This is a genomic window from Iodidimonas gelatinilytica (genome assembly GCF_008579125.1).
Lineage (GTDB): Bacteria > Pseudomonadota > Alphaproteobacteria > Sphingomonadales > Rhodothalassiaceae > Iodidimonas > Iodidimonas muriae.
In genome coordinates this window covers 1-57,671 of record NZ_BKCL01000001.1, presented here as the reverse complement: position 1 = coordinate 57,671, position 57,671 = coordinate 1, and the positions used below count along the sequence as shown (strand labels likewise).

The window sequence follows — 57,671 nt, the reverse complement described above, 5'->3', positions numbered from 1 at the left end:
GCTCTGGAATAGAGGTGGTCTGCGCCAGAAAAAGCGACGCATGGGACAAGGCATTGGTCCGCCCATTAGCGCGCGTAACGGGCAAAGAAAACCACCCGCCCTTCACCGAGGTCACGCCATCAAAGAAATAAGCGCTGAAGCCGTTGCCATGTTTGAAGCTGACCACGAACGGTCCGCTGATGGGTGCCAGGCCAGCAAATAGCCCCCAATGGCCATAGTCTTCCCCTTCATCAGCCCAGAAGTCGCCGCTATCCGATTTGCCGGCAAAAACCCAATCCAAGTCGCCAAACACATCATCATCGTTCAGCATGCCAAGCATCAGCGCGCCACCGCGGGCGGCATCATTGCCGCTAATCCGGCCAATGCAGCTTGAAAAGCCAACAGATACCCCGGAGGCATCGACCACCGTGGCATTGCCGGTTGTACAGCTCGTATCTACAGCAACGGGCTTTGCCTGAACAGACGCAGGCAAAAAGGCCACGATCAGGCTCAGCACACTTATCAAAGAAAAAGATTTCATTATCGCTCCAGCGGCCATTTTGGGCTGTTATTCTTAATTTTCTATCAAATCACCTAGCAGACAACCCAAGCAACTTCTGTGCCACCCAGAAGTACCGCGAAAAACAGGTCATCCAATCTACCATAACGGATAAAATGTCAGATTTTATGACAGCTTATGCCTGCCCATCCTAGAACTGTAAAATTTATAGACACATTTTCCTATTCCGGCCTTTTACCCCCTTCTCCCACTTTGGAGCTATTCTTTCGAGGAGGTGTTTTTAATTTTCATAAAAACCAAAGCATATGGAGATTTTTTCTTCACAAATATCCTGTTTATTTATGGATGATATTTATGCACAGGGCGTTGTTATGAAAAAGATTGTTCTTTCAGGATTTACTTTTGGTCTGCTTGGCACAGTGCTCGGATTGGCTCTTGGCACCGCCCTTGGCGCTTATGGCAATGTGGTTCAGCCAATGGATCGCGATGTCTTGTTCTTTAGCCTCTCTGGCGCAATGTCATGCTCTTTCATTGGCTGGTTTTTGGTAAAGCCCGGCTCTGGTGAAAATGAAGAGCCGCATCTTTCGCGCTAAGGGCTGAAACGCGGTCAAACAATAAAAGAAATAACGATCATCACGCATGCCCAGCCAAGAAGACTGGTGCAAATCCATAAAAACAGGGCACCCCTACGACTGAACTGCCGTCCGATTTTATGGTTCTCAGAGTTTTTCATCAGGCTCCCAAATCGCGTTGATTGTGCACAGCCATGAATATACGCAAACAGACATCGTTCTTAGAAACCTATGCATTTATTGTGCCAACATCATAAAAATTAACATCTGGTAAATATCTACATTTTTGTGTAAATTCAAATGCTGAAATCCACATCAAAGTGCTCATGAGGGAACGTCACGATGTCTCATATGCGTCTGGCCTTGGCCGGCTTTTTAAGCACGGCGCTTGGAGCTTTGTTTGTTTTTTTGGTGGCACACTTATGTGGCATATCCGGCACTGCGTGCATGCTTGTTGTTGGTGGAGGCGCGGCCATGGGCAGTGTTTTGGGCTGGCTTTTGATCAAACCTCCTTTGACCCAGAAATACGCCACCTGATCCACAGGCTGGCAATATCACGCGCCGCCACACTCAAATATCCACGATTTTTTTCAGTGGTCTTTACAGGATGTGCCGATCCGGTCTGCCGCAAAGTCCGATACATCCTCCAAGAAACGGGCCCGGCCGTGATCTTGTAAAAGCAGATGATAGCCATCTTCATAAATTCTGGTTTCTGTAACGGCTTGCGGCAGGGCATCCACCAGCGCCTGCATCGCGGGAACCGGCACGATCTGGTCTTGCTCCCCGATCATCACCAAAGTCGGTAAAGTCAGACCTTCTGCGCTTTCCAAAGCCGATTGCATCAACTCCACAAGCCCATATATGGCATCCACCCGCGTTTCTTTAATAACAAATGGATCCCGGCCCATGGCAATCAGGGCTTCCCGATTATCCGAGGCTATCCGGTCCAGCCCCCGCCCTGTCAGCCGCATTTGCGGCGCCAGATGCGCTGTCAGCCACAGGCTCATGCGGTAAAAAAACGGCATTTCAGACCAGCCCCAAACCGCGGGGGACACAAGGACCACAGCATCAACAAGGTCATTCGCCGCAGGGCTTTGTGCCGTAAGCAAAGCCACAGCGGCCCCCATGCTTTCCCCCAATAAGATGATCGGCTGATCCGGATAGCGGGCCTTTACCGCCTGTATAAAGCCCAACGCATCTTGAACCAAAAGGGTTTCCCCCGCCCAAAGTCCGGGTTGTGCGCTTTCCCCGAATCCGCGCTGGTCATAGGCAAAAACCGAAAGCCCTTGCTGCGCCAAAATCGGCCCCGGCCAAGCAAAGCTGGACCGATAATCATTAAAGCCGTGAAGCGCAACGACCACAGCACACGACCGGGGCGCGGGCCATTGGGTATAGGGAAGCTGTGCCCTATCGGCTGCCACATAAAGATCGCGCGTCAAATATGGCCGTTGCGGCTCTTCTGTGATGGGTTTTTGAACCGCTGGCGCACAGGATGCCAGCACCAAAAGCATAAAAACGCAGCCCCATATTCTCACACCGCCGCTCCTTCCCTGCCAAGGATATCCGCCACTTTTCGACGTAGCATCGGCACCACATCCCGATCAAACCACGGATTGCGTTTCAACCATCCGATATTACGCGGGCTGGGATGCGGCAAAGGCACATACACAGGTCCATAGGCTTCCCAATTGCGCACGGTTTCCGTCAAGGACGCCTTGCGCAAAGAGCCCAGATGATAGCGCTGGGCATAAGCCCCAATGACCAGAATCAGGCTTTGTTCGGGTAAGGATGCAAACAGTTTATCGTGCCAAAGTGCCCGACATTCCGGGCGTGGCGGGCAATCGCCGCCGTTTTTATTCCGTCCGGGATAGCAAAACCCCATGGGGATGATATTCACCTTCAGGGGATTATAAAAATCTTCCATATCGATGCCCATCCATTGACGCAAACGCGCGCCTGATGGATCGTCAAAAGGCTTGCCACTTTTATGCACCGCCAATCCCGGTGCCTGCCCCGCGATCACCAAACGCGCCCTATTGCTTGCCTGAACCACCGGATTGGGGCCAAGCGGCAAATGCGCAGCACAAGCCTTACAGGCCCTAATTTCAGCAAGAAGAGGTGCCAGGCTTGGCTCCACTTGTTTATCGCTAATATTTGAATTCACTCATATATCCGCTAAAGTATGGGTGGATCGGCATCAAGCTGATTTGGGTTTCTTCCTTTTGGGTGAGGATTATTGCAAAATCTAAACCAATCGCGGCCACTTTCACCAGCCTTGCTGGAACAGCAGGCCTTGGCCGACAGGTTTCTGGCTGTCCGCACGCAAACGCAGGCCTTGGCGGCACCGCTATCGGCGGAAGATGCGCAAATTCAATCCATGCCGGATGTCAGCCCGACAAAATGGCATTTGGCCCATAGCACATGGTTTTTTGAAACCTTCATTCTCAAAGCCCTTGATGCCACCTACAAGATATTCGATGCGGATTTCCATTTTCTGTTCAATTCCTATTATGAAGCGGAAGGCCCGCGCCATCCCCGCCCGCAACGGGGGCTGCTGAGCCGCCCGCCCCTGTCGCAGGTTCTGGACTATCGGCATCATGTGACGGATGCTGTAAATGCCCGTATTGAAGGCTGGGCCGATCGTGAGGACTGGCCCGATATCGCCGCCCTGATCGAGCTGGGCTGCCACCATGAAGAGCAGCATCAAGAACTGCTGCTTACCGATATCAAGCATGTATTGTCGTGCAATCCTTTGGCGCCGGGCTATGCCAGCCCCTTCCCCAAGGCCATGCAGGATATCCCCGCAGCCACATGGCAAAAAATCCCCGAAGGACTGACAGAAATCGGCCACCGCCCGCCCGGCTTCGCTTTCGACAATGAAGGGCCGCGGCATAAAGTCTGGCTTCATGAGGCAGCCCTAAGCAGCCGTCTGGTCACCACCGGAGAGTTTCTGGAGTTCATCGAGGATGGCGGCTACCAAAACCCGATGCTTTGGCTGTCCGAAGGCTGGGATTGGGTAAAATCCAGAAACCGCACCGCCCCGCTTTATTGGTCGCGCCAAGAGGATGGTTGGCAAATTTTCACGCTTTATGGACGCCAGCCCATCAATTGGTCTGAACCTTTATGCCATATCAATTTATATGAAGCCGATGCCTTTGCCACATGGGCCGGAGCGCGTTTGCCCCGGGAAGAAGAGCTGGAATATGCCACCATCGCCAGCCTGACCGCGCAAGAAGACCATAGAGCGCTCCACCGCGCAGAAGAGCCTCCCCGCCTTCATCCCAGCCCGGCCCGCCAGATAGGCAACACCCCCTTCACCCAGCTTTCCGGTGCCGTGTGGCACTGGACTGCATCTGCCTATAGCGCTTATCCCGGCTTCCGCACCGCTGCCGGAGCCATCGGCGAATATAATGGCAAATTCATGTGCAACCAGTATGTCTTACGCGGTGGCTCTTGTATTACGCCGAAGGTTCATTGGCGCCCCAGCTATCGCAATTTTTTCCCCGCCCATGCCCAATGGCAATTTAGCGGTTTTCGTTTAGCCAAGGATATTTGATGCCCTCTACAACCACGCCTCTGGCTGCCTATATTGATTTGGCACCAGACCTTGAAACGTTCGAGCATGCTGCTTTAGCGGGCTTGAAAAACACTCCCAAAGCGGTATCGGCAAAATTCTTTTATGACGAACGGGGATCACGCCTGTTCGAGGATATCTGCAAGCAGCCGGAATATTATCCCACCCGCACAGAACTGGCGATTCTGGAGAAAAACCGGTCAGATATCGCCCGACATATCGGCCCCGAAGCCTTGGTGATCGAATTCGGTGCGGGCGCTTTGGAAAAGGTCCGCTTGCTGCTTGAGGCGCTGGACCGCCCTGCAGGATTTACCGCTATCGATATTTCCGGCGACCATCTGCACGAAGCCGCCCAGGAATTGGCTACCGATTTTCCCGATATTCCCATCACCGCCATTTGCGCGGATTATACCAGCCTTGATGCCTTGCCCGGAAACGCCAATAACAATGCAGGCCGCAAGGTCGGGTTTTTCCCCGGCTCCACCATCGGGAATTTTTCCCCGCAAGATGCCCAGCGCTTTCTCAGCACTGTGAAATCCCTTGTGGGACATGCCGGACTTCTGGTGATCGGCGTGGATCTGAAAAAAGACAAGACGGTTCTGGATGCCGCTTATAATGATGCCGCAGGGATAACGGCGCAATTCAATCTCAACCTTATCCGGCGGATCAATACGGAACTGGGCGGCCATTTTGACGAAAACAGCTTCCGCCACAAAGCCTTTTATAATGCGGATATGAGCCGTGTTGAAATGCATCTGGAAAGCTTGAAAGATCAAACGACCGATCTTGCAGGCCATTCGATTTCCTTCAAGGCGGGGGAAACCATCCACACGGAAATCAGCTGCAAATATTCCATAGCCGATTTTCAGGACCTGGCAAAAAAAGCGGGCTGGTCCCCGGTCACGGTTTATACCGACGAACAAAAACTATTCAGCCTGCATGTCTTGAGCGCGGATTGATCCCGCGCCCATCCATGCCAAACCCGGCCACAGCCGGTTTTTCAGGCCACAAGATCCTCATGGCGGCGAATATGGAATATACGATCACCAAATAGCGCATTGATCATATGCAGGCGCTTGAAAAACGTGCCGATATCCAGTTCTTCGGAAACCCCCATGCCTCCATGAAGCTGTACCGCATTGGCAACAACAAAGGTGCCGTTTCGCGCGACTTCCGCCTTCGCGGCAGACACGGCCCGGGCGCGTTCCACAGGATCATCGCCATCCGCACGGATATTGGCCACATAGGCCAACGACCGCGTTTGCTCCAGCCCGATTACCATATCCGCCAGCCGGTGCTGCAAAGACTGAAATGCCGCCAAGGGCTGGCCGAATTGCTTCCGCTGCAACAGATAGGCACGGGTTTTCTCCACCGCCGCATCCATGATGCCCACCGCTTCCGCACAGACCGCCGCCGTTGCCCGGTCAATAACCGCATTGATAAAGGGCAAGGCCCCGTCTTCCGGGCCTAAAAGCGCCTCCGGCTCCAAAGCCACCGCATCGAATGTCAGTTCTGCGGCGCGATTTCCGTCGGTGGTGCGATAATCACGGACCGTCAGGCCATCCATCCCGCGTTCCAGTACAAAGCAGGAAAGCCCCCGTTCATCCCGAAGCGCCCCCGATGTGCGCGCCAAAACCACAAACACATCCGCCGAGCCGCCCCCTAAAACGACGCTTTTTTCACCACTTAGCCGCCAGCCCTTGCCGTCAATTTCGGCCTTGGTGTTGATATCTGCCAGATCATAGCGCCCTTGTGGCTCCACATACGCCAAGGCGGCCAGAGACTTACCCTCCATAATCGCCGGAAGATAACGCTTGCGCTGGCTTTGCGACCCCATAGAGCTGATGGCCCCGCCAGCCATCAAAATGGTGGAGAGATAAGGCTCCAGAACCAATCCGCGGCCAAATTGCTCCATCAAAAGCATCACATCCACAGCACTGCCGCCAAGACCGTCATCTTCTTCCTTGAAGGGCAAGGCCAACCAGCCCAATTCGGCAAAGCTGCGCCAATGGTCGCGGGAAAAGCCGTCATCCGAAGCCGCAAGCTCCCGCCGTTTTTCAAAGGCATAGCTTTCCCGGATAAACCGCTCTGCGCCCGATTTGAGCATGGTCTGTTCATGCTTAACGCAAAATCCATCTCACCACCCTAGCCTTGTTATCCAGGAAATCATCCGCCCATGATTTGCACGGACGGCGTTGCCTTTCAACCCGCCGCTTGCTTCAGGGGCTTTTGCACTGGCATAGTCTGATATAGCACCGCAGGCGGGGTTTTCTTGCACGGTATGGGGATCCATCAAAACAATGCACTGCAAATCACCTTGCACCAAAATTTGCGTATTGGACCCTGTGTTGGGACTGTGTATGGACTGTTGGCGCACCGCTTTGGAGATCCGCATGTGGGGACGTGCGGACGGGCCACAAAAACATGCCGTCCTTGTGGCTTTGCCCAAGCGTCGGCCGGGAAAAATTTTGCGGGGGCAATAAGATGGATCTGGGAATACCACCGGCGTTAGACCAATCCTTATGGACATTGCTGATCGCCATTCTTGCCAATCTCACCTTGTGCAGTTCCAGCCGCATCAGCCGGTTTTTTTCACGGCCAATGGTTTTGGCCGGACGGATGATCAATATGATCGAACGGCGTTATAACCACCCTTCCGTCAATGAGGGGGCCCGCCGCGTCGATTCTATTTCCGTAGCGGTTTTCCTGCTCATTTTCGGCTTTCTGTGCGGACTGGGCCTTTCGCTTCTTTTGCAGCAGATCCCCTTTGGCTGGATCATAGATGCCATGCTGATTGCCGCTGTTTTGGGGCTTCGGCCCATGCTGGAACGTATGCGCCTGATCACACGGAGTCTGGAATCAAGCCTTGAAGAAGGCCGCGCGACCATCACCCTTATCACCGGGCGGGACACCGCCAATCTGGACAAAAATGGCTTGTCCGCCGCCGCCATTGAAAGCATCGCCATGGGGTTTTCCCAAGGCTTTATCGCACCCCTTTTGTGGTACGCATTGGGCGGGCTTCCCGCACTTTTTGCCTTCAAATTGATCGACACCGCCAGCATCATGATTGACGAACGGTCTGATCATGCCCGCAGTTTCGGCTTTGCCTTGCGTTATAGCTCCGCCGTTTTTCTGGCCCCGGCGATCTTTCTAAGCCTGCCATTTCTGTTTCTTGGCAGCCTGATCACCAAAGGTGCAGGATTGGCGCGCGGCCTTCATATGGCCTGCGCCAGAAAACGCTATGCGTGGCCGACCTTCAGCTTGTCTGTGGCTCTTTTTTCCGGATTTTTAGGGACCCGCTTGGGCGGTCCCGTATGTATTGGAAGCTATCAACGCACGGGCGATATTTTCGGAGAAGATATGCCGTCTCCCTCCATCTCCACCATCAACCAAGCCCATAAATTGGCGGCCCGTTCAGCCTGATATACACGCTGTTTTTGCTTGCCTTGGCCATTTATATGGTTACGGCCTAATCCATTGATTTCCTGAAAGAATACGTAATAAAATCGACAGGGATGTGGGGGGTCACATCTCGAAAAGGCCGAAACGCTTTCATGGGGGATGATATGGAGGGGGCAGAGCCCGTGCATTTTGCACTAACGGGCTTGATATGGATCGTTGCGGTTATTCTTGCCGTTTCGGGGCTTGATGATCTGTTTGTCGATATCAGCACCCATGTGCGGACGCTGGCCCGGTCCCTTACCGTTTATCGGACCTCCCAAAGAGCCTGCTCGCAAACCCTTCCCGATACCCCCCAATCCCCCATCGCCATTTTCATCCCGGCATGGCAGGAAAGTGATGTGATCGGCCCCATGCTGGCACGCCTTCATGATACGGTTCGATATGAACATTATCATGTTTTCTTAGGCGTTTATCCCAATGATGAAGCCACCGCCCGCGCGGCACGATCTGTGGACCCTTTGGGAAAATGGCTGAAAATCATCATACTGGACCATCCTGGACCCACCAGCAAAGGCGATTGCCTCAATGCGCTTTGGCGCGCCCTTCATCAAGATCCTTGCCATAAGGCCATCAAGCAGATTGTTTTGCATGATGCGGAAGATGTGGTGCATCCGGAAGAATTGAAGCTGTTCAATTATCTGTCTGACCGTGCCCATATGATCCAGCTTCCCGTGGTCCCCCTGCCCATCGGCTTACGCCATCTTGTCAGCGGGCACTATCTGGATGAATTTGCAGAAGCCCATCAAAAAGATCTGGTTTTCCGGGAAAGATTTGCAGGCGGTGTGCCTTGTGCCGGTGTTGGCTGCGCCTTTTCCCGTCAGGCTTTACAAGACGTGGCAGACATTCATCAAAACCACGGTCCTTTTTCACAAAATAGCCTGACAGAAGATTATGAACTGGCCTTGATTCTGCTGCGTTTGGGTCATCGCAGTATTTTCGTCCGGCTGCCTGAAAGCAAAGACGGGCAAATGGTCATCGCCACCCGCGAATATTTCCCCGCAGTTTTCAAGCTGGCTGTCCGGCAAAAGGCCCGCTGGTTGATCGGCATTGCCCTGCAAGCATGGGCAAGTCAGGGATGGCCCGGAAACTGGGCCACCCGATATATGCTGATGCGGGACCGGAAGGCCATTCTTACCGCTCTCGTCAGCGTTTTTGCCTATGTGGTCATGGGCCTTATTCTCGTTTTTGAAACCACGAAAGCGCTGCACTTTCACAATACTCGCCCCTTGATCCAAGCCGGATCGCCCTTGACCTTTTTGCTGATTGGCAATCTCGCTCTGGTGTTTAACCGCGTGGCCCACCGTATGCTCTATGCGACCCGGCTTTATGGCTGGCAACACGGCCTGATATCGGTCCCGCGCATGGTGGTTGCCAATTTTATCAATTTTGCAGCGGCCATGCGGGCACTGCGCCTTTATGCCGCCCACCGGCTGCTGGGCACGCCTTTGCACTGGGAGAAAACCGCACACATCTTCCCCGAAAATGACGAGGCAATTCATGGGAAATAAAGATTTGCCTTTGCATTGGTTTGCGCTGATGGCCGCGCTGTGGTCTGTTTTGTTCAGCCCCGCAAAAGCATTGGCCGATCTGTGCGATCCAATGATGGAAGTGACAGCGTGCGCCTATCAGCTTTTGCAAAAAGGCCAGCATGGAGATGCGGCAATCTTTTTTGAACGGGCCTTGGATCAGGAACAAAGCCCGAAGCGCCGCCTTCAAATCGCGCTCGATCTGGCCCATCTGTATAATAATTTGGGAGCCTATGCCAAAGCGGCGCAGACATTCCAGCTTGCCTATGCGTTACAACCCGAAACACAGACATTGAGAGCACTGGGCTTTGCCTTGATTGCCGCAGGCGATGTGCAAGCAGCCCGTGTTGCTTTTGAAAAAGCCATAAAAACCAGCCCGACAGACAGCTTTTTGCACCGCCAATTGGGATATCTTTGCCGCCAGTTGCATGACCGCGCCTGTGCGATCGAGCAGTTCAAGGCGCCATCGACCATGAGGAAAACCCGGGCACCACCGAGCTATTGAGGCGGGAAGTGCGCGCCTTGTCACAAACGCTTTGGGGATCTGCCAGCCTTTTATGGCGGACCAATGCCACCCCCGGGCAAGAGCTGCGTTTCGGTGACCGGGTGTTAAGCCAAAGTCAGGGAATTTTGGAAGGCAATGCCCGCATCCCCCTTGATCTGGGATCGCCAGACCGTTGGATTGCCGGCTTTTCACGGATTTTATGGACCATCGACGGCGCGGCGCCCACGCCCCAAGATGAAAGCCTGCAAGGTGGTGTAGGCCTGAAACTGAAACCTTTTGCCAGCCAATCCATTATCATCGGGGTGGAACGCCTGATTTCCCTTGGGGCCTTTTCCCGGGATGACTGGCTGTTCCGCGCCTCGGCCTCCAAAGGCGCGGGCTTTGAACGCCCCATCGGGCAAAAAGGAAAATCGTGGCTTTTCTGGTCCATTTACGGCGACATTGCCGCCATTGGATTATCGAAAACAGATCTACAACTCAGCGGTGAAGCCAGACTGGGCCGCGCAGCCGAATTCGGCCCCATACAGATAACGCCGCATCTGGTTTTATCGGGGCTTTGGCAAGATGATGCTTTGGGGCGATCATCCCTGTTGGAAGGCGGTCCCGGCCTCACGATCAGCCTGCCCATTGGGGCCGGTGTTTATAAAGCCCCTATGCAAAAAATCGACCTGACCGTGCAATATCGCAACAATATCGCAGGCACATCACGCAACCCCAATGGCGTAACCGTAACATTGAGCCTTAGTTTTTAAGGCCAAAATACCGTTGACGGGGGTGATAGCCACCGCAGCGCGAACAAAAATACACATCCTGACCATCATTGATCAACGGCGCGCGGTTTTGGGATTTTTTTTGCGCCGTTTGCTCCAAAAGTTGCACCACGGCTTCTTGATCCTGATCGTTCAATGCCTCAAGCGCGTAACGAACGCGTATAAGGGACTTGGTCATTTCCAGTTCATTTGCACACATGAATTACTCAAAAAATATCTACAGACACATTAAATTCTGCAACCGATTGGATAAAGCTATCAGATTAACCTTCTGCATCACAGATAAAAAGATGCAGAAGGAAATTTCAGCACTCGTAATAAATGTATATTTACCGAAACCGACTGTCATCCACTTCCAAAGCGAGCCAGTCATCCCCATCATAAACAAAGCGGGCCGTTACCATATGCGCACGCGGCTCACCTTTTCCAAAACTCATCCACACACGGCTATCACACACATAGCCCGGGCGTTCTTTTGCCGCCACGCACGCAATCTTTTTTGCATGATCGAATTCACCCGGAGAAAAACGGGCCATCTTGCGTGAAAAAACCACGGCGCTTTCATCGAAGGCTTCTTCCATCGCCCGCAGCCCCTCTTCCAGACCAATGCGCGCCTTGTCCAGCACATCGCAAGGAACACGAAATGTTTCCGTTGTTTCCTCTCCATTAGGCTTGCGGATGATCATCTGCATTTCGGTACAGTCTTCCCGATCGCGAGGCTGCACGATCTGTACATCCTCCTCATCCGTCTCGTCGTCCAAAGTCTCATCAAAGGTTTCACGGATTTCCCGCTCCACCTCAAAATCCATTGGCCCCACGGCCTGTGCCATCAGATCATAATGATGGCGCAGCGCGGCTTCCATCTGCTTGCTATTGGGTTCAGATTGCTCCCGAAGTTCACCGCAAGAAGCAAGGCTGCCGCCCCCAAGAACAATCGGGATAATCACCAACAAACGCGAAGAAAGCATCAGGCCACCTCTTGTTTTGTCTTCAAAAATTTCAGGTCGGGCCAATCGTCCTGACCTTTATTAAGGTGCCAATGATTGCGGGCCAGATATACGGGCTGCCCCGTATGGTCTTCGGCCAAAGCCGCGCGATTGGCGTCCATGAATTGCTTGAGCACCTTAGGGTCGGTCGCTTCGACCCAACGGGCAGTATAAAGCTCTGTTGGCTCGAAACGAACAGGAATATTGAATTCGGTGCGAATACGGTCTGCCAGCACATCGAATTGCAGGCTGCCAACCACACCAACGATCCAGTCGGCCCCCAGATAGGGCTTGAAGACAGACGCCGCGCCCTCTTCGGCCAATTGCTCCAGAGCACGGGCCAGATGTTTGGCGCGCATGGGATCTACGGGCCGCACCCTTTGCATCAATTCCGGGGCAAAGCTTGGAATTCCAGTGAAGCGGATCTCTTCGCCTTCTGTCAGGGTATCGCCAATTTTATAGCCGCCATGATTGGGAATACCGATGATATCCCCGGCCACCGCTGCTTCCGCAAGTTCCCGGTCCTGCGCTAGAAAAAGTTGGGCATTATGCACCGACAAGGTTTTCCCCGTGCGCACATGCTTCAGCTTCATACCGCGTTTGAACCGCCCGGAAACAAGCCGCACAAAGGCCATGCGGTCGCGGTGCTTAGTCCATATTCGCCTGAATTTTAAACACAAACCCCGATAGCTTCGGCTCTTTTGAATCGACCTGGCGCTCCACAGCCGCCTGCGCTCCCGGTGACGGTGCAAAATCCCGCAGGCCCGACAACAAATCACGCACCCCGAAGCTGTTGAAGCGCTGCCAAAGAACACCGGCGTCAGATGGCCTTCCAGATAGGCTTGGCGGTCAAACGGCTTGCACAGTCCGCGCACCATTTCCACCTGCTCGCGTAAACTATCAACGCGATCTTGCGGCAGATATTCGTTCAAGCGCGGATCATCCAGCCCCTTCAGTGCAATCCCTTCCGAGCGAATATTCTTGTCAGCTGCCTGCATCAAAATCAGACGATCATTGATCAGATCGTAACATCCCTTGAAATCCCGGCCCATGCCAATAGGCCATGTGGCGGGCGTTACGTCCAACGCCAGTTTCTGCTCGATTTCATCCAGCAGATCAAAGGCATCAAGGGCTTCACGGTCCATCTTGTTAATGAAGGTAACAACCGGCATATCGCGCAGGCGGCACACCTCAAACAGCTTATAGGTCTGTGCTTCGATCCCCTTGGCCGCATCCAGCACCATCACGGCACTATCCACCGCTGTCAGCACCCGATAGGTATCTTCAGAGAAATCTTCATGGCCCGGCGTATCCAGCAGATTGAAAGTGCTGCCCTGCCAATCATAGGTCATCACCGATGAAGCAACGGAAATGCCGCGCTCTTGCTCCACCTTCATCCAGTCAGACCGGGCACGCCGCCTTTCGCCGCGCGCCTTCACTTCTCCGGCAAGCTGAATCGCGCCGCCAAACAGCAACAGCTTTTCGGTCAGCGTGGTTTTCCCCGCATCGGGATGCGAAATAATGGCGAAGGTTCGGCGGTTGCCGATTTCTTCTTCAAGAGTCATCACACGGTCCTTGTTATCACGTGCGCGCAATTTAGGCTTTTTACGAGAATTTGAAAGGACCGTTTATGTGGGAAATGGCTTATTTCACCGTGATGGTGATTTTCTCGGACATCACAGGCGGATCAAGCGGCACATGATTGGCATCGCCCATGACAAGCTGCAGGGTATATGTCCCCGGCTCCAGATCCAATGTGGTTTGCGTTTGTCCGCCGCCAAAATGCTTATGCTGATCATCGGCAGGGATGGAATAGGCCATATCCTCGTCCGACAATTCCGCATTGATCAGCAAATGATGATGGCCGGTGCCCGGCTTATCGACACCCGCCGGGGCCACGCCCATATTTTCAAGCCCAAAAATCACCAGAACGGGGCTGGTGACGGTCTGCTTATCTTCCAGATTCACGATATAGGCACGGGGGGCAGGATTTTCGCTGGCTTTATGATGATCCGCCACCGCCGGACCGGATATGGCAGATAGGCTCGCGCTTACGGCCACAGCCAAAGCCGCCCCAATCGATTTTGTGTTCGAACCTTTCGCCATCACACTCTCCTGCCCGGCTTTTCCCACTGGCCCCATACCAATGCGATCATCTGCGGACCATAACGAAAAGAACCGGCTTTTGTCCAACAAAGAGCGAGGCCAAACAGTCTCTTCTTAGAGATTGATCCTTAAACCCGATTGCGGCGGCGCAGGGAGAAAACACCAGCAAGCCCGACCAGCAAGAACAAGGCAGTTTGCGGCAAAGGAACCTGGGTCACCACATAACGGCTGGCAAACAGCCAATCTTGCGACGTGGTATGAAAGGGAGAGGCCGTCAAGCCCGTAAGGCCCATCCATCCCCACCCAACAGGGAAACCGCAATGCTCGGATTGCGGGCAATCCAGCCGGTGATTATTGGATTGAAAGCTGAACAAACGCCCTGAATTGTCGCCCCACGCAATCAAGCCAACGCTGGTGCCCGCATCAATCCCCAACACGCTTTGCTCAAAAGTTATGGACCCAAACCCTTTTTCACTGGCCCCGCGCCCCGTATCGGAAATGGTGATATCGGGATTAAGGGGATCGAAATCGGCAGCGGCATCAAACCCCGTATAAGTGAAATTGAACGACACGGCAGAAGACGCAACATGGCTGCCACCGCCCACATCCAGACCACCAATACCAGTGCCGGTGATGCTGAATGTATTGAGCAATGGATCATCATGGAGAACCACATCGGCGGTTACCGTATCAAAGGCAAAGGTCCAGCTATCGCTAACCCCGCCCGATCCGGTCAGATACCGCTCGATGCCATCCAGACGCAGCCCATAAATCGGTGGGGCCTGATCGCCATCGGGGTGGCTGAACAGAGTATAGCTATGGCTGGTGATGATCGTGGCATTGGCGTCTGACGCTGTCGCAATACCCAAACAGGCCATGGCCGCAATGATCGTCGATGCTATGGCTTTCATGCCGTACTCCCCTAAAACAACGCTTGTGGAAGACTTCAGCAAACTTCGCGCCAACTCCATTTTTTAAAATTAAATCCTTTTATATCATTATCTTATGGGATCACCTTCCAAGAGATCCTCGTTTTCTTGGAAGACTTGTAAAGACTGACGACAGGGGGCGTCTCACTTCGGGACAATTGTTGCAGGTTCAGAACCGTCCCATTTAAAAGACGAAAAGAGCGGCACAAAACAGGTGCAACGCCATGACAAACACCGCCTTTCCATGATAAGAGCAGCCCATGTTCATTTCATTTTTTCAAACCTTGAGACAAGCGGGCGTTCCGGTTTCTCTCAAGGAATATCTGATGTTGATGGAAGCGATGGAGGCAGGGCTTGCCTCTTTTGCCGTTGAGCAATTCTATTATCTGTCGCGCTCGGCTTTGGTGAAGGATGAAACCCATCTGGACAAATTCGACCGGGTCTTTGGCCATGTGTTCAAAGGTCTGGATTCCATGAGCGAAGCCGACAGCATCGACCTGCCCGAAGACTGGCTGAAAAAGCTGGCGGAATTGCATCTCAGCCCCGAAGAAATGGAAAAAATCAAATCTTTGGGCGATTTCGACACCATCATGGAAACGCTGAAAAAGCGCCTTGAGGAACAAAAAGAGCGCCATCAGGGCGGCAATAAATGGATCGGCACCGCCGGTCGGTCCCCTTTCGGGGCTTATGGCTATAATCCTGAAGGCGTGCGCATCGGCCAAAAGGAAAGCCGCCATCGCCGCGCCATCAAGGTGTGGGACAAGCGGGAATTTCGCAATCTGGACGACAATGTGGAATTGGGCACCCGCAATATCAAAGTAGCGCTACGCCGCTTGCGCCAATTCGCCCGCACCGGATCGGCAGATGAACTGGATCTGGATGATACCATCGGGTCCACGGCAAGAAAGGGCTATCTGGATATCAAAATGCGGCCCGAACGGCACAATGCTGTGAAGGTTTTGCTCTTTCTGGATATTGGCGGCTCTATGGATGATCATATCAAGATCACCGAGGAATTGTTTTCTGCAGCACGGGCCGAATTCAAACATCTGGAATTCTTTTATTTTCACAATTGCCTTTATGAAAGTGTCTGGAAAGACAATCGCCGCCGCCATCAGGAACGCATGGACACCTGGCAGGTGCTCCACACCTTTCCCTCCGATTATAAGCTGATTTTCGTGGGCGACGCGTCCATGAGCCTTATGAGATCGTTTATCCCGGCGGATCGGTAGAGCATTGGAACGAAGAAGCGGGCGACGTGTGGATGCGCCGGGCTTTGGATGTATATTCCAAAGCGGTGTGGCTAAACCCGATCCCAAGCCAGCATTGGTCTTATAGCCAATCCATTTCCATGCTGCGTGACCTGATGGATGACAGGATGTTCCCCCTCACCCTTGATGGTATCGACCGTGCCATCCGCGCTTTGGTTTAAGGCCAAAAGCCTGTCTTAAGAGAACAGCCTAGCGCACCTCTTCATTGGTCTGGATGCAGCAACTATCATTGCCCATTCCATTTTGCTGCCTTTGCAAAAAGCTATAAAGATCAGCATCGGATACATGCTGCAGATTTTCCGCCAAGCGCAGAAACTCGCATGTCTGGGTCTGCGTTTGTGCCGCCCCGTCCTGCACCACATGATAGCTTATCGACACAGTGTGGAGCTGAGCAGGAACCGCTTCCAAGGCAAACAGGATATTGGGAATATTATCGGGCCGCCGCTTGAAAAGCGCATTGGGGTCATAGTTCGGAAAAATGGTCCGCTGGGCCTCAAGCGGGGTCAAAGGCCTATCGGTGATGGCCGTTTCAAGCCATTCAATGTCTGTCCCTGCCCCCAACCCCGCAGAAATCCAACCCTTACAGAATTTGGCATCCGCACTGTCACAAGCGGACAGAACCAAACAAAGCCCGCAAAAACCAACAATCCGCATATTTCGCATAGACCCGCTCTCTACAAACACCCCCACCCAAATATCCCCTTGAGGCCCCAATCTTAATACGGAGCCCTGCGAAAATATCCGTCACATCTCACTTTCAAGCCCTTCTTTGATGGCTTTCAAATCCGAGTCCATCGCCATCCAGCGTGGCGACCGCCCCCCATCTTCATCATTGGAAACCCGCTCGCGCAGCCAGCCGATCTGTTCGCGCAAAATTTGGCGGCCTTCATAATCGTCGCGTTCAAACAGGCCCGCCCCGCTTATGGCCATGGCTTCATAAAGGGTCATCAAAGGAACACCCGTTGTTCCCGCTTTGCGCAGCAATTCCACGGCCAAGCCATCAAGATTGCGGGCTGTGGCGCGAATTTCTTCCACCGGCGGGCCAAAACCGCTTTTGCTTTTCAGCGTATCGAAAGCAGCCCGCTCGCTGGATTGGGCCACCGCTTCATCCACGCTGGTAATCGAGCCACGCAAGGTATCCCGGCCGGGGGCTCGGGTGGAAAATTTATAGCCCTTCCGATTGGCCAGAGCCGGACGGCCCGCCTGCTTTTCCGCAATAATCCGTGCAAGCGCTGCCGCCACCTCTTCGGGGAAATCGGCCAAAGCAAACACATCTGTGGAAATTTCCCCATGCCGTTCCCCGATCATCATTGCGATGGGGCGATCCCCTTCGATCACGGTGATGGGAAAGCGCAATTCCGGAGCAATGCCCGCCGCTTCAAACAAAGAAGGGCTGATCTGATCCACAAGCCCTTGTGCTTTTTTGGTCACGTCCGATGCGAAAGCCGTGGACGCGACAGCCCCGGTCAAACCAAGAACCAGCGCTGCGATAAACCCGAATTTTCTTGAAATGATGCGTCTCCCACTTGCTTTGACCCGGAATTCCCCGAGCCTTTTTCTTATAAGCGGTTCAGGCCGATACGTCACGATGCTTGGCACCGCGCGCGCATTTTGTTGATCCGGTTATTTCTTGATCTGCAGTGCCAAAGTTTTGCGCAGCGCCTTTCCATAGGGCGGCAACGCCCCGATCAGTTTCACCAGATTGATTTTCGTCTGACGATAAACCGGTTTTGCATGGCTAAAGGTCTGGAACCCTTCCCATCCATGATAGCTGCCCATGCCCGATGGCCCGATACCGCCAAAGGCAGATCTTCATGGCCCACATGCCACACCACATCATTCACCGTTACGCCACCTGAAAATGTGCGTTCAAGAACATGGCGTTCTTCCGATGCATCCGATCCGAAATAATAAAGACCAAGCGGACGATCATGGCTGTTCACATAATTGATGGCGTCTTCCACATGGTCATAAGGCACAAAGGGCAAAAGCGGACCGAAGATTTCTTCTTGCATGATGGCCATATCGTCACGCACATCCGACACCAGATGCAGCGGCAAAATATTGGAATTTTCCTCGTCCGTGAACTGTTCACTGGCAGGATTGACCACCGTAATCTCCGCCCCCTTGGCGCGGGCATCCTCGATATAGGCCAAAAGACGCGCCTTATGCCGCCCATTGATGATGGAGGTATAATCGCTATTGGATTTCACCGTGGGATAAAGCCGCGCCGCCGCATCTGCCACGGCCTGTTTTGCCTCCGCCAGTTTGGCTTCGGGGACCAACATATAATCGGGTGCCAAACAAATCTGCCCGGCATTCATCATTTTTCCCACCACAACCCGTTCGGCCATCTGTGCAAGGTCTGCGCTGCCTGAAACCAGAACCGGCGATTTCCCTCCAAGTTCCAATGTCACAGGGGTAAGATTTTCCGCCGCAGCCCGCATCACATGCCGCCCCACCGATGTGGCGCCGGTGAACAACAGATGGTCAAAAGGCAAAGCGGAAAACGCCTGTCCCACATCGGCACCGCCCGTCACCACACTGATTTCTTCGCCGCTGAAATATTGCGTGAACAAACGCTCCATCAAGTCCGATGTTTGCGGTGTTATTTCCGACGGCTTGATCATCACCCGATTGCCCGCCGCCAATATGCCCGCCAAAGGCCCAAAGGTAAGATTAACCGGGAAATTCCAAGGGCTGATCAGACCAACCACACCTTTTGGCTGATATTCGATACGCGCCTTTGCACCCAATAATCCAAGAGGAAATTCCAAACGACGCTTTTGCGGCTTCATCCATGCACGCAGATGCTTTTGGGCGAATTTGAACGCCTTTACGGCCGAGGCTATGTCGGTGAATTTCGACATCAATTGTGGCCGTCTGGCAAAATCCGCCGCCATGGCCTCCACCAGATCATCTTGATGATCCACCAAAATGGCCGTGCCGCGTCGCAAACGATCCAGCCGCGTTTCCAAAGTAACCGGCGCTTCCTTGCGAAACGCTTCATGTTGGGCATCCAGAACATCCAGCATGGCAGCACGCATGGCCATAAGGGTTTGATCGTCACGATCCACTGCCATTGGCGTTCCCATTCATCGTCTCCTTGAAATCCGGGGCCTTGAAACGAACAGATTTTAAAATGAGCATAGCAGCTCATTTTTCCATATAAGATCTTTATAGCCCATTATAATCCACCGCGCGGCAGGCGATTATGTGAGGCTGATGGTCAAATCCCCGAAAACGGGGAAACCGGGGGGCGCTTTATTCCCGCCACGATCCTGTGCATCCTTTCAAAGACCGTCCGCCACGAGGCCTGCCCATGATTCGCCCAATCCTTTTATGCCTTTTATGCTTGCTGCCCCTATCGGGACAGGCGCAAAACACACCCCCCGGTCAGGAGCTAAGCCCCGGCGCCTTTCCCCCGCCTCCGGTTACCCAAGATGGCTTACCGCTTTTGGAAGCACGGCCCAATTTTGCAATATCAATGCATTGGGAGCGTTCATTGATGGTGTGGTGGAAAGCCGGAAATCCCGCGATCATTTGGCGGGGGTTACGGTGGCCGTGGTCAAGGACGGGAGAATCATCACCCTGAAAGGCTATGGCACGGCAGGGAATGGCCAAAAGGTGCAGGCCGATAAAACGCTGTTCCGGCTGGGCGGGATTTCCCAAAGCTTTACATGGACGGGCCTGATGCAGCTTGTGGAAAGCGGGCATATCCCCTTGGATGCACCCATAAACAGGCTTCTTCCTCCCGAATTGGCGATGCCTACTGCCCCCACAGGCCCCCTGTTGGTGCGGCATCTCCTGGCCCGCACATCGGGACTGGAAAGCACCTCTTTCGGGCACACAATCCGCACAACAGCTCAAGGCATCACCGATCTTGGCACCTATCTTCAGCGCTATCGCCCAAAACCCGTTCGACCTGCCGGACAATTTGCCGTTCCGTCCCCTTATGCCGCTGCATTGGCCGGAGCCATTCTAAGCCATGTAACGGGGCGGAATGTCGCCAGCTATATGGAAGAACAAATCTTCGTGCCCCTTGGCATGACACACACAAGCCTCCGCGAACCCTTCCCCCAATCTGCCCGTGAAAGCCACGTCTTGCCCCCGGCCATGAACGACATTCTGGCAAACATGCTGTCACAGGGTTTTGCCGTTCAAAATGGCCGGCCGGTGCCGCAGGATTTTGATTATCGAAGCCATTATGGGCCTGCTGCATCCGCATCCGCGACGGCTTTGGACATGGCGCGCTTCATGCTGGCCCATTTGAATGACGGCGCATATGAAGATGGCCGGATCTTACAGGCGCACACTGCGAAAATGATGCGCACCCACCTGTTCAGCAATGCACCGGGGATGCCCGGCACGACCCACGGCTTTCGTGAATATAATTTGCCCGGCGGAATTCAAGGCATTGGGGAAGAAGGGAGCACCTTATTTTTCCGCGCCAAAATGGTGATGGTGCCGGATCTGGATCTGGGCATTTTTATCGCCACCAACACAAGCAGCGGAACGGATCTGGTATCGTCATTTGCCGACCTGCTTGTCGCGCGCTATTTTGCTCCTGAAAGTGCAACAGCCAATCATGATGCAAGCACAGACGCTGCCACCACAAGCAGGCCGCGCCCCGTCACCAAAGCCGATGCCCGAAAGATGGCAGGCTATTATCTGTCTCTCGATCGCCCTTTCACCCTTGTTGAAGCCCTGTTTCGCGCCCCTGCCGCCAGCTATCGGCTGTCTCTTGACGATCAGGCTATATAAGCCTTCGCCATGGCACAAAGACCCGCACTTATGGCCAGATAGCCCCCCTTCGGTTCCAATCGGTAAACGGGGAAGATAGCCTTGTTTTTCTGGCCGATAGCCAAGGCAGGATCACCCATTTGATACGTAGCGATGCCCTGAGCCCCCTTCAGCATAAGGGAAAAATCGCGCCTGTGACGGGTTTTTATGGGCTGAGCCTGATGCTGGCCGTCGCCTCGATCATGGCGCTGTTTTTGGGATGGCACTGGCGCAAACGCAGTATTCCTCAAACCCCATATGAGGCTGTGGCGGGAAAGCTGATGCCACTTATGGGGCTGTTGTGGCTGCTCTTTTTTGCCTTCTTCGCCACAAGCCTTTGCTCTGTTGCCCTCAACCCGCAGTCGGCACTGGCCGATTTTCCGCCCGCCAGCCTTATCTTTGCGCTTTGGTTGGCGCTTGGTGCGACAAGTGTGACAGGATTGGGCCTTGCATGTTTCTATCCTCTGTGGCGCTATCGTTCCTGGCCTTTATGGCAACGACTGTGCCACATGGCGATTACGCTGATAGCGCTCTGTTATGTGGTGTCACTATCGCAGTGGAACGCGCTGGGTTTTCATTATTTCTAAGCGGACTTAAAGCAGATGAACAAATCTTTCAGATATACGGCTTTCGCCCTTGCCACTCTTTTGTCGGCAACCGCACAGGCTCAATCCGACAAAAGTGACAGCTCCGACCCGTGGTGGTCAGCGGGCAAGGCCACCATTCAAGAAAGGCTGGCCGTTACCAAAAATGAAAACCGGGCCAAGAATGTGATCCTGTTCATCGGGGATGGCATGGGTATTTCAACCCTGACCGCCATGCGCATTTTCGATGGCCAGACACGCGGCGAAAGCGGTGAAGAAAATGTCATGCCTTATGAGCATTTTCCAAATGTCGCCCTTGTCAAAACCTATAATGACAATGCACAAGTCGCCGATTCCGCAGGAACCGCCTCTGCCATCATGACCGGCGTAAAAACCCGTCTCGGTGTGATCAATATGGCTTCCACCCATCCTGTGGAGCAATGTATTGACGGGAAAACCGGTCACAGGATGTCATTTGCCCAGCGTGCTGAACAAGCCGGGAAAGCTACCGGTGTCGTCTCCACAGCACGTCTCACCCATGCAACGCCATCCACCGTTTATGCCAATAGCCCCTCGCGCAATTGGGAATATGATGTCAACATGCCCAAAGAAGCCCTTGAGGCCGGATGTACCGACATTGCCGCGCAATTCGTTGCCTTTGACGATGGCGACGGGATTGAAGTGGCGTTGGGCGGCGGACGGGCCAATTTCCTTCCCAACACCACCCCGGACCCGGAAAAAGAAGGGATTATGGGACGGCGCAGTGATGGCCGGGATCTGACCAAGGAATGGCAGGAAAAATTCGATCGCGCCGCTTATGTCACCTCTGCAGACGAGCTCAATGCGCTTGATCTTTCGAAGGTGGATCATCTTTTGGGCCTGTTCGAGCCTTCGCACATGAAGTTCGAATCAGATCGGCAGAAGGATGAAGCGGGCGAACCCTCATTGGCGGAAATGACCTCCACCGCCATCGACATTCTATCCCGCGATGAAGACGGCTTTTTCCTGATGGTGGAAGGCGGGCGCATCGATCACGCCCATCATGACGGAAACGCCAAGCGCGCCTTGAAGGATGGTCAGGCGTTCGCCCAAGCCGTTCAAATGGCGCTTTCCAAGGTTGATCTGGACAATACCCTGATCCTTGTCACCGCCGACCACAGCCATGTGTTCACCATCGCCGGTTATCCCACACGCGGCAATCCCATCCTCGGATTGTCCGTCCCGCCCGCAAAAGATGGCTCACCGGGCACAGAGCCTGCTTTGGCTGAAGACGGCAAACCCTATACCACGCTGGGTTATTGGACCGGCCCCGGCGCCGTCACCGGTGAACGCCCCTTGGTGACATCGGAAGAAGCGCAGGATCTGGATTATCACCAGCAGGCGGTCATCCCGACGGAATGGGAAAATCACGGCGGCGAAGATGTGGCCCTGTTTGCCGCAGGCCCTTGGTCGCATCTGGTCGGCGGGGTTATCGAACAGAATGTGATCTATCACATCATGGATTATGCGATGGGATTGTCTGAAGATCAGTCCTCAGACTAAACGCCGCCCCCTTTTAAAGGGTAGCGATTATTCAGTAATTTCAAGCGGTAAATCTTCAGGGCGTCCGACAAGATAGCCCTGAAGAAAATCTGCCCCCATCGCTTTCAAAAGCCGGGCTGTGCGATCATCTTCAACGCCTTCGGCGATCACCTGCACCCCCGATTGCTTGGCGGCATCCACCATATTGGCAACCAGGTTCCAAGTGGGCGGTTCTTCCCTGATCCGGCTGATCAAGCCCTTATCCAGCTTGATATAATCGGGCGACAATCCAATCAACATCGACAAATTATTAAAGCCACTGCCAAAATCATCCAGCGCGATGCGATGGCCCGCGCTGCGACAGAAATTGATCATTTTCGACAGTTCATTGATATCATCAACGGCTTCGCTTTCAACGATTTCAAACACCACCCGATTCGGCTCGATATTGGCCGCTTCGATCAGGTCCAGCGTGTCTGTAAATGATGATTGCGCCACCGAAACGCTATGGGGGAGAACATTGATGAACAGCTTTTCTTTAATGCCAAAACGAGCACCGGTGCGCACAGCACTATCCCGCGCACAGGCATCCAGCCGCGCCAAAAGCGCTTCATCGCGGGCGGCTGTGAACATATCCACCGGAGGCACCATCGATCCATCGGCTTTCAGTCCGCGAAACAGAAATTCATAGCCATGCACCCGTCCGCTTTCGATCTCGATAATCGGCTGCATCTGGCTTTTAAAGCGCCGCTCGTCCAAAAGCTTTACCAGCCAACGCGACGAATGATGATGCACAAGATTTTCAACAGTCTGGATATTTCCAAAATCGCCCAGCTCGGGAGCTTTACCATTTAAAATCAGGGCTTTGGTGTGTCGCCTTTGATCCAGATCCAACCGATCTCCCAACACCTGAGCCAACAAGGCCACATCATCGGCAAAGACCCCGACCACGCTATGGGCGTTGGTAGCAAAGCTGGCAAACCCCTTCGCCCGCAGTTCCCGGGCCAGAAGCTCCGCCGCATCTGAATCGGTTGCCCATAACAGAGCCCGGACCACCCCCGGACCTGCAATGGGAAAATCTGTCTGCGCTGCAGACATCCTCATATGCAATCCCCGCGCAAAACAGGATCAATCATGGTCGATGGAGCAATCATCATTTTGTTATTTCAGTTTGTTTCTAACGTGCATTTTTATGAACATTTTCCATAAATCTACCGATCAGACTTAAAGAAAGTGTTAGCGAAATCGCTTTTTAAAAACGCGGGTAATCTTGGAATGTCCTTTTTATATAAGGGGTTGTTGATTTTTCTGAGATTAATAAGGTCAAAAGAATTTGTGATTTCTCTGGCGAAAACGCCCCGGCGGGGATCAATCCCCGGCCGATCAGATCAATCTCCGCCCCCTGATAGCCATAGGTCGATTGAAGAATCCGACCACCGCCAGTTTGGCTGGCCAGAACAACAGGGCAGGTCGCAGCCAGAATTGCCGCTCTATCCGCCATTTTCTCGCTCAGATGTCCGCCGCCAAAGGCTGCAATCACCACGCCCGCACGATCCGCGGGCAAATGATCCAGCAACAATCCGTCATCATCAAAAGATGCAGAGATCAGCGGCACCCGCGGTGGCCGGTCCGTTTCAAGGGATATATGCGGCATGCGTCCGGGGCGGGCCAGCATCATCACGCGCCCTTCCACCAACCGCGCCACCGGCCCCATATTGCGCGACCGGAAGGCTGCCGTGCTGGCGGTGTCACTTTTTTCCGCCGCATAAGCCGCATGAAGCTCGTCATTCATGCACAGCAACACACCGCAAGACGCCAATTCGGGCGTTGATGCCGCCTGCACCGCGGCCAACAGATTGCCCGGCCCATCCGATGATGGCAGCGATGGATGCCGCATAGCCCCCGTAACAATCACGGGCACATCCACATCCAGCAATAATGACAGGACAAAAGCGCTTTCGGCCAAGGTATCGGTGCCTTGGGTCACGACGATGCCATCGGCCCCGTCTGCCACCGCCTCCCGGATCTTTTTCACCAATGTCCGGATATGCCCATAGCCGATATTGGCACTGCCAAGGCGGGCCAGTTCGCAAACGGTGATCGCGGCGATTCCATCCAGATTCGGAACAGCCGCGATCAGATCATCACCCGACAAAGCCGGAACCACCCCGCCATTGGTTCCCACCGTCATTGCGATGGTGCCGCCAAGGGTAAACAGGGCAATTCTGGGCTTTGTCATATGGGTTTTCTACCAGTCAGATCTGCCTGTTACAGCCCCAAGGCTTCTTCGGCCGAAACATAATCCGTGCCCAGATCATGGGCCACGGCTTCATAGGTCAGCTTCCCGCGATAGACATTAAGGCCGTTGCGCAAATGCGGATCATCGGCCAGCGCCTTTTTATATCCCTTGTCCGCCAAAGCGATCGTATAGGGCAGCGTTACATTATTAAGCGCAAAGGTAGAGGTGCGGGCCACACCGCCGGGCATATTGGCGACACAATAATGCACCACATCATCCACCATATAAATGGGATCATTATGGGTGGTGGCTTTGGACGTGGCAAAGCAACCGCCCTGATCGATGGCCACATCCACCAGAACCGAGCCGCGTTTCATACGGGAAACCAATTCCCGGCTGACAACTTTTGGCGCCGCCGCACCGGGCACCAAAACGGCGCCCACAACCAGATCCGCATTGAGCACATGTTCTTCAACGGCATCAACGGTGGAAAACACCGTGTTCAGCTTCGAGCCGAACTGGAAATCCAGCTCCTGCAGACGGCGGATAGATTTATCGAGAACCGTCACATGGGCTTCCATGCCCATCGCCATACGGGCCGCATTGGTGCCAACCACACCGCCGCCGATAATCACCACTTTTGCAGCGCTCACACCGGGAACACCGCCCAAAAGCATCCCGCGGCCACCTTGGCGCATTTCAAGGCAATGGGCCCCGGCCTGAATCGACATACGCCCGGCCACTTCGCTCATGGGGGCAAGCAATGGCAGACCGCCGCGTGCATCGGTTACGGTTTCATAGGCAATGGCAACGCAACCGCTGTCGATCAGCCCGCGGGTTTGATCGGGATCGGGCGCCAGATGCAGATAGGTGAACAAAATCTGGTCGGGGCGCAGCATTTTCAGTTCCGAAGGCTGCGGTTCCTTCACCTTTACGATCATATCGGCACGGGCGAACACCTCTTCTGCCGTATCGACGATCTCGGCACCGGCAGCGATATAGCTGTCATCGTCCAGATCAATCTCGAATCCGGCATTTTTCTGAACAATCACCTGATGACCGTGGGTTATCAGCTCGCGCACGCTCGTCGGGGTGAGGCCGACGCGAAACTCCAGATTCTTGATCTCTTTCGGGACACCAATCAGCATGTCTTATCTCTCCGTTGGCTATGAACGAGGTTATCGCCCTGTTTTCTGTATGGTTTATACAATCACCGACAAGCGCTGTCTTTCCTTGCGAACGCATTTGCCCCATCTGCTGAAATTTTGATGGAAAGCTGCCAATGGGGTCCCGACTGAGAAAGAATAGGTCGTTTTTTCCCCCACGTCTTAAAATCTGTCCCGCACCCGTTCACAAGACCATATTCTCCGAATCAGTAGTCCCATGGCAGATTGTCGCAAGGGCCACCATAAATGCCGGAGTCGCAACCGATAAGGGAATGGTTTTGCCCGAACTGGAGCACAGCAGCTTGACCTTCCCAAGCGTAGCTGTAAGCCTGCCTGTACATACCCTCACACCGTCACCCTTCTCATGTCATCAGGTAATGGCCCATGTTCCCTTCACGCTCGATTGCACCCAGTCTGTTCAGCGCGGCCTGTCTTTTGCTTCTTGCAGGCTGCGATAACGCCGATAGCAACCACCAAAACGCGCAACAGTCACAAGCCTCAAGCGCGGCTTCCGGCTTTGACCGCGCCACCACCGAACAGCTTTTGCATCAGCACATCAAGATTTTGGCATCGGATGCGTTTGAAGGCCGCGCACCGGCCAGCGCCGGCGAGGAAAAGACCGTCGCTTATTTGATCGAACAGTTCAAAGCGCTTGGTTTGAAGCCGGGATTTGGCGACAGCTATACCCAAAGCGTTCCCCTGATCGAACTGACAGCAAAACCCGAAAACGGCCAGTTTCAGGCGGTTTTCACCAAAGACGATGAAAAGACCGGTCTTGATTATGGCAGCCAGATTGTGGCCTGGACCAAACAAGAACGCGAACGGGTCGAGGTAAGCGACTCCGACATTGTGTTTGTGGGCTATGGCATCACCGCCCCGGAATATGGATGGGACGATTATGAAGCTGTGGATGTGACCGGGAAAACGGTGCTGATTCTGGTCAATGACCCCGGCTTTGAAACAGAAAACCCCGATCTGTTTACCGGAAAGGCCATGACCTATTATGGCCGCTGGACCTATAAATATGAAGAAGCCGCCCGCCATGGTGCCGCCGCCGCTATTCTGGTTCACCAAAGCGAGCCGGCAGGCTATCCTTGGGCTGTGGTGCAATCAAGCTGGACAGGCCCGCAATTCAGCCTCGTTTCCCCCGATGGCGGTTCGGGCTTTGCCGCGGTCGAGGCGTGGATCAGCGAACAAACGGCACAAACCCTTTTCGCACAGGCTGGCATGACCTTGGAAAATGCCAAGGCCGCCGCCCTTTCGCCCGAATTCAAGGCCCAAAGCCTGCCGCTTGCCTTTTCCGCCACATTAAATAACAGCCTGCGCCATACCCAATCCAATAATGTGATGGCCGTATTGGAGGGCAGCGCAGCCCCCGATGAAGCCATGCTTTATATGGCCCATTGGGATCATATCGGCATGGATCCCGCCCTGACCGACGACCCGATCTATAATGGCGCACTGGATAACGCCACCGGCACCGCAGGGCTGCTGGCTCTGACCAAAGCCTTTTCTGCTCTGGATGAAAGCCCGCGGCGCAGCGTTGCCTTTCTGGCGACCACCGCCGAAGAGCAAGGGCTTTTGGGATCGGCCTATTATGCGCAAAATCCGGCAATTCCGGCCCATAAAACCGTGGCGGCCATCAATATGGATGGCGCCAATATCCATGGCCCCATGAAGGATATTACCATCATTGGCGAGGGCCAGAATGATTTGCAGGATCTTTTGACCTCTGCTGCAAAACAACAAAACCGCACGCTGTCTTCCGAGCCAACGCCAGAACATGGCTATTTCTATCGCTCCGACCATTTCAATCTGGCAAAAATCGGCATTCCCGTTCTTTACACCGATAGCGGCACAGACAGCCGCGCACATGGCCGCGACTGGACCCTGGAACAAAACAGCGCCTATATCGACCGCGCCTATCACAAACCGGCAGATGAATATGATCCGGATTGGGATCTCTCTGGCGCCGCAGAAGATCTGGAGCTGTTTTATACCATCGGCCTTGATCTTGCCTCTTCAAACGACTGGCCGGGCTGGAAAGACGGATCGGAATTCCGCGCCGCCCGTATGGAAACCGGCCCCCAACCCAAGGACAGCATGAAATGAAACGCGCCCTTCTCGCCTCTCTTGGCCTTTTGGCCCTTTCCGCATGCGACAATAGCAATACCGGCCCTGCCGGAATGTCCGAGGATGAACACTCAAAACGGGCCGTTGAACTGGCCCATGAGATGCTGATTGTCGATACCCATATCGACGTGCCTTATCGGCTCAACGCCCGGTATGAAGATGTAAGCAAAGCCACTGAAACTGGCGATTTCGACTATCCCCGCGCCGTGGCTGGCGGCTTGGATGCGCCCTTCATGTCCATTTACACCCCGGCCAGTTATGAATTTGAAGGGGCAGGCAAAGCCTTTGGCCATGCAAACAGCATGATCGATCTGGTGGAGAAAATCGCAGCGGACGCGCCCGATAAATTCACTCTGGCCCACAGCCCGGACGCCGTTTTATCCGCCAAGAAGGCAGGAAAAATGGCCCTTGTTCTGGGCATGGAAAATGGTGCACCCATTGAAGGCGACCTTGAAAACCTTGAGCATTTCTACCAGCGCGGCATCCGCTATATCACGCTGGCCCATTCCCGCTCGAACCATATTGCCGACAGTTCCTATGACGAGGAACGCCCCAATGACGGCCTGTCGGATTTTGGCGTTGATGTGGTGCGGGCCATGAACGATCTGGGCATCATGGTGGATGTCTCGCATATTTCCGATGCAGCCTTTTGGGATGTGATCGATAACAGCGCCGTTCCGGTGATCGCCAGCCACAGTTCGGCGCGGCATTTCACCCCCAATTTCGAACGCAATATGTCGGACGACATGATCAAGGCGCTGGCCGATAAGGGCGGCGTTATCATGATCAATTTCGGCTCGGCTTTTCTGACCGAAGAGGCCAATGGTTATGGCGGGGCACTGGATGCAGCCTTTGAAAGCTGGCTGTCTCAATCCGATGCCGAACCGACGGATACCATGCGGGAAGACTTTGAAGCCCGGTATAAAATGGAGCACCCCTATCCTTTTGCCACGCTCAACCATGTGTTGGATCATATCGACCATGTGGTTGAAATCGCCGGAATCGATGCCGTCGGTATCGGCTCCGATTATGATGGCGTGGATGATACCTTGCCCATCGGATTGAAGGATGTCGCCGCCTATCCCAATCTGATCGAAGGGCTATTGGCACGCGGCTATGATGAAGCGGCCATCGCCAAGATCATGGGCAACAATCTGATGCGGGTGTGGCGCGCCATTGATCGTTACAGCAAAGAAAAAAACAAAGGCGCATAATGACAGACACGGCACAGACACAAACACAGGGGCCGGGGCAGGATCCGGCACAGGACCGGGTTTTGCGGATCGGCCTTTTGGGGGCGGCGCGGATCACCCCGCGCGCCATTATTGTACCATCGGCCCTGCATGGTGATATCGATCTGATGGCCGTGGCGGCACGCGATCGTGCAAAAGCCGAAGCCTTTGCCGAAGAACATGGCGTGCTGACTGTGGCCGATGGCTATGAGGCCCTTGTCACCCACCCTGAAGTGGATCTGGTCTATAATGCCTTGCCACCATCCAGCCATGCCCATTGGTGTATCAAGGCCATGGAAGCGGGAAAGGATGTGCTGTGCGAAAAGCCCTTTGCCATGACCGCCGATGAAGCTCAAGCCATGGTCGCCACCGCCCGGCGCAAGGGAAAACGGGTGATTGAAGCCTTCCATTATCGCTATCACCCGATGTTTTCCATGCTGATGGCCTTGGTTGCCAGCGGCCGTTTGGGCGCATTGGAACATATCAGCGCCAGCCTTGGCAGCCCCATCAGCGAAAACCCACGCGAACTGCGCCGCATCAAGGCTTTGGGCGGCGGCGTTTTGATGGATATGGGGTGCTATACAATGCATTGGTGCCGCACCCTCACCGGCCACGAACCCAGCAACATCGCTGCCGAAGCCCATATCAGCGGCGAGGTGGATGATGCTCTGGGCGCGGAATTTATGTGCGGAAATGTGGCATGCGCCATGACCGTGCGCATGGACCCGGATGCCGACCGCGGCTCGGAATTGCTGATCGAAGGCAGCGAAGGCCGTATCCTTGTCCGCAACCCTTTGGCTCCGGATCGGGGAAACAGCTATTTACTGGAAACACTGACTGGCAGCGAAGAAGGAGAGATCAACGGCCCCACCACCATGGAGTGCCAGTTGATGGCCGTAAAACGCGCCCTTTATGAAGGGACGCCGCTGCCCACCGAAGGGGCGGACAGCATCAACAATATGCGTGCTTTGGATCAAGTCCGCGCCGCTGCAAATCTTTGCTGACAGTGATGCGAGACTTTGGACAAGCCCGCCAAACAGCGCTAAACACGACTTAGAAAATCACACCCAAAACCGGGACCATCGCTATGTTTTTTGAATTCCCCACCCTGCGCTTTGATCACGGCGAAGAACTGGACATGCTGCGCGAAACGGCGCGGCGCTTCGCGGAAGAGAAAATCGCTCCCCGCGCCGCTGAAATCGATGCCACCAACAGCTTCCCGCGCGATCTGTGGCCTGCCATGGGCGAACTGGGCCTGTTGGGGATCACCGCACCGGAAGAATTCGGCGGGGCCGATATGGGCTATCTGGCCCATTGCATCGTCATGGAAGAAATCAGCCGTGCATCCGCTTCTGTGGGCCTAAGCTATGGCGCACATTCAAATCTATGCATCAACCAGATCGTCATTAACGGCACGCCCGAACAAAAGGCAAAATATCTGCCGAAACTGATTTCCGGCGACTATGTGGGCGCCCTTGCCATGTCAGAGCCGGGGGCCGGATCCGATGTGGTGTCCATGAAAACCCGCGCCATCAAGCACAATGATGGCTATGTGATCAATGGCAACAAAATGTGGATCACCAATGGTCCCGATGCGGATGTTTTGCTTGTTTATGCCAAAACCGAACCGGATGCCGGCTCGAAAGGCATTTCGGCCTTTTTGATCGAAAAGGACTATGCCGGTTTCTCTACCGCGCAAAAACTGGACAAATTGGGGATGCGCGGTTCCAACACCTGCGAACTGGTGTTTGAAGATTGCAAAGTGCCATTCGAACAGCTTGTGGGCGAAGAAAACAAGGGCGTGAAAGTGCTTATGTCCGGCCTTGATTATGAGCGTGTGGTGCTGGCCGGCGGGCCATTGGGCATCATGCGTGCCTGCCTTGATGTTGTTGTGCCCTATGTGCATGAACGCAAGCAATTCAATCAGGCCATTGGCGAATTTCAACTGATGCAAGGCAAGATCGCCGATATGTACACCACCTTCGGGGCCTGCCGCGCCTATGTTTATGCGGTGGCACAGGCGTGCGACCGCAAGGAAACAACCCGCAAGGATGCGGCGGGCTGTATTCTTTATGCCGCCGAAAAAGCAACGCAAGTGGCGCTGGAAGCCATTCAGGCGCTGGGCGGCAATGGCTATATCAATGAATATCCCACCGGTCGCCTGCTGCGCGATGCCAAACTTTATGAAATCGGGGCGGGAACATCGGAAATCCGCCGTATGCTCATCGGCCGCGAACTGTTCAGCGAAACCGCCTGAGCGAATAATCTCTTCAAGGAAGGGCACTCTTTATATAGAGACTGCCCTTCCTAAATCTTTCCCAGACTTCAATAGCCCCCAAATCAAGTCTGAGATGACGGCGGATGGATGATAGCAGAGCTGCAACAGGGGAAACTCTCTCTCATCTTCCGTCAGCGGCTATTGAATTTCTCAAGCTTCTCCGCAAGTGTTTCCATACCAAGGGCGGCGCGACGCGCATCAACGCCCTCGGGGTCTTGCATCGGGGCTGGCACATAGACACCACCGTCTCGCAAAAACTGCGTCCCATAAAGCTGATCGCGGCCTTGATATCGCTCATGCCGATCATACATGGCGGCATAATGCCAGCCGGTCAAACGCCCCTGCTCGACAGATTCTTTCACCTTGGGCAGAATCAAAGCCATCAAATCGGGATCCGTTTCCGGCGGCATATGTTGAACCACAAACCAAACAGCCTGTTCTGCTTTATCAGACCAGAGCGGAGCCGACACATAGCCATATTGCACCAGAATATCGCTTACACGTTGTAAATTTTCTTTATCAACCGGAGTAATATAATCTCTAAAAACCTCCGCCCAACAATCGTTGGATTCCTTTCCTTCTTTACCAGAGCAAAAAAGCGTGGTCCCACTGCGTGAAAACTGGTCAAGATCGAACCGAAGCCCCAATTCCTGATCGAGACAAGCAATATCCTCTATCGCGCACTGCACATCCGCCAGAACCGCGCGTTGTTCCTTATAGCTTTCCTTGAATGCCTGAAGGGCGGCAGGGTCCTGAGCGAACCCGGCAGAAGAAAAAACCATCAAAAAAAGCGCACCGAAAATTCGATAAATCATGCCGTTTCCTTTTTACGCATATCTATCTCACCAATACCAGAGCTTGGTTCGGCAATCTATGCTGGCATCGACATAAAATCCTGCAAAGAAAGAGCCTTAACCCCAAATCACATTCGGGATGACGGCAGGGAGGCTTTTGAAACCCGTCCTACCGCCTTTGGGTTTTACGCTGTGTGGTGGAAGGGCCATAAGCGGTGCTGAGATAATCAAGGATTATCGTGCGGCTCTCCGCATCCAGTTCCGCCATGCCTTGTTCTTTTGTCATCCAATCCAGCAAATACGCCCAGCGATCCCGGCTCAGGCGCTGCTGGGTCACAAGTTTGGTGGAATGACAGCCCGAGCATAGATAATAGCTGGTTTCCCTCCCCTCGCCCGCCACCATGGCAGCCATATCGGGCGGCATATCCATCTCGTCGTCTGTCTTTTGCGGCTCTTGCGAAAAAGCGGGGGCTGCGGCGAAGAAACACGCCCAAAGGCCAATGATCAAAAGCTTCATTCCGTCACCGTAACGGCAATGCGATGATAGAAATTATTAAGATACCCCTTGGGATTCCAGCCGATGGTAAAGGGCTGTGAAACCCCATGGTCATCGGTGGCTTTTGCCCAAATTTCGTAATAGCCGGGCTTTGGGAAGGTCAGCCTTGCCCGCCAGTGCTGCCATGCAAAGGGATTGGCCGGTTCATCCAGATCGGCGCGTTGCCATGTGGCCCCGAAATCATGGCTTACATGCATCTTGGCCACTTTCCCGTTCCCGGCCCATGCGTGGCCGCGCACCTCCAATGAAGAGCGCGACAGCTTGATACCATCCACCGGATGGGTAATCAGGGATTTTACCGGCATGGCCTCGATAATTTCGAAATCTTCCACCGGCACATCCGTCCCCGGTGCCACCGGATAACGCGGTATGCGATAGCTGGTGCCTGTCATTTTCGCACCGTCATGCACCTGATCGCGCAGGGTGATGCGGGTCAGCCATTTTTGAGAACAGCTTCCCGGCCATCCGGGCACAACAAGCCGCAAAGGTGCGCCATTCATCGGATGGATGTCGCCGCCATTCATCCCGAAAGCGATCAGATTATTCGGGTCCATGGCTTTTTCGATCGGCACACCACGAGACAAGGGCCGTTTGGCAGGATCGCCCGACAAATGCGTATCCGCCCCTTCATGGGCGGTATAGATCGCTTCCCTTTGCACACCCGCGGTTTTCAATACATCCGCAAGCCGCACCCCCGTCCATTCCGCACAGGCCACCGCCCCCACTGTCCATTGATTGCCACTGGCGCCGGGATCGAAAAAGGCCCGGCCATTGCCGCCACATTCAATCACCAATTGCCGACTGACCACCTCGAAATCGCGGCGCAAATCATTGATGGAAAGCGTCAAGGGCCGGTCCACAAAGCCATCGACCCGCATTTCCCAACCATCCGCGGCCATATCTTGCGGCGGAATACCGTTATTGCGGATGAAATGCCGCGAAATAGGGGTGATGGCATCATCAAGCAAATGCGCCGGGGTTTCCGCATTCATCGGCCGGTCATTAAGAATCACCAGCCGTCCTTGCCGGTAACCACGCTGGCATCGGCCAAGGCTTGGGGGATCAATCCCGCAGGAAAATTGCGGTGAAACACAATGCCCGATCCAAGGGCGGCCCCCAAAGCCGCAAGCCCTGCACCACGCAGAAATCCGCGTCTGTCCGCATGGCTTTTTCGCCCGAACAATTGCTGATCCGCCTTGATCGGATCTTTGGCATAAAAGTCTGAAATGGGGTTTTTTTCCTGCTCTGACATATCCGCCCCTTTGCCAAAAGCGCCATAAAAGAATGAGATGTGCGATTATGCCCGCTTTCGCGTCAAGGTAAAGTCACCACTGGGCCACGACATCGCGAGCATATTTTTGATGACGCGTCTTTTTGCATTTTTCTTGTCAATATTGCATGAAAATGCAAAAATTTTTCAAAACAACGAGAAATCATTACCGATCAAGGGGCAGGTCATGAACGATTTAAAGAAATATGGCGCAGAAAAACCATTCGGAATCTTCAATAGAAATCTGTTTCTAGCCCCTGTTCTGGCATTTGGTTTGGCCGCATGTGGCGGGGCAAAAGATCATGCAGATCAGTCTGAAAATTCTGTTGCATCCGGCCATATTGCCGACCAAAGCATAAAGGCTGCAGCCAATCCCCCCGCGCCATCCATATCCGATGTCCGCGCCCGCCCCATTGAAGACGACATTGTCTATTTTCTGCTGCCGGATCGCTTTTTTAATGGCGACCCAAACAATGATCGCGGCGGAATATCGGGCGGCAAGCTGGACCATGGCTTTGATCCCACCCATAAAGGCTTTTATCATGGCGGCGACATTCCCGGTGTCTTGCAAAAACTCGATTATCTTGAAAATCTAGGGGTTACAGCCATCTGGATGGCCCCGATTTTCAAAAACAAACCGGTGCAAGGCCCCAAAGGCCAGGAATCCGCCGCTTATCACGGCTACTGGATCACCGATTTCACACAAATCGATCCGCATTTCGGCACCAATCAAGATCTCAAGAATTTGGTGAACGCCGCCCATCAGCGCGGCATCAAGATCATTTTCGATATCATCACCAACCACACAGCGGACGTCATTCAATATCGTGAATGCCAAGGCACGGGCGACTGCCCCTATCGCAGCCTTGCCGACTATCCCTATACCACCTTGGGCAGCCCCGATGGCCCCGCCATCAACAAAGGCTTCAAAGGCGATGGGCCGGCATTCCAAACGGCGGAAAACTTCGCCCATCTAACCGATACACGCTGGGCCTATACGCCCTTTGTGCCCAAGGCAGAAGCCGATGTGAAAGTGCCGCAATGGCTTAATGACCCGATTTACTATCACAATCGGGGCAATTTCGGCATGGAGCAGAAAGCGCCTTGAATGGCGATTTTTCCGGCCTTGACGATCTTTTCACCGAACATCCCCGCGTTCTTTCGGGCATGACGGAGATCTACAAATACTGGATCGAAGAATTCGGCATCGATGGCTTCCGTATCGACACCACCCGCCATGTCAATATGAGCTTCTGGCAATCCTTTATTCCTGAAATTCGCGCTTTTGCCGCCTCCAAAGGCATCGAGAATTTCTATGTATTCGGCGAGGTTTATGATCCGGACCCCAACAATCTGAGCCGTTTTGTCCGCGAAGGGAAACTACCCGCCGTGCTGGATTTCGGTTTTCAATCCGTTGCCCAAAAAGTGCTGGTGGAAAACGGTCCCACCCGGCTGCTTGCACAGCTTTTCGACCAAGACACTTTATATGAGACGGATTGGAGCCATGCAGGGCTGTTGCCCACCTTTCTGGGCAATCACGATATGGGACGGTTGGGGCATTTCCTGATCAGCCAGTTCGGCGCCGATGCCGATGAAGGCATGCTGATGAAACGCGCCCGCCTTGCCTATGCCTTGATGTATTTCGCGCGCGGCGTGCCGGTGATTTATTATGGTGACGAGCAGGGCTTTACCGGCGATGGCCGCGATCAAGATGCGCGGGAAGATATGTTTCCCAGCCTTGTGGATATTTATAACGACAACCGCTTGCTTGGCAGCAGCCAAAGCACGGCCATAGACAATTTCGACACCAACCATCCCCTTTACCGCACATTGGTTGAATTCGCCGCGCTATATCACCGCCACCCGGCCCTGCGCCACGGAAAGCAGATCACCCGCTACGTCAAAGATAGCCCCGGCCTTTTTGCCTTTTCCCGCAAAGACCGCCAATCCGGTAAAGATGTTCTGGTGGTGCTTAATACGGCAAGCGATGCGGACAGCGCCGAATTCCATATGGACGGGGATATAGGCGCAAAGCGCTGGGTGCGCCTGATGGGCGATGGATCCGTTGCCGCAAAAGGGGATGGCGCATCCGTCACCGCCACCCTGCCCGCTTTGTCTTTCGGTCTCTGGACCTCTGCCGATGAAGAATAAGCGCATCCGACACACCACCGGTTGATGCAAAAGAAATTGCAAAATTTCTGCAAATATTGCCCTTCCTTGCAAATTTCTATATCGAACCACCTTACAGGCTTTCACTGAAACAGGCGCATATGACAGAACAACCACAATCAAAAACGGATGCTTGCAAGGCAGAAACAGCCTGGTGGCGTGGCGCCGTCATTTACCAGATCTATCCCAGAAGTTTCAAAGATGCGTCCGGTGACGGGATTGGCGATCTGAAAGGCATTTTAGAGCATCTGGACCATATTGCGGATCTGGGCGTGGACGGGATCTGGATATCCCCGTTTTTCACCTCGCCAATGCGGGATTATGGCTATGACATTGCCGATTACTGCAATGTGGACCCCATTTTCGGCACCTTGGAAGATTTCGATGCGGTCTTGGAAAAAGCCCATCAATTGGGCCTGAAGCTGATCATCGATCAGGTCTATTCCCACAGCTCCGATCAACATTCGTGGTTCATGGAAAGCCGTTCGAGCCGCACAAACCCCAAGGCCGATTGGTATGTGTGGGCCGATCCCAAAGCCGATGGCAGCCCGCCCAATAATTGGCAATCCCTGTTCAAAGGCCCGGCATGGACATGGGATGGCCACCGCAAGCAATATTATCTGCACAATTTTCTGAGCGAACAACCCGATCTCAATCTGCACAATGCGGATGTGCAGGCGGCCATTTTGGAAAGTGCCCGTTTTTGGCTGGATCGCGGCGTTGATGGCTTTCGCTTGATGCGGCAAATTTCTATATGCACGACACCCGATTGCGCGATAATCCGCCCAGCGGCCTCAAAGGCTCGCGCCCCTATGATTTCCAAACCCATCTCTATAACCGCTCGCAACCGGAAAATTTCACATTCATCGCCCGGTTGCGCGCCTTGCTTGACCGTTATGATGATCGGTTTACCGTTGCGGAAATTGGCGACCACAGCTCTTTGGATGAATTGATTTCCTATGTGAATGGCCCCGACAGGCTTCACACCGCCTATAGCTTCGTGTTCATCGAAAACAGCGATCTAAGCGCCAAGCTGATACGCGATGCGCTGGAAGCATGGCAGGATACAGAGCAAAGCGCGTGGCCAAGCTGGGCTTTCAGCAATCATGATGCGCCCCGCGTTGCCTCGCGCTGGGGGGCACAATCCAAAGACGGCGCACAGGCTGAAACCGATCCGCGCTTTGCCGCCATGCTCAACAGCCTTTTATGCTGCCTGCGCGGCACGGCCTTTGTGTATCAAGGTCAGGAACTGGGCCTGCCGCAAGCGCATGTTCCATTTGAACATCTGCGCGATCCCGAAGCCATTGCCAACTGGCCCGATACTTTGGGCCGCGACGGAGCCCGCACCCCCATGCCGTGGGATACCTCTTCCCCCCAATGCGGTTTTTCCACCGCCCAGCCATGGCTTCCCATAGACCCCCGGCACGCACAACTGGCCGCAAATACGCAATATAACGACCCCAACTCCCCCTTTTCCCAGATGAAGGCTTTTTTGCGCGCCCGCAAAAGCCACCCGGCCTTGATCCATGGAACCATCCGGTTTTTTGAAAGCCCGGAACCCATTTTGGCCTTTGAACGCACAGAGGACAGCGAGCGGCTGCTCTGCGCTTTCAATTTGGGAGGAAAGGCCGTGGATTGGCATCCGCAAATTGCAGCCTCATGGACTGCAACCGATTTGCCCGGCTGCACCGGCACGCTGGAAGACGGACGCATCCATCTCCCACCTTATGGCCAGTGCATTTTATCAAGGAAATGAAGCGGGAAAAACACCGGATGAAAAGGAATCAAGCGCCGCAGGATTCGCGCACGATCAGTTCCGTGGGCAACAGTTCCGACCGGACACCCTGGCCATCGAGAATACGCAACAGCTTGCTAACCAGTAACCGGCCTGCTTTTCCCACATCCTGACTGATAGTGGTTAGGGCCGGGCTGGAATAGGCGGCCATGCGCACATCATCATAGCCCACAACCGACACATCTTCGGGCACATGCATGCCGCTTTTCATCAGGCCGCGCACGGCACCAATGGCGATCAGATCACTGGCGGCCACGACGCCGTCAAACTCCGTGCCGCTTTCCAACAGGGATTCCACCGCTTCCATGGCGGACTCCAAAGAGAAATGCGCAGGCCGCACAAGATCAGGATCAAAAGCAATGCCCGCATCTTCCAAAGCCTGCTTATAACCATCAAAGCGCAAACGCAGCTCCGGCGGCTCCACATCGCCGATAAAGGCAATGCGCCGCCGCCCCAGCCTGATCAAATGGCTGGTAGCCCGGTGGCCACCTTTCAGATTGTCACTGCCAACGGTGCAATATTTCTGATTGGGCAATCGCGCCCCCCACACCACAAACGGCACGCCCCGATCCGCCAAGCTGTTGAGATCCTCATGCACTGTGCTTTGGCCCAGAAAAATCAACCCGTCCGACCGGCCAGAGCTTAGCAGCGATAACATGCCGTCCAAATCGCTTGGCATCACATGGGAGATCAACAGATCGCAATCGCGCTCGATCATCTGATCCGCCAGCCCGCCCAAAAGATCGAGCAAAAACGGATCGGAAATGCGCTGATCCCGGCCCTGTGGCGGCGGGATGACTGCGGAAATCGTCCGCGAGGTGGGGCGCACAGGATCCAGCTTGTCGCGCAGGCGGCCTGCATAATTATGGGTTTGCGCAATCTGGCGGATACGCGCCTTTGTGCGTTCGCTCACCAGATCGGAATCGTTCAGCGCCCGCGACACTGTGGAAATGGATACGCCCGCCAATTCAGCCAGATCTTCCAGCCGATAAAGCGAACGATCCCCGAATGTGGCTCTTTCAACGAAAGTTTTTTTGTCCATAAAGAAGTGTCAATCAGCATATGCAATGCCTGCCAGCCTCATCTCCCAGCAGTATTCAAGGCCAGATTATCAACTCTTGCCGCGTTTGCAAATCAACAAGTTAAGCCCTGATTTTTTGCAAAACCCGCAACTGGAATTTCCCCCCTTGCCCGTTCAGGCCGCAGCCATTTCAGCGGAATACCGATCAACACTGCGGCGAAACACATATAAACACCCCAGAATGACCGCCATAGGGAAGATCGACAGATAAAAAGCCGTCTGACCATCAAAGGCTTCAAAGACCCGTCCTGTAATCAGCGATCCCGTGGTGCCGCCCAAAGCCGAAAAGATAACAATCAAACCCGTCATGGAGGAATGTTTTGCCGTGGGCAATGTGCTTAAAATCACCGAATTGATGGCCGGATAAATAGGGGCCATGAACAGGCCGATCATCGGAAAAATAAAGGCGGCAATGGGCGCTTCAAGCCAATTGCTCACCGTTTGGCCTTCCAGCCCTTCGGTCAATGGCAATGTCAAGATCACCAGGGCTGCCATGGCCAGCACACAAATATTAAGCACCGGATACCAATTGATTTTGCGCAAAACGGCCCCGGCGCTCAATCGCCCCACGGCCAAAGACGCGGCAAAAATGCTGGTGGCCTGCACACTCATATCCGAGGGCAAATTGAGCACCTTGTTGTTGAAATTGGGAAGCCATGTGCCGATGCCTTGCTCGATCAAGACATAAAGAAAGGCCGAAAGCACAAACACCAGAACCATGGGCAGGGCCACAAGGCGCAGCATCTTGCGAAAATCATCGGCAATGCCCGCACTTTCCGCCCGGCTGCCACGTTCATCCATCGGGGTTGAAGCCAAAAGCACAATATTGAGCGCACACAGACCCGCCAGCACCCAATACACATCCAACCAGCCCGACCCGCTATCCGATCCATCACCGATAAAGAACCCGAATACCCAATAACCGCCCAGAACCCCGACCATGAACATGCCTTCAAGAACATTCATGAAGCCTGCATGTTCATACCTGTCTTTTGCGATCAGTCCGATGGAGGAATAAACCGACACCTTCACCAGGGCAAAAGCGATGCCCACACACATGAACATCATCTTGGTGGCAAAAAAGCTATTGGCGATGGGCATGGCAAGACAGGCCAACATCACCAGAGACAACCCGACGATCATGGATTTGCGATAGCCAAAGCGCGGCAAGAAAGACGCCACCAGAAACGACACCACCGCAATGGAAATATCCTTGAACCCTTCCAGCACCGCCGCCGAGCTTTCGGACACCCCGAAACTGTTGATGGATTGCAAGATCACCGTTCCAACGGAATTCAACAAAATCGCAAAGGTAATATATGTTGCGATCAAAGACAGCTTGATGCGAATGGCCGGCACGGTATCGATCTCCCCTTGATAGGCATGGCTTCTATAATCTCTGCTCCTGCGTCAGGGCGCAATAACCGCCAGATGCAAAAACGTGGACCGAGCCTTTATTCAACCATAGTGACATAGAATTTTATTGCTATTTATGCAGTCTATTGCATAATGAAATCCATTTCATTAAGTCCATTACTCAGAGATAAGTCAAGAAAACTGTTTCCGTACGAGAATGAGACCACTCATCACCGGATAAGCCTGCTGTGAAATTGGGGAGACTTAGATTGGATATATCAGAGCGCGGTTTTGATCCATTGCATGATCTTCCCTATGATCTGGAAGACTGGGCGCTGGTGGAAAACGGCATTGATCTTGCCCTTCGCGACCGTAGCGAATCCTTGTTTTCCCTTGGGAATGGCTTTATCGGCGTCCGTGGCGGCTTTGAGGAAAGCCTTGATGACGAAGGTCTGGGAGCGGCATCCGTTTATCTGAACGGCGTTTATGAAACCATGCCGATCCATTATCACGAAATGGCCCACGGTTTTGCCCAAAGCAGCGACACCCGCCCCCCTGCCGCCAATGCCACCGGATTTTCCGTTTATGCCGATGGCGTTGCTTTGTCTTTGGCCTCGGCATCTGTTTTGTCTTCCATGCGCAAGCTGGATTTCAAACGCGGCATTCTAGAACGCCATATTCGTTGGAAGCTGGTATCCGGTGCCGTGATCTCCCTGTGTTATGAACGGCTTGTCAGCATGAAGCGGGCTTCTATCTTCGCTCAAAAGCTGTCTGTCACTATGGAGCAAGGCTCCGCTGACATCGCGATCCACACCCATATTGAAGCGGTTCACAAGGCCGGTGCGAGCCAATCCGTGGACGCAGCACCAGCCTCTGACGCCCCCCATGATCCGCGCCTCGGCCCGGCATTCGCACAAACACCGTGGCAGCTTGAAAAGGTTTTAAAAAATGGCACGGCATTCGGTTATGCCCACCGCCTGAAGAAAAGCGGCATACCGGTGGCTGTTGCGGTGGACCATCATGTGCTCAAAGGCGATTTCAGCCTGTCGGAAGTGAGCGAAACCGACACCGGCCTTACCCGACGGTTTCAGGCGAAAGCCGGCCCAGACGCCCCCTTGAGCCTTGTGAAATTCGTCAGTTATCACAGCGATACCACCGCCCATAGCCAGAACAGCCCCGATGACGCCGCCTTATATGATCTGGCGCAGGCACGCGACGCCGGCTTCGACCGGTTATGCGCGGAACAAAGCTGATCTTGCCCAATTTTGGGAAGGGGCGGATCTCGAAATTGAAGGGGCTCCCGTCGATAGCGCCGCGGTGCGCTTCAATATCTTTCAGGTGCTGCAGGCCGCAGGGCGCGGCGGGAAAACCTCGATCTGCGCCAAAGGCCAGACCGGCGAAGGCTATGAAGGCCATTATTTCTGGGATGCGGAAATTTTCGGCCTGCCTCTTTTGGGCCACAGCCGCCCCGAACGTGCCCGCGACATGCTGGTTTACCGCCATCGCAGTCTGGAAGACTCGCGCCGCCATGCCCGCGAAATGGGCCACGAACGGGGGGCGCTGATTGCATGGCGCACCATTTCCGGTCGGGAATGTTCCGCCTATTTTCCCGCCGGATCGGCGCAATATCACATCAATGCCGATGTGGCTTTTGCCATCGAACACTATATGGCGCTGACCGGCGACTCTGCTTTTTTACACGATCACGGAGCGGAGATACTGTTTGAAACCGCCCGCATCTGGCCGCAAATCGGCTTTTTCAATCCACGCAAAGACGGGGCTTTTTGCATCCATTGTGTCACCGGGCCCGATGAATATACGGCCTTGGTGAACAATAATTTCTACACCAATGCCATGGCCCGCCAGCATCTGGATTATGCCTATCAGGTGGCCCATGCGCTTATGGCCGATGCCCCCGATGTTTTTGCGCGGATCGCTAATGCCATCGGTCTTCATGAAGACGAAATCACCGAATGGCGGCGGGCAGCAGACGCCATGTATCTCCCCTATGACGAGGCATTGGGCATTCATCCGCAAGATGACAGCTTTCTGGATAAAAAACGCTGGGATATTTCAGGCACACCCAAGGATAAATTCCCCCTTCTTTTGCATTATCATCCCCTGACCATTTACCGTCATCAAGTCTGCAAACAGGCCGATACAGTGCTGGCCATGGTGCTGTTAGGCGATCAATTCGCACCTGCGGACAAAGCCCGCGACCTTCGCTATTATGAAGATGTAACGGTGCATGACAGCACCTTGTCTGCCTGTGTGTTTGGCATGCTTGCCAGCCAGGTGGGGCGTTTGGAACAAGCCCATGAATATTTCCGCCATGCGGCTTTTGTGGATCTGGGCGATCTTCATAAAAACACCGGACACGGGCTGCATATGGCTTCGCTTGGCGGAAGCTGGATGTGCCTTGTCAACGGCTTTGCAGGCCTGCGCTTTGTTGAAGGCCGCCCTGTCTTTTCCCCTGTTCTGCCCGATCAATGGCAAGGCCTGTCTTTTCGGATCAGGGTGCGCGGGCGGATCATTCTGGTCCGGATTGGAAAGAACCGGTGCCGCTATCGTCTGATCAGCGGCGCCCCCCTGACCATTCAACATCATGACCAGCCATTGGAGCTGAAGCCCGACGAGACAATAGAGGCTGCCACCCTCGGAAAGGAGCCCGCATGAGCCAGACTTACAAAGCGGTTCTGTTCGATCTGGATGGCGTGCTGGCCGATAGTGCGCGGGAACATTATGCAGCATGGAAGCGCCTGGCCGATGAATTGGGGCTGGCCTTTGACGAACAGAAAAACGAACGGCTGAAAGGCGTAAGCCGGATGGCCTCTCTCGATATTTTGCTGGAAGATGCCCCCCGCCCCTATTCCGATGCGGAAAAACACGCGCTTGCAACACGAAAAAACGGCTATTACCAAGCGATCATCCAAAAGGTTACCCCCGATGCGCTGCTGCCCGGCGCCCGTCAGGCATTGGAAGCCTGCAAGGCTTTGGGGCTGAAAACGGCCTTGGCATCAGCCAGCCGCAACGCGCCCCTTCTGATCGATCGGCTGGGCATTGGCCCCTTGATGGATTTCATTGCCGATGCGGGGGCTGCAAAACAGTCCAAACCCGCGCCCGATATTTTCCTGATGGCTGCAAAGGGCGTTGCTGAGCCACCAGAGCGCTGTTTGGCGCTGGATGATGCGGCAGCTGGTGTTCTCTCCGCAAAAGCTGCAGGCTGTTATGTGGTCGGCGTGGGAGATGCGGATATTTTGGCCGCGGCCAATGCGATTATCCCCGATATCGCCGCCTTCGATCCCAAATCTTATCTGGACTAGAATAGGCCCTTGGGTTTCAGCTTGAAGCGCGCACAATCAGGCGCGTTTCCAGCATGGTGGATTGCGGGCTACGCCCCTCAATGGCCAGCATCAGCTTTTCCACCAGCAAAGCCCCGGCCACATGCACATCCTGCCGCACGCTGGTCAGGGGGGGATGAAAATGCTCCGACGCCGGGATATCATTATATCCCACCACCGATACATCCTCTGGCACAGAAAGCCCCGCGGCCCGAAAGGCGCTGATCACCGCCATAGCCGCCGTATCGCTGGCAGCAAAAATCGCATCCGGAACCGGCCCCGGTCCTTCCACCATTTCCGTTGCGGCACGATGGCTGGCGCTATAGGAAAAATCATCCAAAGACATGTCGCTCACCATCAGAGTTGCGGCACGGCTCCCCAATTCCTCGGACAATGCTTTGATAAATCCTTGGCGGCGCAGATTGATCTCTGCATGATGCGTATCACCAATAAACAAAAAGCGCGACCGCCCCTGGTCCAAAAGGTGCTTGGCCGCCAAAAATCCGCCTTGAAAATTGTCACTGCCAACGGCGCAATAGGGAAGTGCCTTTTCCACCGCCCCCCACACAACGAACGGCACAGCGCGTTCTGCCAACGCAACCAGATCGTCGCGCCGCCCGCCTTCGCCCAGAAAAATAATCCCGTCCGCCCCACGCGACGTGGTGATCGACCCCAAAGATTCCACCGAGCTATGGGCAGGAGAGCAGAGCAACAAATCCTGATCGCGCTGCCCAAGCGCCTCCGACACCCCGGCTAGAAGATTGAAAATGAACGGGTCGGAAATACGGTTCTCCCGATGCGAACTGAAATCAAGCACAACGGCAATAGTATTGGTCCGGCTTTCACGCAATTTCTGAGCATTGCGGTTGATCACATAACCGTGCTTCGTGGCCACATCCAAAACATGGCGGCGCGTTTCCTCGGTAACCAAGGGGCTATTGCGCAAGGCGCGCGAGACAGTTGGCTTCGACACATTGGCCAGCCGCGCAATGTCTTCCATGGTTTTGGCACGCTTAATTGCCATTCATCCTCACCTTTTCGGCCAGATCAGGCATTTGTCTTAGACAGGTTTTTCCCACAAGCCAAGCCGTGCTTATGACAACCTTTATATGGCCACCCATACGCCCTCTCCCCTTGTCGATATAAACCAATGAATGACACCCATATGCAACACAATAGAAAATTATTTTTCCAAGATGAAATGCATTTCAAAAAATTATTGAAATTGATTTCATAACGCCCTATCCATGAAAGTTGATAAATGTACTCGGGATCCTATGATCTCGTGAAATATTGATGCTGTTATAAAATTCAGCACTAAGGCGCTGCCTAGTCGTTGCAACAAAAATTTCCGTAACGATCGAACGTGGCTTTGATAAACCTATGGGGAGAAGACAATGAAACCCAAGTCCAACGATCTCACAGCTACACGCATGGCTGTTCGCGGCCTCTTTCTATCTTCTGCTGCAGGTGCGGCCCTGCTTATCGGCGCATCCGGTGCTTTGGCACAAGATGCCGTCGACCAACAAACTGACCGGGAAAAAGACAATTCCCTCGGCCTTGAAGAAATCGTGGTCACAGGCCGTCCCGGTGGTGCCGGACTGAAAAAACTTGATGCCAGCTACGCCATCACCACCATGAGCAACACCGCGATCGATAAATTCTCCCCCAAAAGCACCGCCGATTTGTTGAAAGCCATTCCCGGTGTCTGGGCAGAAAGCTCCGGTGGTGAAGCCGGCGCTAATATTTTCGTGCGCGGTTTCCCCGGCGCGGGTGATGCGGAATTTGTCACATTGCAAATCGACGGCATGCCCATCTTTCCACCGCCGACCCTGTCTTTCCTTGAAAATTCCGGTCTGTTTCGTATCGATGAAACGGTGGAGCGTATGGAAGCCCTGCGCGGCGGCCCCAGCCCCGTCTTCTCTAACGGCCAGCCGGGTGTGACTGTCAACTTCATCCAGAAAGAGGGCGGGCCGGAAACCGAAGGGATCGTGAAACTATCGGGCACCAGCTTTGGCGAAAAGCGCATAGATCTGCATATGAGCGGACCGATCACCGACGATCTGTTTTATAGCGTCGGCGGCTTTTACCGCACGTCCAATGGCATCCGCGATGCTGAATTCAACAGCGAACGGGGTGGCCAATTCAGCGCCAATATCACCAAGCTGTTCGATAACGGTAAAATCAACCTTTATACTCGCTTCCTTGATGATCGCGCCGCATGGCTGTTGCCCATCCCGCTTTTGTCCGATGAAAACGGCAATATCGAAGAATTCCCCGGCTTTGATCGCGGCACCGGCAATCTGATCGGCAATGCCAACCGTCTGGGCGTTATTGAAACCGGCATCAATGGCGAAACCCGCCGGCTTGATCTGGCCGATGGGCGTGGCGCTGAAACCTTCATGATCGGCGGCAGTTCGGAATTTGAATTCGACGGTGGCTGGACCATCCGTGAGAAATTCAACTACATGTCCGGCGATGCGGATACCATTGGCCTCGTCCCCGCGGATACGCCGCGCACCCTTGGCGAATTTCTGGCCGGGATTGATCCCGATGCACAAGTGGGCAGCGCCACGTTCGTCGATTCTGGCGATGCGGTTGGTCTTGACCAGCAGGTTCTGACCGCGGGCATGTGGTCCGTTGAAAAAGACCTTCAGTCCTTCACCAATGATTTCTCAGTGGCCAAAGACCTGTTTGAAGGCAATACCTTCACCGTTGGTGTTTATTTCTCGGACTATTCCTCCAATGATGTGTGGTTCCTGGGCAATAACCAGCTATTGGCTGCCGAAGAAAATGCCCGACGCATCAATGTCAGCTTCGCCGATGGCCGTCAGGTCACCCGCGATGGCTTCGTGGGGGCCCCTTCTTCGATGTGAATGCCGCTTATAATGGCCGTAATATCGCTGCCTATTTCGCCGATGAATGGCAGATCACCCCGGATTTGCGGATCGATGCCGGCTTCCGCATCGAAAACCAGAATGTGGATGCCACCCTTGAAAATGTGGACTTCGACGTTGATCTGGATGGCGACCCCAACACATTGTTCAACAACAATGCGGCCATCCTCAATGGATCGTTCAGAACCATTGATTTCGATGAAACGGAAACATCCTGGACAGTGGGCGCGAACTATAATCTGACGCAGGATATGTCGGTGTTCGCACGCATCAATAATGGTCAGAAATTCCCGCAGTTCGACAATCTGCGCGATGGGGTGGATAACATCCAGAAAATCGACCAATATGAATTGGGCTTCAAAGCGTCCACCGATATGGTCAGCGTCTTTGCCACCTTGTTCTACAATGATTTCACGGGGCTGCCCGATCAGCGCTTCATCGACGGCGAGAATGTGATCATCATCAGCGGCTCCAATGCCATTGGTGTGGAAGGCGAATTTGTCGTTCGTCCGTTTGACGGCCTGTCGCTGGCCCTGACCGGCACATGGCAGGATGCGGATTTCGACGGCAATAGCAGCAATGCAGGCAACCGCGTACAACGCCAGCCGAAACTGCAACTGCGCTTTACTCCCACCTATGATATCGAACTGCCTTGGGGATATGCGACCCTTTACGGCACCTTCACACATGTGGGCGACCGTTTCTCCGATCCTGAAAACCAGCAGGTTCTCGACTCTTATCAAAAGCTGGATGCCGGCATCATGATGGATGTGGACAACTGGACCTTCCAGGTTACAGCTGACAATCTGACCGACAGCCACGGCCTGACCGAAGGCAATCCCCGCGTATTGGGTGCGCAAACGGGAACGGCCATCTTTGCCCGTCCGATTTTGGGGCGGTCCTTCCGCTTCAGCCTCAGCTACAATTTCTAAGGCTGACGCGCACATTTCTGAAAGGTCCGGAGATCCCCTCTCCGGGCCTTTTTCTATGGAAAAGGTGCCTGCTAAGGGGACATTCCGGCAACGCTGGAACACAATCCCCATCCTCACGGGATTGACCTTTCACCGAACGGTCCCCATTTTAACCCATCTCTTTCTCGATCTTGGGCCTCTTGGTCTGTGACAAGATCTTTGTTTGCGCCCTTTGCTTTTGTGCCACCGGCTTTGGATTGTTTTATGCGATCATCCCAACCTCGCGTGTTTTTCGGGACCCTCGTGACCCTGATCGCTTTTGCCGCCAACTCCGTTTTGTGCCGCATGGCCCTGCAACAAGAAGCCTTGTCCCCCGCCACCTTCACCGGCCTTCGTTTGCTATCTGGCGCTGTGATGCTGGCCCTGTTGATGGGGATGCGGCCACAAGGCTGGAGCCAGATGCGCACACATCTCTCAGTATCGTCTGCGTGCGCTCTTTTGGTTTATGCCGCGGCCTTTTCCTATGCCTATATCGTGCTCGACACTGGCACCGGAGCATTGATCGCCTTTGCTGCGGTGCAATTGAGCATGATCGGTGGCGCCGTGATGGCCGGTGCGCGATTGTCCAAACAGGAATGGTTGGGGGCCGTGATCGCCATGGGTGGCCTCACATGGTTTTTGCTCCCCGGTGCCACCGCGCCCAACCCTTTTGGAGCCGTGCTGATGGGCATAAGCGGGCTGGCTTGGGGCGTCTATTCCTTGAAAGGCGGAAAAAGCCGTAATCCTTTGGCAGCCACAGCGGGCAATTTTATCGTCGCAACCGTGATCGCCCTGCCAGTGTTATTTTTATTGGGAGATATGGGAGATATTTCTACCAATGGTGCCGGGCTTGCCATTGCCTCCGGTGCAATCACATCCGGACTGGGCTATGCCATCTGGTATGCGGTGCTCCCATTGATGCGCCCCCATATCGCCGCTATTTCCCAATTGTCAGTGCCTTTGATTGCCACATTGGGCGGTGTGCTGTTCGTAGGAGAAACCATAAGCCTGCGTTTTGCCATCGCCAGCCTGATTGTGTTGGGCGGGCTAATGCTGGTGGTGATAAACCGCAAACAAGAAAAGCGCGCCTGAAAAGGCGGCCCGATGCCCTGTCTTTAATCCGACTTGATGAAAATCAGGGAGAAGTTATTGGCGGGCATGGGGACTTTTTCATGCAGATGCAGGCCGTGTTTTGCAGCACATTCTGCCACGGCACCCATATCGCGCACGCCCCATGCCTGATCCTGATCGGTGAGCCAACGCTCGAAGGCTTCATTGCTGGGGGCCGTATGGGCACCATTGATTTTATAAGGCCCATAAAGATAAAGCACACCGCCTTCGGGCAAGAGCCGCCCTGCTCCGGCCATCAGTCCCTCTGTCACGGTCCAAGGGCTGATATGGATCAGGTTGATGGCAGTAATGGCCGTGATGGTTGGGCTGCTCTTCAACAAGCCATCAGCATGCGGGGTCGCTGGCATCCAGCCGGATCGGATCGCGCAAGGTTTCGCACGGCATCTCTTTTGTCCATGCCGAAATCGACGCGATATTATCCGCCATCAAATCGCTGGGCTGCCAAATACGCGGCGCCAAGCGCGGAGCAAAATACACCGCATGCTGACCGGTGCCGGAGGCCAGTTCAAGCACTTGGCCATGGGCAGGCAGATGGTCTTTCAACACATCCAGAATAGCATCGCGGTTGCGCTCTGTCGCCGGTGCATAGCGCTTTTCCGTCATGACAATCTCTTTCCGCCAGACATCCAGCTTATCGCAGAGTGTAAATCACCGCATAGCCCACCAACAACACCAGCACCCAAAGGACAGAGGTGCCAATGGCCCAACTGGACCCCAAGCGCCTTTCATGCCCCACAAGCCCGGAAATCGTTGCCTGCCCCTTGCCCAAAAAGCCCTGAACAGCCGCGCTTGCCCCCTGATAGCCAGACGAAATAACGCGTGTCAGAGCGCTGGCCACCGCCTTACCGCCTTTGCGATAGAACCAGTCGGTATCCAAACACACCGTTCGCGTGCGCCGCATAAGAGGCAAAAGCAAGAAGAACGCAAGGCCCGAGAACAGCAAAAGCTGAAGATAGAACACCAGCTTATAGCCTTTATAAGCGTGGAAATCCGTTGGATAGGGCAACATGGCATAAAGCGGCTCTGGATAGACCCCAAGAAGAATACAAAGGCCAGATAGCAACGCCATCGCCAGCCCCATATTCCAAGGCGCATCCTTGGGCCGCATACCGCTGTCTTTTTGGAAAAACACAAACCACGGGAACTTGATCCCGGCATGCAAAAACACCCCGGCAGAGGCTGCGGCCAGAATGAACCACACCACCGGCAGATGCTCCAAAGCCGCCGCTTCCGAGATCATGGTCTTGGTGGTAAAGCCCGAAGTAAGTGGAACGCCGGAGATGGCCAGCGCACCAATAATCCCACAAAAGGCCGTAATCGGCATGGTGCGGAACAGGCCACCCAGATCAGTACAGCGGCTTTTGCCGGTACGGTGCAACACCACGCCCGCGCTCATCAGCAACAGCGCCTTATAAATGATATGCGCAAAGGCATGGGCGGCGGCGCCATTGATGGCCATTTCGGTGCCGATCCCAATGCCAGTGACCATGAATCCCACCTGATTGACGATGGAATAGGCCAAAATCCGCCGGGCATCATTTTCCAAAAGCGCATACATGATGCCGTAGACCGCCATATAAAGACCGACGAACACCAGAACCTTTTCACCGGGAAACAGCAAAATCAGCGCCAGCACAGCGGTTTTCGTGGTGTAGGCAGACAGGAAGACCATGCCTGTGGGGCTGCTTTCCGGATAGGCATCGGGCAACCAAGACGACAATGGCGGTGCAGCGGCATTGATCAGAATACCGATCAGGATCATCCAGCTTGCAAAATCCGTGGCCTTCATCGCCGCCACATCCACAGAGCCGGTCTGCACATAAAGCGCCGCAATCCCGACCATCAGGATCACACCGCCCAGAAAATGCACAAGGGCATAGCGAAAAGCAGCAGCACGCGCTGCAGCGCTGCCGCCGGACAAAATCACGATAGTCGAGAAAATCGCCATCCATTCCCAGAACAGGAAGAAGCTGATCAGATCACCGGAGAATGCCACCCCGATGGACCCGCCCGCATACGCAAAAGCTGCGGCCAGTTCAACGCCCCGTGCCGTACGGAAAGAATAAAGCCCGCCCGCAAAGGCCATGATGGAAAACACCGTGGCAAACAATCGGCGTACCAAACTGCCTTCGATCAATTCGATATTATAGCCCAGGAAATGGGCGCTTAAAGAGACACCATCGGGCACCTGGAAGATCGCCCACAAGGTGAGCAGCGGTGCCGCCAGAACAATAGCGGTGCGCACAGTCCCGCGGGTCAGCGCAATCAAAAGCGCTGCAACAATCATAATCAGGCCAGGAGGCACCATTTCAATCGTCATAATGGCCCTCCGGGCGTTTAAGGATATAGCCAAGCAGCTTCGCGACCACCACCATCAGCGCACAGGATGAAAACCCGAATACCGCCGCAAAGCCCAGCCAGCCATCGATACCGAACGACGCGTGTGGCTCGACAAAAAGCTGCGCCACCACGGTCGCTGCCAACATCGCAATGAACAGGATCCACAAAATACGAATGGTGGAAGGACGCACCAACCAATGATTGTCCGGTGCGGGTCCCGATTGCTTCTCGGTCATGGCAGCGTCTCCACTAACTGCATCTCAAGGTCAACCACCGGCCCGTTGAACACAAAAAAGGCGATGGTCAAAAGAGCCGTTGTTCCAAGGGCCAGGCGGATCGGCCAGTTGGCCTCTCCATGCTCACGGGGGGGAGCAACATTTTCGGCCAGGAAGAACGCCCGATACAGGATTGGCAGGAAATAGGCCGCATTCAGCACTGTCGATAGAATGATCGTGCCGATGGCCAGATAATTCTCTGTCTGCAAGGCCCCGCCCAGCATGTACCATTTGGATACGAATCCGGCCATGGGCGGCACGCCGATCATCGACAGCGCCCCGATAGCAAAAGCCCCCATCGTCAGCGGCATCCGCAGTCCAATGCCATTCATCTGGGTGATGTCGGTCTTTTTCGACGCGGTGTAAATGCTTCCTGCGGCGAAAAACAGCGTGATTTTACCAAATCCGTGGGCGGCGATATGAAGGGCGGCCCCCACCTGCGACAGCGGTGCCAAAATGGCCGTTGCCAACACGATATAGGACAACTGGCTGATGGTAGAATAGGCCAGCAGGCGCTTCAGATTGGTTTGGCGCAAGGCGATAAGGCTCGCCATAATCACCGTAAAGGCGGCCACCGGAACCAGCCAGCCCGAAGACGGCGTGGCGAAGAGAAAATCCACCCCGAACACATAGATGATGATCTTCACAATGGTGAACACACCGGCTTTCACCACCGCCACCGCATGGAGCAAAGCAGACACCGGAGTTGGCGCAACCATGGCGGCAGGCAACCAGCGATGCAGCGGCATCACCGCCGCCTTGGCAGCCCCATAGACATAAAGGCCCAGCATCAGCCCGACAGCAGGGCCGGCCAAATGCCCTTCCAAAATACCGCCGGGCACGAAATCCAATGTCCCTGTCAGCACATAAGTCCAGATAATCGCAGGCAAGAACAAGCCGATGGACGCACCAATCAGGATACCGAAATACACCCGGCCCGCACGCATGGACCCTTCGTCGCCCTTATGGGTCACAAGGGGATATGTGGAGACGGTCAGGACTTCATAAAAAATGAACAGGGTCAGCAGATTGGCCGAAAATGCCACGCCCATGGCGGCAAACAGGGCCACCGCAAACAGCATGAAAAAGCGGGTCTGATGGGCTTCATTATTACCGCGCATATAGCCCATGGAATAGATCGTGCTTACCACCCACAAGAGCGATGCAAGGGCAGCAAACAACAAGCCCAAAGGCTCGGCTTTGAAGGCAAAAGGAACATTGGGCAGAATTTCGAACAGCGCCAGTTCCGGGCGCTCCCCTGCCAAGGCACCGGGAAGCAAGCTCCAGACAGCAAAGGTCAAAGCAAGGGCCGCAAGCACGCTGCCCGTTTCGCGCAGATTTGGCCAGCGCGATGCCATCCCCACCAAAACAGCACCCAATAAGGGGATAAGAAGGATCATACCCAAAAGCATGCCATGGCTATCAAAACCGGTCATTTCGCATGCTCCAGCAAGATATTCGCAGCATTCGTGGCCAGATCCACCGGTATGCTCGGATCAAGCCCGAAATACACATTGGCCAGAACCACAGCCCATAATGGCACCAGCATCATCAGCGGCGCTTCTTGATGCTTTGACGCACCGGCTTGCGGGCTTTGGAAATAAGCCACTTCAACAACCCGCCAGATATAGACCACGGCCATCAGGGAACTGATCAAAATGGCCGCGACCAAGACAACACCCAATGTGCCCAGATCCAAAGCCGCCTGAACCAGATACCACTTTGAAATAAAGCCCGTCGTTAGCGGCATACCGATCAAGCTCAGCCCCAACAGAACAAAGGCTCCCATGGTCCACGGCATGGCACGGCCAGCGCCTTTCAGATCATCAAGGGTGCCCCCGCCCAATCGCAAGACAAGCGCCCCCACGGCCAAAAACAGACCACCCTTGATCATGGCGTGGTTGAACATATGGATAACACCCGCCGACACGCCGCCAAGACTGATCATGCTGGCCCCGAGAAGGATATAGCCGATCTGGCCCACAGACGAATAACCGAGCATCCGCTTCACATCGCGCTCATACATAGCGACGGCAGATCCAATCAGCATGCCCAGCAAGGCCAGAGACATTAAAACCGTAGAGAACTGCACATCATGATGGGCGAACGCACCGCCGAAAATCATGAAATCGAAGCGCAACATCACATAGACCGCCGCCTTGGTCGAGCAAGCGGAGAGGAAAACGGCCACAGCCGAAGGCGCCCTGGCATAAGCATTGGGCATCCACACATGCAGTGGGAACACCGCTGCTTTCACAGCAAGGCCAATGGTTACAAAGGCTGCCGACAACAAAATGGGCCGCAGATGCGGGACATCGCTCAAACGGGCATGCAGATCAGCGATATTGAGCGTCCCGGTCATCATATAAACAAGACCAACGCCGATCAGATAAAAAGACGCACCAATGGTCCCCATCACCAGATATTTGAAGGTGGCAGGCAATGCACGGCGGTCTGGCCCGTTGGCGATCAACACATAACCGGCAAGAGACGATATTTCCATGAACACGAAAATATTGAAGGCGTCACCGGCAATGGCGATCCCGCTATAAGCCGCCAGTGCCAAAAGCCAGGCGGCAAAGAACAATGGCTGGTGATCGCTTGGAATTTGTGCGTCGATAGATGCCTTGCCACTGATCAGCGCCAATGTCGAAGCGCCTGAAATCACCAGCAGCATCACCACCGAGAAGGAATCAACACGCACCTCGATCCCGTAAGGTGCGGGCCATCCGCCCACCTCATAGGAAATCATCCCCTGCGCCGAGACAATAACCGTCAGGGCCACAGCCGTTGCAAACACCAAGGCACTTACAAGGCTTGCCATAATCCAGGCAAGGGAACGATTGGGCATCAAAGCTGCGATGGGTGCCGACAATAGCGGAACGATTACCGGCAAAACAGGATACTGAGCAGCCAGCATCATTGATCTCGATCCATTGAGATGACCTTGTCTTCTTCGATGGTGCCATAGGCTTCGCGGATTCGCACAACCAGCGCCAAACCCAGCGCCGTGGTGGAAATACCCACCACAATAGCGGTCAAAATCAACACCTGCGGCACCGGATTGGAATAGATGATATCTTTTGCGGCCCCATGGGGAATGATCGGTGCCGTTCCACCGTCCACTTTATCCATGGAAATATAAAGGAGGAAAATAGCGGCCTGAAAGATATTCAGCCCGATCAATTTCTTGGTGAAGTTCGGCTTGGTGATGACGGCATAAAGGCCGATCAACAGCAAAATGGCGAATACCCAGTAATTATATAAACCCAGAATTTCCATCAGCGGTGCTCATGTCCGGCAAAAGCGTGATAAATGGTCAGCATCACAGACGCCACAGCAAGCCCAACGCCGAATTCAATCAGCATGATGCCAAGATGCTGGCCGTGCACGGGATCGTGCGACAGTACGGAATAATCAAGAAGATTGCCGCCAAGCAGCAAGGTTGCGCCGCCCACAGCGGCATAGATAAATGCCCCGAGCAGGCCATGCCAAACAACAAACGCGGTGGCATCTGGCGACGTGCGCGGTCGCCCCCGCTCAGCAAGGCATAAAGGATCAGCGCCGCGGCAATGATGGTGCCCGCCTGAAAGCCGCCGCCGGGACCAAAGTCGCCATGGAACTGCACATACAACCCGAAAAGAATGATAAACGGGATCAGTAACTTGCCGACAAGATGAAGAATTTTCTGGTGGCTCAGCCCGTCATTGACCGCGTTTTCTTCACTATTGCCACGCGGAAAGCCCAATAGGGACAAAACCCCAATGGCAGCTGTCAGCACCACGAACACTTCGCCCAAAGTATCATAGCCGCGGAAGCTGGCCAGCACCGCCGTTACCACATTGGGCACATGGATCAATTCGGGCGTTTTTTCCAAATACCACGGCGCCACATGCTGATGCACCGGCGCACTGGCATCACCAAGAATGGGAAATTCCATGGTGCCCAGCAAGATCACCACCGCCGTTGAAGCGACAGCCAAAAGCGCAAGGCCGAATTTGCGGCTAGCGCTATGTTCGTGTTCGGAACTGAGCGCGATTGCCCCAAGGAAAAACACCGTAGCGACACCAGCTCCCACCGCCGCTTCCGTCAGCGCCACATCCGCGGCATCCAAAACGAAGAAATTGGCGGCCATCAGAAAGCTGAAAATGCCGGTCAGCATGGCTGCTGCGAACAAATTGCGCGCCTCGACAACAGCCAAGGCAACAACAACCATCATGGTGAGAAGAAAAAGACTAAAAACGATGGTCATGGGGTCAGTCGCTCTCTATATCCACATCCAGCCCATCATCCTTGGCGGTGATGGCCGAATGCGCCAGTGCATAGCCGGCGGTGGGGCTGGTAAAGAGGAGGAACAATAAGATTGCCGCCAGCTTCACGCCTGCAAGTGTCAGTCCGGCCTGAAGCATACATCCGACAATGACCAGAATGGCTCCACCGGAATCCGCCAGACTTGCCGCATGAATTCGGGTAAAAAGATCGGGAAAGCGCACAAGCCCGATGCCACCGATCAGCACCACGAGCGCCCCGCCGATCAAACAGATCCAGCTGATAATATCGATTGCCTGTTCCATCATTGCGCCCCCTCCTTCACAGCATCGCTGGCTTGATCTTCTTTTGACCGGTTTCGCGCCCGCCGTTCAACAAATTGCAGCACGGCAATCACGCTGACAAAATTGATCAAGGCATAAGCAAGAGCCAGATCCAGAAAATCAGGCCGTCCGGAAAGGAAGGACAAAACAGCCAAAAACAGCACTGTCTTCGTGCCGAACATATTAGCCGCCAAAATCCGGTCATAGACCGACGGCCCTAAAACGGCACGCAGGATCGCTAAACACATGGTAACGAGAATGGCGAGGCTGGCCCCCAAAAACATGTACTCAATCCTCTCCCTTAAAGCCTGCGGTGCGACGGTTCATGTCCTGAATCCCGTCCACAGCGCCCGGCTTATCAAGGCAATGAACAAAAATGGTCTCATCTCCCAAATCGCAGGTCACCGTACCGGGGGTCAGCGTAATGGAATTGGCGAAAATCACCCGCCCCATATCCGTGTGGCTCATATTTTCCAAACGGACAAAACCGGGATTGAGAGACAGTTTCGGCGACAAAATAACCTTGATCACCGCAATGTTGGATTTCACAATCTCGACCAACAACCACAGCCAATAGGTGACAATCGACAGGCCAAGCTGCAAAGGAACCGTGTTTTTGTTCACAATGCCCAGATGCCGCGCAAGAAGGATCGTAAAGACACAAGAGGCAAGCCCCAAGGACAACAAAAGCGGTTCAAAGATTCCTGACCATAAAAGCCAGGTTCCACAAAGCGCGATGAAAAGCATCAGACTACGTAGCATGCCCAAAAACCGCCATTTTTGTCTACAGGATCAGCACAAACCATCATGGCTGTGCCGTAACAGATGCGCCCGGGCAGCGTCCCACCCCGAAGCATTGTGTCGAGATATGGCTACACATCCACAGCGCAATTGTAAACCGCCCGATGCGCGCAGCCTTCAGCCCGGCTAGAATTTTGATATTTTCCGCCAAAGCCACGTAATTAGAAAAGGGGTATTTTATGCCCTTT

The 57,671-nt window shown here is 54.2% G+C and carries 51 protein-coding genes and 6 pseudogenes (1 of these 57 running past the window's edge); 26 read left to right on the top strand and 31 right to left on the bottom strand.

Annotation, left to right across the window (positions count from 1 at the left end; translation table 11 throughout):
- Window positions 1–520: the 5' portion of a PEP-CTERM sorting domain-containing protein gene (locus JCM17844_RS00285; RefSeq protein WP_210431026.1), read on the bottom strand. It extends 74 nt beyond the left edge of the window; 520 of the gene's 594 nt are visible here — the first part of the coding sequence; its start codon is at window positions 518–520; its stop codon lies beyond the left edge, outside the window.
- Between the two features lie 284 nt (window positions 521–804).
- Here JCM17844_RS00285 and JCM17844_RS00280 point away from each other — a divergent pair, with 284 nt between their 5' ends.
- Together JCM17844_RS00280 and JCM17844_RS00275 are read left to right on the top strand one after the other, a co-directional pair.
- Window positions 805–1,092: a hypothetical protein gene (locus JCM17844_RS00280; protein ID WP_149999153.1), complete on the top strand. Its 288-nt coding sequence runs from the start codon at window positions 805–807 to the stop codon at window positions 1,090–1,092.
- A gap of 321 nt (window positions 1,093–1,413) precedes the next feature.
- Entirely contained in the window at window positions 1,414–1,608 is a 195-nt protein-coding gene (locus tag JCM17844_RS00275; protein WP_149999152.1) for a hypothetical protein, read from the top strand.
- Window positions 1,609–1,661: 53 nt separating this feature from the next.
- Here the strand turns inward: JCM17844_RS00275 and JCM17844_RS00270 are convergent, their stop codons facing one another.
- Both JCM17844_RS00270 and JCM17844_RS00265 read right to left on the bottom strand, forming a co-directional pair.
- Window positions 1,662–2,582 carry an alpha/beta hydrolase gene (locus JCM17844_RS00270; protein WP_149999151.1) on the bottom strand — a complete coding sequence of 307 codons (921 nt, stop codon included), beginning with the start codon at window positions 2,580–2,582 and terminating at the stop codon, window positions 1,662–1,664.
- Window positions 2,583–2,602: 20 nt separating this feature from the next.
- Window positions 2,603–3,235 carry a uracil-DNA glycosylase family protein gene (locus JCM17844_RS00265; protein WP_149999150.1) on the bottom strand — a complete coding sequence of 211 codons (633 nt, stop codon included), beginning with the start codon at window positions 3,233–3,235 and terminating at the stop codon, window positions 2,603–2,605.
- Between the two features lie 72 nt (window positions 3,236–3,307).
- Here JCM17844_RS00265 and egtB point away from each other — a divergent pair, with 72 nt between their 5' ends.
- Together egtB and egtD are read left to right on the top strand one after the other, a co-directional pair.
- Window positions 3,308–4,627 carry an ergothioneine biosynthesis protein EgtB gene (egtB, locus tag JCM17844_RS00260; RefSeq protein ID WP_210431025.1) on the top strand — a complete coding sequence of 440 codons (1,320 nt, stop codon included), beginning with the start codon at window positions 3,308–3,310 and terminating at the stop codon, window positions 4,625–4,627.
- A complete protein-coding gene (gene egtD, locus JCM17844_RS00255) occupies window positions 4,627–5,604 on the top strand; it encodes an L-histidine N(alpha)-methyltransferase (protein WP_149999149.1) in 978 nt (325 codons plus the stop codon). Before egtB ends, egtD begins: the two co-directional genes overlap by 1 nt.
- Before the next feature lie 41 nt (window positions 5,605–5,645).
- On the opposite strand, the gene JCM17844_RS00250 is transcribed toward egtD, so the two are convergent.
- On the bottom strand, window positions 5,646–6,752 hold the full coding sequence (locus JCM17844_RS00250; protein ID WP_149999148.1) for an acyl-CoA dehydrogenase family protein: 1,107 nt from the start codon (window positions 6,750–6,752) through the stop codon (window positions 5,646–5,648).
- Window positions 6,753–6,945: 193 nt separating this feature from the next.
- Here JCM17844_RS00250 and JCM17844_RS16955 point away from each other — a divergent pair, with 193 nt between their 5' ends.
- The 5 genes from JCM17844_RS16955 to JCM17844_RS00225 all read left to right on the top strand — a co-directional run bounded on the left by JCM17844_RS16955 (window position 6,946) and on the right by JCM17844_RS00225 (window position 10,890).
- Window positions 6,946–7,128, top strand: a complete 183-nt coding sequence (locus JCM17844_RS16955) for a DUF1289 domain-containing protein (RefSeq protein ID WP_149999147.1) — start codon at window positions 6,946–6,948, stop codon at window positions 7,126–7,128.
- 1 nt (window position 7,129) lies between these two features.
- Window positions 7,130–8,068 carry a cobalamin biosynthesis protein CobD/CbiB gene (locus JCM17844_RS00240; RefSeq protein WP_210431023.1) on the top strand — a complete coding sequence of 313 codons (939 nt, stop codon included), beginning with the start codon at window positions 7,130–7,132 and terminating at the stop codon, window positions 8,066–8,068.
- A gap of 131 nt (window positions 8,069–8,199) precedes the next feature.
- Window positions 8,200–9,615: a glycosyl transferase family protein gene (locus JCM17844_RS00235; protein ID WP_210431022.1), complete on the top strand. Its 1,416-nt coding sequence runs from the start codon at window positions 8,200–8,202 to the stop codon at window positions 9,613–9,615.
- Window positions 9,605–10,138, top strand: coding sequence for a tetratricopeptide repeat protein (locus JCM17844_RS00230; protein ID WP_210431021.1), 534 nt, complete (start codon window positions 9,605–9,607; stop codon window positions 10,136–10,138). Before JCM17844_RS00235 ends, JCM17844_RS00230 begins: the two co-directional genes overlap by 11 nt.
- Window positions 10,139–10,155: 17 nt before the next feature.
- Window positions 10,156–10,890, top strand: coding sequence for an NfrA family protein (locus JCM17844_RS00225; RefSeq protein ID WP_210431020.1), 735 nt, complete (start codon window positions 10,156–10,158; stop codon window positions 10,888–10,890).
- Here the strand turns inward: JCM17844_RS00225 and JCM17844_RS00220 are convergent.
- The 5 genes from JCM17844_RS00220 to JCM17844_RS00200 form a co-directional block, all read right to left on the bottom strand.
- Complete coding sequence (locus JCM17844_RS00220) at window positions 10,880–11,086, bottom strand: hypothetical protein (RefSeq protein WP_149999142.1); 207 nt, start codon at window positions 11,084–11,086, stop codon at window positions 10,880–10,882. The genes JCM17844_RS00225 and JCM17844_RS00220 overlap by 11 nt on opposite strands.
- Window positions 11,087–11,237: 151 nt before the next feature.
- Window positions 11,238–11,876 carry a hypothetical protein gene (locus JCM17844_RS00215; protein WP_149999141.1) on the bottom strand — a complete coding sequence of 213 codons (639 nt, stop codon included), beginning with the start codon at window positions 11,874–11,876 and terminating at the stop codon, window positions 11,238–11,240.
- Window positions 11,876–13,459 (bottom strand): peptide chain release factor 3, encoded by a 1,584-nt coding sequence (locus JCM17844_RS00210; RefSeq protein ID WP_235898846.1) that lies wholly within the window; start codon window positions 13,457–13,459, stop codon window positions 11,876–11,878. The genes JCM17844_RS00215 and JCM17844_RS00210 overlap by 1 nt, the downstream gene beginning before the upstream one ends.
- A 79-nt stretch (window positions 13,460–13,538) precedes the next feature.
- The gene (locus JCM17844_RS00205) at window positions 13,539–14,000 is read right to left on the bottom strand and encodes a DUF4399 domain-containing protein (protein ID WP_149999140.1); all 462 of its coding nucleotides are present in this window, start codon (window positions 13,998–14,000) and stop codon (window positions 13,539–13,541) included.
- 128 nt (window positions 14,001–14,128) lie between these two features.
- Complete coding sequence (locus tag JCM17844_RS00200; protein ID WP_149999139.1) at window positions 14,129–14,911, bottom strand: VPLPA-CTERM sorting domain-containing protein; 783 nt, start codon at window positions 14,909–14,911, stop codon at window positions 14,129–14,131.
- A 278-nt stretch (window positions 14,912–15,189) separates the two neighbouring features.
- Between JCM17844_RS00200 and JCM17844_RS00195 the strand changes: the two are divergent.
- Window positions 15,190–16,361: pseudogene (locus tag JCM17844_RS00195) on the top strand (vWA domain-containing protein).
- Window positions 16,362–16,389: 28 nt separating this feature from the next.
- Here the strand turns inward: JCM17844_RS00195 and JCM17844_RS00190 are convergent.
- From JCM17844_RS00190 to JCM17844_RS00180, 3 genes and pseudogenes are all read right to left on the bottom strand, one after another.
- Window positions 16,390–16,863: a hypothetical protein gene (locus JCM17844_RS00190; protein WP_210431019.1), complete on the bottom strand. Its 474-nt coding sequence runs from the start codon at window positions 16,861–16,863 to the stop codon at window positions 16,390–16,392.
- Between the two features lie 81 nt (window positions 16,864–16,944).
- A complete protein-coding gene (locus tag JCM17844_RS00185) occupies window positions 16,945–17,631 on the bottom strand; it encodes a hypothetical protein (RefSeq protein ID WP_149999137.1) in 687 nt (228 codons plus the stop codon).
- Between the two features lie 192 nt (window positions 17,632–17,823).
- Window positions 17,824–19,295: pseudogene (locus JCM17844_RS00180) on the bottom strand (coniferyl aldehyde dehydrogenase).
- Window positions 19,296–19,692: 397 nt separating this feature from the next.
- Here JCM17844_RS00180 and JCM17844_RS00175 point away from each other — a divergent pair.
- The 3 genes from JCM17844_RS00175 (at window position 19,693) to JCM17844_RS00165 (ending at window position 23,108) form a co-directional block, all read left to right on the top strand.
- Window positions 19,693–20,964, top strand: coding sequence for a serine hydrolase domain-containing protein (locus JCM17844_RS00175; protein ID WP_210431017.1), 1,272 nt, complete (start codon window positions 19,693–19,695; stop codon window positions 20,962–20,964).
- Window positions 20,965–21,137: 173 nt separating this feature from the next.
- Window positions 21,138–21,569 carry a hypothetical protein gene (locus tag JCM17844_RS00170; RefSeq protein ID WP_149999135.1) on the top strand — a complete coding sequence of 144 codons (432 nt, stop codon included), beginning with the start codon at window positions 21,138–21,140 and terminating at the stop codon, window positions 21,567–21,569.
- 15 nt (window positions 21,570–21,584) lie between these two features.
- Window positions 21,585–23,108: an alkaline phosphatase family protein gene (locus JCM17844_RS00165; RefSeq protein ID WP_149999134.1), complete on the top strand. Its 1,524-nt coding sequence runs from the start codon at window positions 21,585–21,587 to the stop codon at window positions 23,106–23,108.
- A 27-nt stretch (window positions 23,109–23,135) separates the two neighbouring features.
- On the opposite strand, the gene JCM17844_RS00160 is transcribed toward JCM17844_RS00165, so the two are convergent.
- From JCM17844_RS00160 to ald, 3 genes are all read right to left on the bottom strand, one after another.
- Window positions 23,136–24,191, bottom strand: a complete 1,056-nt coding sequence (locus JCM17844_RS00160; protein WP_149999133.1) for an EAL domain-containing protein — start codon at window positions 24,189–24,191, stop codon at window positions 23,136–23,138.
- A 148-nt stretch (window positions 24,192–24,339) separates the two neighbouring features.
- Window positions 24,340–25,326, bottom strand: a complete 987-nt coding sequence (locus JCM17844_RS00155; protein ID WP_149999132.1) for an asparaginase — start codon at window positions 25,324–25,326, stop codon at window positions 24,340–24,342.
- A gap of 29 nt (window positions 25,327–25,355) precedes the next feature.
- The gene (gene ald / locus JCM17844_RS00150) at window positions 25,356–26,474 is read right to left on the bottom strand and encodes an alanine dehydrogenase (RefSeq protein WP_149999131.1); all 1,119 of its coding nucleotides are present in this window, start codon (window positions 26,472–26,474) and stop codon (window positions 25,356–25,358) included.
- Window positions 26,475–26,876: 402 nt separating this feature from the next.
- Between ald and JCM17844_RS00145 the strand changes: the two genes are divergently transcribed.
- From JCM17844_RS00145 to JCM17844_RS00130, 4 genes are all read left to right on the top strand, one after another.
- On the top strand, window positions 26,877–28,604 hold the full coding sequence (locus JCM17844_RS00145; protein ID WP_149999130.1) for a M28 family metallopeptidase: 1,728 nt from the start codon (window positions 26,877–26,879) through the stop codon (window positions 28,602–28,604).
- Window positions 28,601–29,839: a dipeptidase gene (locus JCM17844_RS00140; protein ID WP_149999129.1), complete on the top strand. Its 1,239-nt coding sequence runs from the start codon at window positions 28,601–28,603 to the stop codon at window positions 29,837–29,839. The genes JCM17844_RS00145 and JCM17844_RS00140 overlap by 4 nt, the downstream gene beginning before the upstream one ends.
- Entirely contained in the window at window positions 29,839–30,861 is a 1,023-nt protein-coding gene (locus JCM17844_RS00135; protein WP_149999128.1) for a Gfo/Idh/MocA family protein, read from the top strand. Before JCM17844_RS00140 ends, JCM17844_RS00135 begins: the two co-directional genes overlap by 1 nt.
- Window positions 30,862–30,944: 83 nt before the next feature.
- On the top strand, window positions 30,945–32,114 hold the full coding sequence (locus tag JCM17844_RS00130; RefSeq protein ID WP_149999127.1) for an isovaleryl-CoA dehydrogenase: 1,170 nt from the start codon (window positions 30,945–30,947) through the stop codon (window positions 32,112–32,114).
- A 152-nt stretch (window positions 32,115–32,266) separates the two neighbouring features.
- On the opposite strand, the gene JCM17844_RS00125 is transcribed toward JCM17844_RS00130, so the two are convergent.
- The 3 genes and pseudogenes from JCM17844_RS00125 to JCM17844_RS00115 form a co-directional block, all read right to left on the bottom strand.
- The gene (locus JCM17844_RS00125) at window positions 32,267–32,950 is read right to left on the bottom strand and encodes a DUF6624 domain-containing protein (RefSeq protein WP_149999126.1); all 684 of its coding nucleotides are present in this window, start codon (window positions 32,948–32,950) and stop codon (window positions 32,267–32,269) included.
- 148 nt (window positions 32,951–33,098) lie between these two features.
- Window positions 33,099–33,446 carry an aldehyde dehydrogenase gene (locus JCM17844_RS00120; RefSeq protein WP_149999125.1) on the bottom strand — a complete coding sequence of 116 codons (348 nt, stop codon included), beginning with the start codon at window positions 33,444–33,446 and terminating at the stop codon, window positions 33,099–33,101.
- Window positions 33,443–34,737 (bottom strand): annotated as a pseudogene (locus JCM17844_RS00115) (sulfite oxidase). The gene JCM17844_RS00120 and the pseudogene JCM17844_RS00115 overlap by 4 nt, the downstream one beginning before the upstream one ends.
- Window positions 34,738–34,942: 205 nt before the next feature.
- Between JCM17844_RS00115 and JCM17844_RS16245 the strand changes: the two are divergent.
- The 3 genes and pseudogenes from JCM17844_RS16245 (at window position 34,943) to JCM17844_RS16950 (ending at window position 38,680) form a co-directional block, all read left to right on the top strand.
- Window positions 34,943–35,863, top strand: a complete 921-nt coding sequence (locus JCM17844_RS16245; RefSeq protein WP_210431014.1) for an alpha-amylase family glycosyl hydrolase — start codon at window positions 34,943–34,945, stop codon at window positions 35,861–35,863.
- Window positions 35,860–36,906 (top strand): alpha-amylase family glycosyl hydrolase, encoded by a 1,047-nt coding sequence (locus JCM17844_RS16240; RefSeq protein ID WP_149999123.1) that lies wholly within the window; start codon window positions 35,860–35,862, stop codon window positions 36,904–36,906. The genes JCM17844_RS16245 and JCM17844_RS16240 overlap by 4 nt, the downstream gene beginning before the upstream one ends.
- Before the next feature lie 119 nt (window positions 36,907–37,025).
- Window positions 37,026–38,680: pseudogene (locus tag JCM17844_RS16950) on the top strand (alpha-glucosidase family protein).
- A gap of 28 nt (window positions 38,681–38,708) precedes the next feature.
- On the opposite strand, the gene JCM17844_RS00095 reads toward JCM17844_RS16950, so the two are convergent.
- Window positions 38,709–39,761 carry a LacI family DNA-binding transcriptional regulator gene (locus JCM17844_RS00095; protein ID WP_149999122.1) on the bottom strand — a complete coding sequence of 351 codons (1,053 nt, stop codon included), beginning with the start codon at window positions 39,759–39,761 and terminating at the stop codon, window positions 38,709–38,711.
- 153 nt (window positions 39,762–39,914) lie between these two features.
- Window positions 39,915–41,159, bottom strand: coding sequence for an MFS transporter (locus tag JCM17844_RS00090; RefSeq protein WP_149999121.1), 1,245 nt, complete (start codon window positions 41,157–41,159; stop codon window positions 39,915–39,917).
- Between the two features lie 266 nt (window positions 41,160–41,425).
- On the opposite strand from JCM17844_RS00090, the gene JCM17844_RS00085 reads away from it, so the two are divergent.
- From JCM17844_RS00085 to pgmB, 3 genes are read left to right on the top strand one after another with little or no spacing between them, the layout of a single operon-like run.
- Window positions 41,426–42,409, top strand: a complete 984-nt coding sequence (locus tag JCM17844_RS00085; protein ID WP_210431012.1) for a glycoside hydrolase family 65 protein — start codon at window positions 41,426–41,428, stop codon at window positions 42,407–42,409.
- Complete coding sequence (locus tag JCM17844_RS00080; RefSeq protein WP_210431011.1) at window positions 42,336–43,832, top strand: glycoside hydrolase family 65 protein; 1,497 nt, start codon at window positions 42,336–42,338, stop codon at window positions 43,830–43,832. The genes JCM17844_RS00085 and JCM17844_RS00080 overlap by 74 nt, the downstream gene beginning before the upstream one ends.
- Entirely contained in the window at window positions 43,829–44,479 is a 651-nt protein-coding gene (gene pgmB / locus JCM17844_RS00075) for a beta-phosphoglucomutase (protein WP_149999119.1), read from the top strand. The genes JCM17844_RS00080 and pgmB overlap by 4 nt, the downstream gene beginning before the upstream one ends.
- 16 nt (window positions 44,480–44,495) lie before the next feature.
- Here the strand turns inward: pgmB and JCM17844_RS00070 are convergent, their stop codons facing one another.
- Entirely contained in the window at window positions 44,496–45,521 is a 1,026-nt protein-coding gene (locus JCM17844_RS00070) for a LacI family DNA-binding transcriptional regulator (protein ID WP_210431010.1), read from the bottom strand.
- 373 nt (window positions 45,522–45,894) lie between these two features.
- Between JCM17844_RS00070 and JCM17844_RS00065 the strand changes: the two genes are divergently transcribed.
- The 3 genes from JCM17844_RS00065 (at window position 45,895) to JCM17844_RS00055 (ending at window position 49,436) form a co-directional block, all read left to right on the top strand.
- Window positions 45,895–47,373, top strand: a complete 1,479-nt coding sequence (locus tag JCM17844_RS00065) for a TonB-dependent receptor plug domain-containing protein (protein ID WP_149999118.1) — start codon at window positions 45,895–45,897, stop codon at window positions 47,371–47,373.
- Window positions 47,370–48,326 carry a TonB-dependent receptor domain-containing protein gene (locus JCM17844_RS00060; RefSeq protein ID WP_210431009.1) on the top strand — a complete coding sequence of 319 codons (957 nt, stop codon included), beginning with the start codon at window positions 47,370–47,372 and terminating at the stop codon, window positions 48,324–48,326. Before JCM17844_RS00065 ends, JCM17844_RS00060 begins: the two co-directional genes overlap by 4 nt.
- Window positions 48,327–48,569: 243 nt before the next feature.
- Window positions 48,570–49,436, top strand: coding sequence for a DMT family transporter (locus tag JCM17844_RS00055; RefSeq protein WP_149999116.1), 867 nt, complete (start codon window positions 48,570–48,572; stop codon window positions 49,434–49,436).
- 23 nt (window positions 49,437–49,459) lie between these two features.
- Here JCM17844_RS00055 and JCM17844_RS16945 read toward each other — a convergent pair.
- From JCM17844_RS16945 to JCM17844_RS00005, 10 genes and pseudogenes are all read right to left on the bottom strand, one after another.
- Window positions 49,460–50,078: pseudogene (locus JCM17844_RS16945) on the bottom strand (DUF938 domain-containing protein).
- Window positions 50,079–50,106: 28 nt separating this feature from the next.
- A complete protein-coding gene (locus tag JCM17844_RS00045; protein WP_149999115.1) occupies window positions 50,107–51,795 on the bottom strand; it encodes a Na(+)/H(+) antiporter subunit D in 1,689 nt (562 codons plus the stop codon).
- On the bottom strand, window positions 51,785–52,051 hold the full coding sequence (locus tag JCM17844_RS00040) for a hypothetical protein (protein WP_149999114.1): 267 nt from the start codon (window positions 52,049–52,051) through the stop codon (window positions 51,785–51,787). The genes JCM17844_RS00045 and JCM17844_RS00040 overlap by 11 nt, the downstream gene beginning before the upstream one ends.
- A complete protein-coding gene (locus tag JCM17844_RS00035) occupies window positions 52,048–53,526 on the bottom strand; it encodes a proton-conducting transporter transmembrane domain-containing protein (RefSeq protein ID WP_210431006.1) in 1,479 nt (492 codons plus the stop codon). The genes JCM17844_RS00040 and JCM17844_RS00035 overlap by 4 nt, the downstream gene beginning before the upstream one ends.
- Window positions 53,523–55,013, bottom strand: a complete 1,491-nt coding sequence (locus tag JCM17844_RS00030) for a monovalent cation/H+ antiporter subunit D family protein (RefSeq protein ID WP_149999113.1) — start codon at window positions 55,011–55,013, stop codon at window positions 53,523–53,525. The genes JCM17844_RS00035 and JCM17844_RS00030 overlap by 4 nt, the downstream gene beginning before the upstream one ends.
- Window positions 55,010–55,372 carry a cation:proton antiporter subunit C gene (locus JCM17844_RS00025; protein ID WP_149999112.1) on the bottom strand — a complete coding sequence of 121 codons (363 nt, stop codon included), beginning with the start codon at window positions 55,370–55,372 and terminating at the stop codon, window positions 55,010–55,012. Before JCM17844_RS00025 ends, JCM17844_RS00030 begins: the two co-directional genes overlap by 4 nt.
- Window positions 55,372–56,306 (bottom strand): annotated as a pseudogene (locus JCM17844_RS00020) (Na(+)/H(+) antiporter subunit B). Before JCM17844_RS00020 ends, JCM17844_RS00025 begins: the two are co-directional and overlap by 1 nt.
- A 40-nt stretch (window positions 56,307–56,346) precedes the next feature.
- Entirely contained in the window at window positions 56,347–56,667 is a 321-nt protein-coding gene (gene mnhG, locus JCM17844_RS00015) for a monovalent cation/H(+) antiporter subunit G (protein ID WP_149999111.1), read from the bottom strand.
- A complete protein-coding gene (locus JCM17844_RS00010; protein WP_210431004.1) occupies window positions 56,664–56,966 on the bottom strand; it encodes an MrpF/PhaF family protein in 303 nt (100 codons plus the stop codon). Before JCM17844_RS00010 ends, mnhG begins: the two co-directional genes overlap by 4 nt.
- 4 nt (window positions 56,967–56,970) lie before the next feature.
- The gene (locus JCM17844_RS00005) at window positions 56,971–57,444 is read right to left on the bottom strand and encodes a Na+/H+ antiporter subunit E (RefSeq protein ID WP_149999110.1); all 474 of its coding nucleotides are present in this window, start codon (window positions 57,442–57,444) and stop codon (window positions 56,971–56,973) included.
- Window positions 57,445–57,671 lie beyond the last annotated feature (227 nt).

Excerpts from the sequence above, each read along its gene's own strand:
- JCM17844_RS00210 (WP_235898846.1), bottom strand. The coding sequence starts at position 13,459 with ATGACTCTTGAAGAAGAAATCGGCAACCGCCGAACCTTCGCCATTATT.
- JCM17844_RS00135 (WP_149999128.1), top strand. The coding sequence starts at position 29,839 with ATGACAGACACGGCACAGACACAAACACAGGGGCCGGGGCAGGATCCG.
- JCM17844_RS00005 (WP_149999110.1), bottom strand. The coding sequence starts at position 57,444 with ATGCTACGTAGTCTGATGCTTTTCATCGCGCTTTGTGGAACCTGGCTT.
- JCM17844_RS00080 (WP_210431011.1), top strand. The coding sequence starts at position 42,336 with ATGACGCCGCCTTATATGATCTGGCGCAGGCACGCGACGCCGGCTTCG.
- mnhG (WP_149999111.1), bottom strand. The coding sequence starts at position 56,667 with ATGATGGAACAGGCAATCGATATTATCAGCTGGATCTGTTTGATCGGC.
- JCM17844_RS00155 (WP_149999132.1), bottom strand. The coding sequence starts at position 25,326 with ATGACAAAGCCCAGAATTGCCCTGTTTACCCTTGGCGGCACCATCGCA.
- JCM17844_RS00280 (WP_149999153.1), top strand. The coding sequence starts at position 805 with ATGGAGATTTTTTCTTCACAAATATCCTGTTTATTTATGGATGATATT.
- JCM17844_RS00035 (WP_210431006.1), bottom strand. The coding sequence starts at position 53,526 with ATGACCGGTTTTGATAGCCATGGCATGCTTTTGGGTATGATCCTTCTT.
- JCM17844_RS00270 (WP_149999151.1), bottom strand. The coding sequence starts at position 2,582 with ATGCTTTTGGTGCTGGCATCCTGTGCGCCAGCGGTTCAAAAACCCATC.
- JCM17844_RS00160 (WP_149999133.1), bottom strand. The coding sequence starts at position 24,191 with ATGAGGATGTCTGCAGCGCAGACAGATTTTCCCATTGCAGGTCCGGGG.
- JCM17844_RS00240 (WP_210431023.1), top strand. The coding sequence starts at position 7,130 with ATGGATCTGGGAATACCACCGGCGTTAGACCAATCCTTATGGACATTG.
- JCM17844_RS00220 (WP_149999142.1), bottom strand. The coding sequence starts at position 11,086 with ATGACCAAGTCCCTTATACGCGTTCGTTACGCGCTTGAGGCATTGAAC.
- JCM17844_RS00275 (WP_149999152.1), top strand. The coding sequence starts at position 1,414 with ATGTCTCATATGCGTCTGGCCTTGGCCGGCTTTTTAAGCACGGCGCTT.
- JCM17844_RS00030 (WP_149999113.1), bottom strand. The coding sequence starts at position 55,013 with ATGATGCTGGCTGCTCAGTATCCTGTTTTGCCGGTAATCGTTCCGCTA.
- JCM17844_RS00140 (WP_149999129.1), top strand. The coding sequence starts at position 28,601 with ATGAAACGCGCCCTTCTCGCCTCTCTTGGCCTTTTGGCCCTTTCCGCA.
- JCM17844_RS16955 (WP_149999147.1), top strand. The coding sequence starts at position 6,946 with ATGCACTGCAAATCACCTTGCACCAAAATTTGCGTATTGGACCCTGTG.
- JCM17844_RS16245 (WP_210431014.1), top strand. The coding sequence starts at position 34,943 with ATGAACGATTTAAAGAAATATGGCGCAGAAAAACCATTCGGAATCTTC.
- JCM17844_RS00120 (WP_149999125.1), bottom strand. The coding sequence starts at position 33,446 with ATGAAGCTTTTGATCATTGGCCTTTGGGCGTGTTTCTTCGCCGCAGCC.
- JCM17844_RS00235 (WP_210431022.1), top strand. The coding sequence starts at position 8,200 with ATGGGGGATGATATGGAGGGGGCAGAGCCCGTGCATTTTGCACTAACG.
- ald (WP_149999131.1), bottom strand. The coding sequence starts at position 26,474 with ATGCTGATTGGTGTCCCGAAAGAGATCAAGAATCTGGAGTTTCGCGTC.
- JCM17844_RS00215 (WP_149999141.1), bottom strand. The coding sequence starts at position 11,876 with ATGCTTTCTTCGCGTTTGTTGGTGATTATCCCGATTGTTCTTGGGGGC.
- JCM17844_RS00010 (WP_210431004.1), bottom strand. The coding sequence starts at position 56,966 with ATGTTTTTGGGGGCCAGCCTCGCCATTCTCGTTACCATGTGTTTAGCG.
- JCM17844_RS00200 (WP_149999139.1), bottom strand. The coding sequence starts at position 14,911 with ATGAAAGCCATAGCATCGACGATCATTGCGGCCATGGCCTGTTTGGGT.
- JCM17844_RS00065 (WP_149999118.1), top strand. The coding sequence starts at position 45,895 with ATGAAACCCAAGTCCAACGATCTCACAGCTACACGCATGGCTGTTCGC.
- egtD (WP_149999149.1), top strand. The coding sequence starts at position 4,627 with ATGCCCTCTACAACCACGCCTCTGGCTGCCTATATTGATTTGGCACCA.
- JCM17844_RS00070 (WP_210431010.1), bottom strand. The coding sequence starts at position 45,521 with ATGGCAATTAAGCGTGCCAAAACCATGGAAGACATTGCGCGGCTGGCC.
- JCM17844_RS00190 (WP_210431019.1), bottom strand. The coding sequence starts at position 16,863 with ATGCGAAATATGCGGATTGTTGGTTTTTGCGGGCTTTGTTTGGTTCTG.
- JCM17844_RS00130 (WP_149999127.1), top strand. The coding sequence starts at position 30,945 with ATGTTTTTTGAATTCCCCACCCTGCGCTTTGATCACGGCGAAGAACTG.
- JCM17844_RS00125 (WP_149999126.1), bottom strand. The coding sequence starts at position 32,950 with ATGATTTATCGAATTTTCGGTGCGCTTTTTTTGATGGTTTTTTCTTCT.
- JCM17844_RS00055 (WP_149999116.1), top strand. The coding sequence starts at position 48,570 with ATGCGATCATCCCAACCTCGCGTGTTTTTCGGGACCCTCGTGACCCTG.
- JCM17844_RS00145 (WP_149999130.1), top strand. The coding sequence starts at position 26,877 with ATGTTCCCTTCACGCTCGATTGCACCCAGTCTGTTCAGCGCGGCCTGT.
- JCM17844_RS00025 (WP_149999112.1), bottom strand. The coding sequence starts at position 55,372 with ATGGAAATTCTGGGTTTATATAATTACTGGGTATTCGCCATTTTGCTG.
- JCM17844_RS00040 (WP_149999114.1), bottom strand. The coding sequence starts at position 52,051 with ATGACCGAGAAGCAATCGGGACCCGCACCGGACAATCATTGGTTGGTG.
- JCM17844_RS00205 (WP_149999140.1), bottom strand. The coding sequence starts at position 14,000 with ATGGCGAAAGGTTCGAACACAAAATCGATTGGGGCGGCTTTGGCTGTG.
- JCM17844_RS00250 (WP_149999148.1), bottom strand. The coding sequence starts at position 6,752 with ATGCTCAAATCGGGCGCAGAGCGGTTTATCCGGGAAAGCTATGCCTTT.
- JCM17844_RS00095 (WP_149999122.1), bottom strand. The coding sequence starts at position 39,761 with ATGGACAAAAAAACTTTCGTTGAAAGAGCCACATTCGGGGATCGTTCG.
- JCM17844_RS00230 (WP_210431021.1), top strand. The coding sequence starts at position 9,605 with ATGGGAAATAAAGATTTGCCTTTGCATTGGTTTGCGCTGATGGCCGCG.
- JCM17844_RS00165 (WP_149999134.1), top strand. The coding sequence starts at position 21,585 with ATGAACAAATCTTTCAGATATACGGCTTTCGCCCTTGCCACTCTTTTG.
- pgmB (WP_149999119.1), top strand. The coding sequence starts at position 43,829 with ATGAGCCAGACTTACAAAGCGGTTCTGTTCGATCTGGATGGCGTGCTG.
- JCM17844_RS00045 (WP_149999115.1), bottom strand. The coding sequence starts at position 51,795 with ATGACGATTGAAATGGTGCCTCCTGGCCTGATTATGATTGTTGCAGCG.